50 protein-coding genes and 3 pseudogenes (1 of these 53 running past the window's edge) are annotated in these 57671 nt (G+C 64.4%); 25 read left to right on the top strand and 28 right to left on the bottom strand.

Annotated features, from left to right (window positions below):
- A protein-coding gene (locus tag G9U53_RS10995; protein ID WP_165638681.1) for a pyruvate dehydrogenase crosses the window boundary here: on the top strand, positions 1–272 show its 3' end. 2041 nt of this gene lie to the left of the window's left edge; 272 of the gene's 2313 nt are visible here — the last part of the coding sequence; its start codon lies beyond the left edge, outside the window; the stop codon is at positions 270–272.
- Between the two features lie 73 nt (positions 273–345).
- Here the strand turns inward: G9U53_RS10995 and G9U53_RS10990 are convergent, their stop codons facing one another.
- Positions 346–1965 (bottom strand): ABC transporter substrate-binding protein, encoded by a 1620-nt coding sequence (locus G9U53_RS10990; RefSeq protein WP_042453342.1) that lies wholly within the window; start codon positions 1963–1965, stop codon positions 346–348.
- Between the two features lie 174 nt (positions 1966–2139).
- Positions 2140–2430 (bottom strand): putative quinol monooxygenase, encoded by a 291-nt coding sequence (locus tag G9U53_RS10985; RefSeq protein WP_003943546.1) that lies wholly within the window; start codon positions 2428–2430, stop codon positions 2140–2142.
- A 71-nt stretch (positions 2431–2501) separates the two neighbouring features.
- Between G9U53_RS10985 and G9U53_RS10980 the strand changes: the two genes are divergently transcribed.
- The gene (locus G9U53_RS10980) at positions 2502–3404 is read left to right on the top strand and encodes an SDR family NAD(P)-dependent oxidoreductase (protein WP_003943614.1); all 903 of its coding nucleotides are present in this window, start codon (positions 2502–2504) and stop codon (positions 3402–3404) included.
- A gap of 1 nt (position 3405) precedes the next feature.
- Here G9U53_RS10980 and G9U53_RS10975 read toward each other — a convergent pair whose 3' ends face one another.
- Together G9U53_RS10975 and G9U53_RS10970 are read right to left on the bottom strand one after the other, a co-directional pair.
- Complete coding sequence (locus G9U53_RS10975) at positions 3406–4131, bottom strand: hypothetical protein (RefSeq protein ID WP_165638680.1); 726 nt, start codon at positions 4129–4131, stop codon at positions 3406–3408.
- Positions 4132–4280: 149 nt separating this feature from the next.
- Positions 4281–5153, bottom strand: a complete 873-nt coding sequence (locus tag G9U53_RS10970; protein ID WP_003943530.1) for a hypothetical protein — start codon at positions 5151–5153, stop codon at positions 4281–4283.
- 213 nt (positions 5154–5366) lie between these two features.
- On the opposite strand from G9U53_RS10970, the gene G9U53_RS10965 reads away from it, so the two are divergent.
- Positions 5367–5918, top strand: a complete 552-nt coding sequence (locus G9U53_RS10965) for a DUF732 domain-containing protein (RefSeq protein WP_165638679.1) — start codon at positions 5367–5369, stop codon at positions 5916–5918.
- On the opposite strand, the gene G9U53_RS10960 is transcribed toward G9U53_RS10965, so the two are convergent.
- From G9U53_RS10960 to gltB, 3 genes are all read right to left on the bottom strand, one after another.
- Positions 5919–6815: a cutinase family protein gene (locus tag G9U53_RS10960; protein ID WP_007735797.1), complete on the bottom strand. Its 897-nt coding sequence runs from the start codon at positions 6813–6815 to the stop codon at positions 5919–5921. It lies immediately after the preceding gene.
- A gap of 184 nt (positions 6816–6999) precedes the next feature.
- Complete coding sequence (locus G9U53_RS10955; protein ID WP_003943594.1) at positions 7000–8451, bottom strand: glutamate synthase subunit beta; 1452 nt, start codon at positions 8449–8451, stop codon at positions 7000–7002.
- Positions 8444–13042 (bottom strand): glutamate synthase large subunit, encoded by a 4599-nt coding sequence (gene gltB / locus G9U53_RS10950; protein ID WP_165638678.1) that lies wholly within the window; start codon positions 13040–13042, stop codon positions 8444–8446. Before gltB ends, G9U53_RS10955 begins: the two co-directional genes overlap by 8 nt.
- A gap of 556 nt (positions 13043–13598) precedes the next feature.
- Between gltB and G9U53_RS10945 the strand changes: the two genes are divergently transcribed.
- Positions 13599–15038 carry an NAD(P)/FAD-dependent oxidoreductase gene (locus G9U53_RS10945; RefSeq protein ID WP_058036989.1) on the top strand — a complete coding sequence of 480 codons (1440 nt, stop codon included), beginning with the start codon at positions 13599–13601 and terminating at the stop codon, positions 15036–15038.
- 154 nt (positions 15039–15192) lie between these two features.
- Here G9U53_RS10945 and G9U53_RS33305 read toward each other — a convergent pair whose 3' ends face one another.
- From G9U53_RS33305 to G9U53_RS10915, 6 genes and pseudogenes are all read right to left on the bottom strand, one after another.
- The gene (locus tag G9U53_RS33305) at positions 15193–15570 is read right to left on the bottom strand and encodes a DUF4192 family protein (RefSeq protein WP_058036988.1); all 378 of its coding nucleotides are present in this window, start codon (positions 15568–15570) and stop codon (positions 15193–15195) included.
- Between the two features lie 407 nt (positions 15571–15977).
- Entirely contained in the window at positions 15978–16421 is a 444-nt protein-coding gene (locus G9U53_RS33505) for a hypothetical protein (protein ID WP_058036987.1), read from the bottom strand.
- A gap of 76 nt (positions 16422–16497) precedes the next feature.
- The gene (locus tag G9U53_RS10930) at positions 16498–17394 is read right to left on the bottom strand and encodes an LLM class F420-dependent oxidoreductase (RefSeq protein WP_058036986.1); all 897 of its coding nucleotides are present in this window, start codon (positions 17392–17394) and stop codon (positions 16498–16500) included.
- Positions 17391–17483 (bottom strand): annotated as a pseudogene (locus G9U53_RS34160) (GYD domain protein); the annotation flags it as partial. The pseudogene G9U53_RS34160 and the gene G9U53_RS10930, both read right to left, overlap by 4 nt.
- Positions 17484–17703: 220 nt before the next feature.
- A complete protein-coding gene (locus tag G9U53_RS10920) occupies positions 17704–18735 on the bottom strand; it encodes an alpha/beta hydrolase (protein ID WP_058037010.1) in 1032 nt (343 codons plus the stop codon).
- A gap of 429 nt (positions 18736–19164) precedes the next feature.
- On the bottom strand, positions 19165–19854 hold the full coding sequence (locus tag G9U53_RS10915; protein ID WP_058036984.1) for a nitroreductase: 690 nt from the start codon (positions 19852–19854) through the stop codon (positions 19165–19167).
- An 84-nt stretch (positions 19855–19938) separates the two neighbouring features.
- On the opposite strand from G9U53_RS10915, the gene G9U53_RS10910 reads away from it, so the two are divergent.
- Positions 19939–20436, top strand: coding sequence for a helix-turn-helix domain-containing protein (locus G9U53_RS10910; protein ID WP_082661279.1), 498 nt, complete (start codon positions 19939–19941; stop codon positions 20434–20436).
- 67 nt (positions 20437–20503) lie between these two features.
- Here G9U53_RS10910 and G9U53_RS10905 read toward each other — a convergent pair whose 3' ends face one another.
- The 3 genes from G9U53_RS10905 to G9U53_RS10895 all read right to left on the bottom strand — a co-directional run bounded on the left by G9U53_RS10905 (position 20504) and on the right by G9U53_RS10895 (position 24081).
- Positions 20504–21478, bottom strand: a complete 975-nt coding sequence (locus tag G9U53_RS10905; RefSeq protein WP_242692523.1) for an alpha/beta hydrolase — start codon at positions 21476–21478, stop codon at positions 20504–20506.
- A 204-nt stretch (positions 21479–21682) separates the two neighbouring features.
- Complete coding sequence (locus G9U53_RS10900) at positions 21683–22321, bottom strand: TetR/AcrR family transcriptional regulator (protein WP_058036983.1); 639 nt, start codon at positions 22319–22321, stop codon at positions 21683–21685.
- Positions 22309–24081, bottom strand: a complete 1773-nt coding sequence (locus tag G9U53_RS10895) for an amidohydrolase family protein (RefSeq protein ID WP_058036982.1) — start codon at positions 24079–24081, stop codon at positions 22309–22311. Before G9U53_RS10895 ends, G9U53_RS10900 begins: the two co-directional genes overlap by 13 nt.
- Before the next feature lie 865 nt (positions 24082–24946).
- Here G9U53_RS10895 and G9U53_RS10890 point away from each other — a divergent pair.
- The 3 genes from G9U53_RS10890 to G9U53_RS10880 all read left to right on the top strand — a co-directional run bounded on the left by G9U53_RS10890 (position 24947) and on the right by G9U53_RS10880 (position 29406).
- Positions 24947–26419, top strand: coding sequence for a hypothetical protein (locus G9U53_RS10890; protein ID WP_156423044.1), 1473 nt, complete (start codon positions 24947–24949; stop codon positions 26417–26419).
- Between the two features lie 612 nt (positions 26420–27031).
- The gene (locus tag G9U53_RS10885) at positions 27032–28564 is read left to right on the top strand and encodes a long-chain-fatty-acid--CoA ligase (protein WP_058036979.1); all 1533 of its coding nucleotides are present in this window, start codon (positions 27032–27034) and stop codon (positions 28562–28564) included.
- Between the two features lie 89 nt (positions 28565–28653).
- The gene (locus G9U53_RS10880; RefSeq protein WP_058036978.1) at positions 28654–29406 is read left to right on the top strand and encodes an enoyl-CoA hydratase-related protein; all 753 of its coding nucleotides are present in this window, start codon (positions 28654–28656) and stop codon (positions 29404–29406) included.
- Positions 29407–29704: 298 nt separating this feature from the next.
- Here the strand turns inward: G9U53_RS10880 and G9U53_RS10875 are convergent, their stop codons facing one another.
- Positions 29705–30181 (bottom strand): NAD-binding protein, encoded by a 477-nt coding sequence (locus tag G9U53_RS10875; protein ID WP_242692522.1) that lies wholly within the window; start codon positions 30179–30181, stop codon positions 29705–29707.
- Positions 30182–30351: 170 nt separating this feature from the next.
- On the bottom strand, positions 30352–30822 hold the full coding sequence (locus tag G9U53_RS10870) for a DoxX family protein (RefSeq protein WP_253741114.1): 471 nt from the start codon (positions 30820–30822) through the stop codon (positions 30352–30354).
- Positions 30823–31917: 1095 nt separating this feature from the next.
- On the opposite strand from G9U53_RS10870, the pseudogene G9U53_RS10860 reads away from it, so the two are divergent.
- A pseudogene (locus G9U53_RS10860) lies at positions 31918–32172 on the top strand (hypothetical protein); the annotation flags it as partial.
- Between the two features lie 421 nt (positions 32173–32593).
- Here G9U53_RS10860 and G9U53_RS10855 read toward each other — a convergent pair.
- A complete protein-coding gene (locus G9U53_RS10855) occupies positions 32594–32776 on the bottom strand; it encodes a hypothetical protein (RefSeq protein WP_058036975.1) in 183 nt (60 codons plus the stop codon).
- Positions 32777–32907: 131 nt separating this feature from the next.
- Between G9U53_RS10855 and G9U53_RS10850 the strand changes: the two genes are divergently transcribed.
- Entirely contained in the window at positions 32908–33057 is a 150-nt protein-coding gene (locus tag G9U53_RS10850; protein WP_156423043.1) for a hypothetical protein, read from the top strand.
- 249 nt (positions 33058–33306) lie between these two features.
- On the opposite strand, the gene G9U53_RS10845 is transcribed toward G9U53_RS10850, so the two are convergent.
- Both G9U53_RS10845 and G9U53_RS10840 read right to left on the bottom strand, forming a co-directional pair.
- Positions 33307–34707, bottom strand: coding sequence for an FAD-dependent oxidoreductase (locus G9U53_RS10845; RefSeq protein ID WP_058036974.1), 1401 nt, complete (start codon positions 34705–34707; stop codon positions 33307–33309).
- Positions 34704–35405, bottom strand: a complete 702-nt coding sequence (locus G9U53_RS10840) for a transporter (RefSeq protein WP_165638676.1) — start codon at positions 35403–35405, stop codon at positions 34704–34706. Before G9U53_RS10840 ends, G9U53_RS10845 begins: the two co-directional genes overlap by 4 nt.
- 287 nt (positions 35406–35692) lie before the next feature.
- Here G9U53_RS10840 and G9U53_RS10835 point away from each other — a divergent pair, with 287 nt between their 5' ends.
- The 11 genes from G9U53_RS10835 (at position 35693) to G9U53_RS10790 (ending at position 48761) form a co-directional block, all read left to right on the top strand.
- Positions 35693–37201, top strand: coding sequence for an NAD(P)/FAD-dependent oxidoreductase (locus G9U53_RS10835; protein ID WP_165638675.1), 1509 nt, complete (start codon positions 35693–35695; stop codon positions 37199–37201).
- A complete protein-coding gene (locus tag G9U53_RS10830) occupies positions 37194–38093 on the top strand; it encodes an alpha/beta hydrolase (protein ID WP_058036971.1) in 900 nt (299 codons plus the stop codon). Before G9U53_RS10835 ends, G9U53_RS10830 begins: the two co-directional genes overlap by 8 nt.
- Positions 38090–39490 carry an FAD-dependent oxidoreductase gene (locus G9U53_RS10825; RefSeq protein WP_058036970.1) on the top strand — a complete coding sequence of 467 codons (1401 nt, stop codon included), beginning with the start codon at positions 38090–38092 and terminating at the stop codon, positions 39488–39490. The genes G9U53_RS10830 and G9U53_RS10825 overlap by 4 nt, the downstream gene beginning before the upstream one ends.
- Positions 39487–40911 carry an APC family permease gene (locus G9U53_RS10820; protein ID WP_165638674.1) on the top strand — a complete coding sequence of 475 codons (1425 nt, stop codon included), beginning with the start codon at positions 39487–39489 and terminating at the stop codon, positions 40909–40911. Before G9U53_RS10825 ends, G9U53_RS10820 begins: the two co-directional genes overlap by 4 nt.
- 64 nt (positions 40912–40975) lie before the next feature.
- Positions 40976–41653 (top strand): hypothetical protein, encoded by a 678-nt coding sequence (locus G9U53_RS10815; RefSeq protein ID WP_242692521.1) that lies wholly within the window; start codon positions 40976–40978, stop codon positions 41651–41653.
- Positions 41646–43004, top strand: a complete 1359-nt coding sequence (locus tag G9U53_RS10810) for a glutamine synthetase (RefSeq protein ID WP_058036967.1) — start codon at positions 41646–41648, stop codon at positions 43002–43004. Before G9U53_RS10815 ends, G9U53_RS10810 begins: the two co-directional genes overlap by 8 nt.
- Entirely contained in the window at positions 43001–43762 is a 762-nt protein-coding gene (locus G9U53_RS10805) for a gamma-glutamyl-gamma-aminobutyrate hydrolase family protein (protein WP_058036966.1), read from the top strand. Before G9U53_RS10810 ends, G9U53_RS10805 begins: the two co-directional genes overlap by 4 nt.
- Positions 43759–45399: an AMP-binding protein gene (locus G9U53_RS33300; RefSeq protein WP_058036965.1), complete on the top strand. Its 1641-nt coding sequence runs from the start codon at positions 43759–43761 to the stop codon at positions 45397–45399. The genes G9U53_RS10805 and G9U53_RS33300 overlap by 4 nt, the downstream gene beginning before the upstream one ends.
- A complete protein-coding gene (locus G9U53_RS33295; RefSeq protein ID WP_058036964.1) occupies positions 45392–46186 on the top strand; it encodes an enoyl-CoA hydratase/isomerase family protein in 795 nt (264 codons plus the stop codon). Before G9U53_RS33300 ends, G9U53_RS33295 begins: the two co-directional genes overlap by 8 nt.
- Positions 46183–47301 carry a Zn-dependent alcohol dehydrogenase gene (locus G9U53_RS10795; RefSeq protein ID WP_058036963.1) on the top strand — a complete coding sequence of 373 codons (1119 nt, stop codon included), beginning with the start codon at positions 46183–46185 and terminating at the stop codon, positions 47299–47301. The genes G9U53_RS33295 and G9U53_RS10795 overlap by 4 nt, the downstream gene beginning before the upstream one ends.
- The gene (locus tag G9U53_RS10790; protein ID WP_058036962.1) at positions 47298–48761 is read left to right on the top strand and encodes an aldehyde dehydrogenase; all 1464 of its coding nucleotides are present in this window, start codon (positions 47298–47300) and stop codon (positions 48759–48761) included. The genes G9U53_RS10795 and G9U53_RS10790 overlap by 4 nt, the downstream gene beginning before the upstream one ends.
- A gap of 959 nt (positions 48762–49720) precedes the next feature.
- Here G9U53_RS10790 and G9U53_RS10785 read toward each other — a convergent pair.
- On the bottom strand, positions 49721–50941 hold the full coding sequence (locus tag G9U53_RS10785; protein ID WP_058037007.1) for a helix-turn-helix domain-containing protein: 1221 nt from the start codon (positions 50939–50941) through the stop codon (positions 49721–49723).
- A 309-nt stretch (positions 50942–51250) separates the two neighbouring features.
- Here G9U53_RS10785 and G9U53_RS10780 point away from each other — a divergent pair.
- Positions 51251–51431 (top strand): annotated as a pseudogene (locus G9U53_RS10780) (cyclase); the annotation flags it as partial.
- 1519 nt (positions 51432–52950) lie between these two features.
- Entirely contained in the window at positions 52951–53574 is a 624-nt protein-coding gene (locus G9U53_RS10770; protein WP_223304630.1) for a DUF6328 family protein, read from the top strand.
- Positions 53575–54111: 537 nt separating this feature from the next.
- On the opposite strand, the gene G9U53_RS10765 is transcribed toward G9U53_RS10770, so the two are convergent.
- The 4 genes from G9U53_RS10765 to G9U53_RS10750 form a co-directional block, all read right to left on the bottom strand.
- The gene (locus tag G9U53_RS10765) at positions 54112–54276 is read right to left on the bottom strand and encodes a hypothetical protein (RefSeq protein WP_156423042.1); all 165 of its coding nucleotides are present in this window, start codon (positions 54274–54276) and stop codon (positions 54112–54114) included.
- Positions 54277–54336: 60 nt separating this feature from the next.
- The gene (locus tag G9U53_RS10760) at positions 54337–54600 is read right to left on the bottom strand and encodes a hypothetical protein (protein ID WP_165638673.1); all 264 of its coding nucleotides are present in this window, start codon (positions 54598–54600) and stop codon (positions 54337–54339) included.
- Between the two features lie 303 nt (positions 54601–54903).
- On the bottom strand, positions 54904–55227 hold the full coding sequence (locus tag G9U53_RS10755) for a hypothetical protein (RefSeq protein WP_232330095.1): 324 nt from the start codon (positions 55225–55227) through the stop codon (positions 54904–54906).
- 59 nt (positions 55228–55286) lie between these two features.
- Complete coding sequence (locus tag G9U53_RS10750) at positions 55287–55745, bottom strand: Hsp20 family protein (protein ID WP_054781738.1); 459 nt, start codon at positions 55743–55745, stop codon at positions 55287–55289.
- A 164-nt stretch (positions 55746–55909) separates the two neighbouring features.
- Here G9U53_RS10750 and G9U53_RS10745 point away from each other — a divergent pair, with 164 nt between their 5' ends.
- Positions 55910–56254, top strand: a complete 345-nt coding sequence (locus tag G9U53_RS10745; protein WP_054781737.1) for a MerR family transcriptional regulator — start codon at positions 55910–55912, stop codon at positions 56252–56254.
- 27 nt (positions 56255–56281) lie between these two features.
- The gene (locus G9U53_RS10740) at positions 56282–56482 is read left to right on the top strand and encodes a hypothetical protein (RefSeq protein ID WP_054781736.1); all 201 of its coding nucleotides are present in this window, start codon (positions 56282–56284) and stop codon (positions 56480–56482) included.
- A gap of 193 nt (positions 56483–56675) precedes the next feature.
- Here G9U53_RS10740 and G9U53_RS10735 read toward each other — a convergent pair whose 3' ends face one another.
- Positions 56676–57338: a hypothetical protein gene (locus G9U53_RS10735; protein WP_054781735.1), complete on the bottom strand. Its 663-nt coding sequence runs from the start codon at positions 57336–57338 to the stop codon at positions 56676–56678.
- A 94-nt stretch (positions 57339–57432) separates the two neighbouring features.
- Positions 57433–57671 (bottom strand): ANTAR domain-containing protein (locus G9U53_RS10730; protein WP_165638672.1); only part of this gene is annotated, 239 nt, incomplete at its 5' end.

Below are 57671 nucleotides of genomic sequence, written 5' to 3'. Positions count from 1 at the left end.
TCTTCGAAGCACTCCAGTCTCGGCGCGGTCTCGCGGACGGTCCGTCGTGGATCCTGGATCAGGTCTTTCCGAGTAGCCGGTCCGCGCCGATGGTGACCGTTCTCGACGGGCACCCGCACACCCTCGCGTTCCTGACGGGAATCAACAACGTTCCGGGTGCTGCGCTCGGAGTGAGCCGGTTCGGTCAGGTCGGTTCGCTCGAGGACGTCTACCGAAACCACGGCCTCGACTCCGACAGCATCGTCCGCGCTGCCCTCGATCTCACTTCTTGATCTATCCCACTCTCTGATGCCGAGAAGCGTCCCCGCAGGGACGCTTCTCGGGTCCATTCAGTCATTCAGGTGTCTAGTTCTTCCAGGCCTTGTCGAAGAACATGATTCCGTCCAGGCTCTGCTGAATGCCGTGGACGTTCTGTCCCCACACACCGAGCCACGGGGTGTTGCCGTAAACCTGCCACGGCACAACCTCATTGGCGCGCTCCTGGATCTTGGCGAGCACCTCGATCTTCGAGTCGGTCGACGTCGCGACACCCAATTGATCGAGCAGCGTATCCATCTCGGGGTCGGAGAAGCTCGTGGCGTTGTTTCGTCCACCCGACTTGAGATTGGAGTACAGACGCTCGAAAGGATCGGCTTCCGCGAGGCTGGCGGAACCTGTTGCCATGTCGAAGTCGCGGTCGGCGTACAAACGCTTGACGACGTCGGCAACCGAGTTGACGTACTCGATCTGGAAATCGAATCCGACGGCGTTGGCCATCGACTGCAGTGCGAGAGCCATCGCCTGCGCCGAATTCTCCTGCAGCGTCAGGTATGTGATCTTGCCGTCGTAACCGTCAGCCTTGGCCTCGTCGAGAAGCTGCTTCGCCTTGGCGGTGTCGACGCCGATCGGAGCGACGTCGTTATGCCAGCGGGAGGTGTCCTGGAAGATGACCTGTCCGGGCAGACCCTTGCCCTCGTTGAGTCGGTTGTCGAGTGCGACGGGATCGGTTGCGAGCGCCAATGCCTGACGGATGCGCACGTCGGCACCGGGACGACCGGGTGCCGTGTTGACGAGCGAGAGGTACGACAGCGACGGAATGTCGACGAAGCCCGGGTAGCCGGAGTCGATCAGATCCAGCACGTTCGGTAGCGAACGCATGTATGCGACGTCCGTGCCGCCGCTCTTGAGCGATTCGGTGGTGGACTGCGAACCGACAATGCTGATCAACCGCAGCTTGTCCACGTTCGGGGCACCGTCGAAGTAGTCCTCCCGAGCGTCGAGGATCAATTCCTCGTTGGGAGCGAACTTCTCGAGGGTGAAGGCACCCGCGCCGATCGGGGTGAACTGATCACCTTGCTGGGCGCTCGGCGCGACGATCATGCCGGGGCCCGTCGAGAGCAGTGACTCGATACCGGTCCACGGGTCGACGAGATTGAAGACGACCGTCGACGGATCCGGAGTGTCTACCGACGCGACCTTCGACGCGTACAGACTCGACTGCGGTCCCTTGTTGGTGACGTAGCGATTGAGGCTCGCCGAGACGGCCGCCGAATCCACCGGCGTCCCGTCGCTGAACTTCACACCGTCACGCAGTTCGAGGGTCCACGTCTTGAAGTCGGAACTCGGCTCCATCGACTCTGCGAGCTTCGGAACGAATTCCTTGGACGCCGGGTCGTACCGCAGGAGCGTGTCGTAGATCGCGCCCAACTCCGAACCGGCGACCGAACCGGCGATCTGAGTCTTCGCCGGATCGAGATTGGTGACGGCGGAGTACCCGCTGAACGTGAGGGTGCCGCCCTTGACCGGATCGCCCTCGCCGGACTGCTCGTTGACCGGGCCGATGGACAATCCCGAACCGGAGTCCGGTGCGTCGCCGCTCCCACCCCCGTTCCCGCTGTCAGCGCACGACGAGACGAACAGGCCGGCGGAGACTGCCAGCGCGACGGCGGCAACCTTGCGGTGACCGCGCCGAGAACTGCGACTCATTCAAAACCTCCAGGTCAGAAACTGTGATGTGAAGCATTGTCGAGACAGTTTGTGACTTAAGGCACAGGTATTAGTCGCAGGTCCCGCTCAGTGGAATGAAGCGCGACGATTGGTCAGTTTTCGAGCGACATTCGCAGGTCAGACCCTTAGCGAAGGTCAGGAATTCATTCTGATTCAGGCGCCTTTCAACGGATGAATCGCCGGAGCGCCGTCGAGAAGTGGTCCGGCAGCGGCCAGCGCGGCCTGTAGATGCGGGGACTGCATGTGAGCGTCCAACTCCTCCTGCCCGCGCCAAGTTTCGATCGTGACGAACGTGCCGGGCGCAGCCGCTGACTCGAACAACTCGTACGACACACAGCCGTCCTCGGACCGACTCGCCTCCGCGAGAGTTGTCAGAGCCGATCGGACGTCGTCCTCGGAACCGGACTTGGCCGGGATGGTTGCAACTACACGAAGCTCGCTCATCGGATACCTTTCGCAGAGGGGAAGTCAGCTAGAGACACACGCCACAAACGTACACACGAAAAGGGCAACCAATGGGGTTACTGAAGGACGTCACCGGCTGGCGACGCGGAACGAAGTTGCAGCGTCGACTGCGCGATCTCACCGGCACGCTGGTGGTGATCACCGGTGCGGGCAGCGGCATCGGGCGTGAAACGGCCCTCGCCTTCGCCGCCCAGGGAGCTATCGTCGTGGTCTCCGACATCAATCTTGAAAGCGCGCAGGACACTGCGGCACTTGTAAACATCCCTTCGCAAGCGGGCGGCGCCGAAGCAGTGTTCGGTGGCGGTGCCCACGCCTATCAGGTGGACGTGTCCGACGAACAGGCCGTGATTCGGTTCGCGGAGACCGTCGCGGCACATCACGGCGTACCGGACATCGTCGTCAACAACGCTGGAATCGGGTTCTCCGGGACATTCGCCGACACCGAGCAGCGCCAGTTCGAGCGCGTCATGGACATCAACTTCTGGGGAGTTGTCTACGGCTGCCGGGCATTTACCCCGATGATGATCGACCGGGGAACAGGAGGGCACGTCGTCAATCTGTCCTCGGCCGCCGCGTACACACCACAGAAGGCCCTCACCGCGTATTCGACAAGCAAAGCAGCGGTATTCATGCTCTCGGATTGCCTACGGGCAGAGCTGCTTCCACACGGCATCGGCGTCAGCACCATCTGCCCCGGCCTCGTTCACACGAACATCCTCAAGACCACCGAGTTCGCCGGGACCACCGCCGAGGAGCAGCTCGAGAACCAGACCAAGGTCGACAACTTCTACCGCAAGCGCAACTTCACGCCTGACCGAGTCGCCAGTGCCATCGTGAAAGCGGTTCGCACGAACAAGGCCGTCGTACCCGTGACCGTCGAAGCCAAGCTCGGACGCACGATCAGCCGGTTGTCTCCCGGGTCGATGCGCGTCGGAGCTCGGTTCGAGATCTAGGTCAGCTTCCGAAACTCAGGCTGCCCGTGAAACCCTGCTGCACATCGGCTTCCGAGCGGCGAAGAACCTCGTAGGTGCTGGCGTACTGGCCACTGAAACCGGTGACGGTGATCGGGCGTCCGACGGCGACGGCATCGAGGTCGATTCCGGTCTGTGTGTTGACGAAGATGACGGTGTTTCCCTCGGCGCCCGAGACCAGGATCTTGTGGCCGTACGGCAGATCGTCGACGACGGGTCCGCTCACGATTCCGGACACCGTCACGAGACGACCTTCACTGCCCTCACCGATTGCATTGAGGGGCAGTCGCGCCGGGCTGATCTGGGTAGTCGTGCCGATTACCTCGACGGCAGTCGGGCGGACGACGAGCAGGCCTTCCTGATCCGCGAGGACTCCGGTGACCTGAACCCGATCGCCGAGAACAACCCCGGAATTGTTCGGATCGCTGATGTAAATGCCCGAATTGCCGCTCTGGAGACCAAAGCCCTTGTCGTAGAAGCTGGATTCGAACACTCCAGACGGCGTAGTCGCGGTTCCCACGACGGTGACCGTCGTTCCGATGGCCTGCGCACGGGCTGCCGCGATGGAGTCCGCGGACACCTCACCGACAACTGCTGCCGGCTCCGCCGTCGCTGCAGTACCGACAAACATGGTGGCTGCAGCCGCAACTGCCAGTGCCGTCACACCCCGGCGCAGGACCGGACTCGCAAGAACGCTGTCTCGAAACATGTTTGAGGACTCCCCTGTGATTTCGTGGCCGCGCAGGTGCTCCTGATGGAGTCCGCCTTCGCCCACCCTGAGGCACAGGTTATTACAGGTCGGACGCCGCAGCGGTGGTGACATTCCGCCACCACCGCTGCTTCAAGGCATCCGAGTTTTCAGGAACCGGAGCTTCCGGACGAACCGCTCGAGCCACTGGAACCGCTGGATCCTGTTCCGCCACCGAGATCGTCGAGAGGATCGCTACCGGTGAGGCCGCCCGGGTACAGGTAGGCGTCGGAGATCGTGCTGAGCGAGGTTCCCGACGTGGCCGGTACCTTTGCTCGCCAGTTGACGATCGGGTTCAGCACTCCGAACGGTCCGCAACCACTGGCGGCGGGCAGCGCGAAGCCGGTGGCCTGGTTCCCGACCGGGCTCACCTTCAGTGCATTGTCCGGGAGCACCGTGTAGGTCGGTACCACCGACGGGTCAGGCGCGAGACGAAGATTCACCGGCGCAGCCGCGGAGCCCAGGTAGCAGTTGTCGCCGAGGAACGCGTTGTTGATCTTCATCCGCACCGGGATGCTCAGATCCATGTCGGTGATGATGCCGTTGAGGGTCGGGGCAGCGGTCGCCTCCACCTCGGCGGTGACTGCGGCGAGGCCGAACAGATTGCCGAACGGCAGGTCGATTCCGAGGACTCCACCCGGAACGGTCAACGGCTTGGAGTAGACACCGTGGTGTCCGTCGTCGCGCGGGAGAAGAACGGTGGACTCACCTTCACCGGAGCCGGCCTCGGCGGCGATGATCATGTCGCCTTTTCCGATCGGGAGGTTGAAGCCGTTGTTGTCGAAGGTTCCGCTCTGAACCACAACCGACACACAGGATTCGGCAGTAGCCGGACACACTGCGGCACCGGGTATCGAATTGTCGACCGGATCCTGAGCCGAGGCCATCGGCGCCGCGAACGCGAGGACCGCACCTGCGGTACCTGCAATGACGGCCACGCGCGTGCCGAGACGTCTGTTGCCGTTCTTGTGAGATTTCTGCACTGATTTCTCCCTGCCGTTTATGTGATGGGGGACGAAACTCGCAGTCATTGCTTGTGTTTCGACCGCCGCCGACAAGGTCTTTGCGGTGTGCTCCTACTCACAAGTAACAACTGAACAGATGTATATCACAGGACTTCGACTTAAAAACAGGGCAAAAGGGAGTTTCCTTAAAACGGACAAAATAAGCGGTACGGTGTGTAACACTCACGGGTGATGAACACGAACAGACTGGTCCTCTGCGTCGCGGCAGCGGGCCTACTCCTCAGCGGCTGCAGCAGCCAATCCGACAGCGACGCATCGGAATCCACTTCTGCTGCCACCAGCACGTCGGTCGCGGCGACGTCGAGTTCGACTGCCCCCAGTACGCTTTCCGAGCTGCCGACCAGCCCGCTCGCCGCAACAACACCGGAAGCCGCGCCGAGCGTCGTCGAATCGACGCCACCGGCGGTATCACTACCGGTAGCGCCACCGGCGAACGCACCAATCGATGCACGCTCACCGGAAGAGATCGTCGCGAACGCCGGCGAGAAGGGGCAGCGGTACATCGCCGCTCTGCGTCTGGCCGGGATCCCTCCCGCCGGAATGGATTCCGCAGAGATCCTCTACGCCGACGGCACCTGCAAGGCGCTCGCTGACGGTATGCCTCGGTCCGAAATGCTGGCAGAGTTCAACTCCGTCGGCGAGGTGTACTCACAGATCACGCCGATGTCCTCGCAGCGCATTGCCGAGATCTACGTCGACACGGCCGAGCAGACGTACTGCTGATCAGGCCTTACCGGCCAACCAGCCGTGCAGCCAGGATGTAGCCGAATTGCCTGCGCCGTCAACGACGTAACGCGTGTAGTCGGTGTGGACCTGCGAGCCGTAGAAGTCGACCAACTGATCGATGCGACGCGAATTCGCGCCCGGATCGAGCTGGGCCATCAGAGCGGGGAGCCCGCCTGCGGTGATCAGATCGTTGACGATCACGGCCGCTTCGTCGCGCAGCGCGAGCGCACTGGCCGGAGTGGGATCGGACGCCTGAGCCATGAATCCGGCCAGGCGCATCACAAAATCGTCCTTCGGCGTCGAGCAGTACAGGTCACCGACCGCGCAGAGCGTCACCGTTTTGCCTGACAGCCAACCGAATCCACCGATGCGAGGGCCGCTGGCACCGTTACCGCCGACAGCGGGGCCGATCAGGACGTCGGACTCGGAACGACGGGGATCTGACAGCAAGCCGACGCCCTCGACGCGAGTCGGGGGGACCACGCCGATGCCGGTTCCGATCTCGGCGGCGAGATCGCCTGCCGCGTCGGCACCCTGGCTGTATCCGACGATGGCGAAGCGAGTGTCACCGCACGAGGCGGCCATGGCGCCGATCATGCCGCGGGCATTGTCGACAGCCTGCTGCTTCGACTTGGCGTAGACGTTGGACTCCCACGGGAAGGCCGTCGCCGAGTAGGTGACGTAATCGGTGCGAACGGAGCCCGGAAGCCCGTTGGTCACCGGGGCGAGCATGCCGGCGCCGGGCCTGGTGCCCGAGGGCTCCCAGGTTCCCGGGATGGCCACGACGTACAGGCTGGGGCAGGGATCAGCCGACGCCACGGGAGCACTGACAACCGGTACCACTACTGCCGCAGCAAGTGCCGACAACACCGCAACGAGACGCCTCGCACGCATGAAACTCCCCTGTTTTACCTTCAGCAACCCATACACCACTATCGGTGCTCCGGAATCATACTGTCTGGGCGTTGTGTCTGTCCGATGCACGATTGATGAAGGTTTGTTACAGATCGTGCGAATTGCTTGCAGAAACAAAGCCGCACCCCACCGAATGCGGTGGGGTGCGGCTTTGTGAGAGCCTCTAGCGCTGCGGAGCCGCTGTCGGGTGGATCGGTGACGGAAGGGCCGTGACACCCTCGAGGTAGGTGTCCACAGCGGCTGCTGCGGAACGTCCCTCGGCGATGGCCCAGACGATCAGGGACTGGCCGCGGCCCATGTCGCCGGCCACGAACACGCCGTCGACGTTGGTGTTCCACTTCGACGTGCGGGCGACGTTGCCACGCTCGTTCAAGTCGACACCGAGATCGGTGAGCAGACCCGGCTTCTCGGGACCGACGAAGCCCATGGCCAGGAGCACGAGATCGGCTTCGAGCTCGAAGTCCGAGCCCTCGACCTTCTCGAAGCGACCCGACTTCATCTCGACCTCGTGAGCCTTGAGTCCGGTGACCTTGCCGTTTTCACCGACGAAGTTCTCGGTGTTGACGGAGAACAGACGCTCGCCGCCCTCCTCGTGAGCCGAAGCCACGCGGAACATGAGCGGGTACGTCGGCCACGGAGTCTGCTCGGCGCGAGTCTCCGGCGGACGCGGCATGATCTCGAACTGGTGGACGCTGGCCGCACCCTGACGGTGCGAGGTGCCGAGGCAGTCCGCTCCGGTGTCGCCGCCGCCGATGATGACAACCTTCTTGCCCTCAGCGGTGATGGTGGGAGCGTCGAGGTCACCCAACTGCACGCGGTTGGCGATCGGCAGGAACTCCATCGCCTGGTGGATGCCGTCCAGTTCGCGGCCCGGGATCGGAAGATCGCGAGCTGCCGTGGCGCCGCCGGCCAGAACCACTGCGTCGAACTGCTCACGCAGCTCGTCCGCGGTGATGTCCACACCGACATTGACGTTGGTCTTGAAGACGGTGCCTTCGGCTTCCATCTGCTCGAGACGGCGGTCGATGTGGCGCTTCTCCATCTTGAACTCGGGGATGCCGTAGCGCAGCAGGCCGCCGATGCGGTCTGCCCGCTCGAAGACCGTCACTGCGTGACCGGCGCGGGTCAGCTGCTGCGCTGCAGCCAGACCGGCCGGACCACTGCCGACAACCGCAACCTTCTTGTTGGTGGCGTGCGCGGCGCGAACCGGCTTGACCCACCCTTCGTCGAAGGCCTTGTCGATGATCTCGACCTCGACCTGCTTGATGGTGACCGGATCCTGGTTGATGCCCAGGACACAGGACGCCTCACAGGGTGCGGGGCACAGACGACCGGTGAACTCCGGGAAGTTGTTGGTCGCGTGCAGACGCTCGATGGCGTCGTGCCAGTGGTCCTTGTAGACCAGGTCGTTCCACTCGGGAATCAAGTTTCCGAGAGGGCAACCGTTGTGGCAGAAAGGAATTCCGCAGTCCATGCAACGGCTGGCCTGGGTCTTGAGGGTTTCCTTCGGGAACTCCTCGTAGACCTCTTTCCAGTCGAGCAGGCGCAACGGCACCGGCCGGCGAACCGGAAGTTCGCGCGACGTGTGCTTCAGGAAGCCGCTTGGATCACCCACGAGCTGCCTCCATAACTGCCTCGTCCACGTTCTTGCCATCCTTCTCTGCGGCCGCGATGGCCAAAAGAACCTTCTTGTAGTCGCGGGGCATCACCTTTGCGAAGTGACCCACCTGCTGCGACCAGTCAGCGAGGATGCGCGTGGCAACCTCGGAGCCGGTTTCGTCGCGATGACGTTCGATGGCGCCCTTCAACCAGGTGAAGTCGTCGCCCGAAAGATCCTCGAGGTCCACCAGTTCGGTGTTGAGGTTCTTCTCGAATGCCTTGTCGGGGTTGTAGATGTACGCGACGCCACCGGACATGCCGGCGCCGAAGTTACGTCCGGTGGCTCCGAGGATGACCACCTTTCCACCCGTCATGTACTCGCAACCATGATCGCCCACACCCTCGACGACGGCAGTGGCGCCGGAGTTACGGACTGCGAAGCGTTCGCCGACGACACCGCGAAGCAGAGCCTCGCCACTGGTGGCGCCGAACAGGATGACGTTGCCACCGATGATGTTGTCCTCGGCGACAAAGCCTTCCGCTGCATCGAGCGGCGGGCGTACGACGATGCGTCCACCCGAGAGGCCCTTGCCGACGAAGTCGTTGGCGTCGCCGTGCAGGCGCAAGGTCATACCGCTGGGCACGAAAGCACCGAAGCTGTTACCGGCGGAACCGGTGAACGTGATGTCGATGGTGCCGTCGGGCAAGCCCTCTCCACCGAACGCCTTGGTGACCTCGTGGCCGAGCATGGTGCCGACCGTGCGGTTGACGTTGGTGATCGCGGACTCGAAAGAGACCGCCTCACCCTTGTCGAGTGCGTTGCGGGCCGAAACGATCAACTGCTGATCGAGCGCCTTGTCGAGACCGTGATCCTGCGTGCCGGTGCAGTGGACGTCCTGGTCCATGAACGCGGACTCGACCTGGGTCAGGATCGGCGACAGATCGAGATTGCCTGCCTTGCTTCCCTTCCAGTGATCGAGAGCGCGCGTGGTGTCCAGCATGTCGACCTGGCCGACGGCTTCGAGCAGCGTGCGGAAGCCGAGTTCCGCGAGAAGCTCGCGAACCTCTTCGGCGATGAACATGAAGAAGTTCTCGACGAATTCCGGCTTGCCACTGAAACGCTGACGCAGCAACGGGTTCTGCGTCGCGACACCGACGGGGCAGGTGTCGAGGTGGCAGACGCGCATCATGATGCAGCCCGAGACAACCAGCGGTGCGGTGGCGAAACCGAACTCCTCGCCGCCGAGCAGGGCAGCGACGACGACGTCGCGACCCGTCTTGAGCTGGCCGTCGACCTGCACGACGATGCGGTCACGGAGACCGTTGAGCAGCAACGTCTGCTGGGTCTCGGCGAGGCCGAGTTCCCACGGTGCGCCCGCATGCTTGACGGAGGTCAGCGGGGTGGCACCGGTGCCACCGTCGTGACCGGAGATCAGAACGACGTCGGCATGTGCCTTGGAGACACCGGCCGCGACCGTTCCGACGCCGACCTCGGAGACCAGCTTCACGTGGATGCGGGCCTGCGGGTTGGCGTTCTTCAGGTCGTGGATCAGCTGAGCGAGATCCTCGATCGAGTAGATGTCGTGGTGCGGCGGCGGCGAAATCAGGCCGACGCCAGGCGTGGAGTGCCGAACCTCGGCCACCCACGGGTACACCTTGTGAGCCGGAAGCTGGCCGCCCTCACCGGGCTTGGCTCCCTGCGCCATCTTGATCTGGATGTCGGTGCAGTTGCTCAGGTAGTGCGAGGTGACACCGAAGCGTCCCGACGCGACCTGCTTGATGGCACTGCGACGCAGATCGCCGTTCTCGTCCGGCGTGAAGCGCGACGGATGTTCGCCGCCCTCACCGGAATTGGAGCGGGCGCCCAGACGGTTCATCGCGATGGCGAGAGTCTCGTGAGCCTCGGCGGAGATGGAGCCGTAGCTCATCGCACCCGTCGAGAAACGCTTGACGATCTCGCTGGCCGGCTCGACCTCGTCGATCGAGATCGACGGCCGCTTGCCGATGTTGAAGTCGAACAGACCACGCAGAGCGGCAAGGCGCTCCGACTGGTCGTTGACCATGGTCGTGTACTCCTTGAACACCTCGTACTGACCTGTGCGAGTTGCGTGCTGGAGCTTGAAGACCGTATCCGGGTTGAACAGGTGGTACTCGCCTTCACGACGCCACTGGTACTCGCCGCCGACCTCGAGCTCGCGGTGAGCGCGCTCTTCGGGACGATCGAGGTACGCGATGCGGTGACGTGCTTCGACGTCGGCTGCGATCTGGTCGAGGCCGATGCCACCGAGCTGCGACTGCAGACCGGTGAAGTACTCGTCCGTCAGCTCCTGCGAGAGGCCGATGACCTGGAACAACTGAGCACCGGTGTACGACGCGAGCGTCGAGATGCCCATCTTGGACATCACCTTCAGGACACCCTTGCCGGCTGCCTTGATGTAGTTCGCGATGCCCTTCTCGAGGGTCAGACCCTCGAGCTCGCCGTTCTGCAGGAACTCGTCGATGGTCTCGAAAGCCATGTACGGGTTGACCGCTGCGGCACCGAAGCCGATGAGGAGCGCCATGTGGTGCACCTCGCGGGCGTCGCCGGCCTCGACGATGAGACCGACCTTGGTGCGCGACTTCTCACGAACCAGGTGGTGGTGCACTGCCGAGGTGAGGAGCAGCGACGGGATCGGCGCGTAGTCCTCGGTGGACTCGCGGTCCGAGAGCACGACGATGCGTGCGCCACCCTCGATTGCCTGCGAGACCTGGTACTTGATGCCCTCGAGCGCACGACGGATACCGTCGCCGCCTTCCTTGACGGGGTACAGGCCACGGATCACGACACTGCGGAAGCCCGGGAATTCGCCGTCGTCGTTGACGTGAACGAGCTTCGACAGATCGTCGTTGTGCAGGATCGGCTGCGGGAGCGCAATCTGCTTGCAGGAGTCAGCATTCGGGTGCAGCAGGTCGCCCTCGGGGCCGATGGTCGCACCGAGGCTGGTGACAACCTCTTCACGAATCGCGTCGAGAGGCGGGTTGGTGACCTGAGCGAAGAGCTGCGAGAAGTAGTCGAACAGCATCCGCGGACGTGACGAGAGCACGGCGATCGGAGTGTCGGTACCCATCGAGCCCAGTGCCTCGGCACCGGAGAGAGCCATCGGCTTGACCAGCAGGTTGACCTCTTCGCTGGTGAAACCGAAGAGCTGCTGACGCAGCACGACGCGCTCGTGCGACATGTACGTGTACGGGCGGTCCGGCAGGTCGTCCATGTGGATCAGACCTTCGTCGATCCACTGCTGGTACGGGTGCTCGGCAGCGAGTTCGGACTTGAGTTCGTCGTCGCTGATGACCCGGCCCTGCGCGGTGTCCACGAGGAACATGCGGCCGGGCTGGAGGCGGACCTTGCGGACCACGGTGGACGGATCGATCGGCAGGACGCCGACCTCCGACGCCATGACGACGAGGCCGTCTTCGGTGATCCACAGACGCGACGGACGCAGACCGTTGCGGTCCAGCACGGCGCCGATGACGGTGCCGTCGGTGAAGCACACCGACGCCGGTCCGTCCCAGGGCTCCATGAGAGCCGAGTGGTACTCGTAGAACGCCCGACGAGCGGGGTCCATGCTCTCGTGCTTCTCCCAGGCTTCCGGGATCATCATGAGAACTGCGTGCGGCAGGCTGCGGCCGGCGAGGTGCAGCATCTCGAGCACCTCGTCGAAACGAGCGGTGTCACTGGCGCCCTGGGTGCAGATCGGGAAGATCTTGTCCAGGTTCTCGCGGCCACCGAAGACGTCACTGTCGATCAGGGACTCGCGAGCGCGCATCCAGTTCTCGTTGCCGGTGACGGTGTTGATCTCACCGTTGTGAGCGACCCGGCGGAACGGGTGCGCCAGCGGCCACGACGGGAACGTGTTGGTGGAGAAGCGCGAGTGGACCAGGCCCAGTGCGCTCTCGACACGATCGTCCTGCAGATCGAGGTAGAAACCCTTGAGCTGCGGGGTGGTGAGCATGCCCTTGTAGACGAACGTCTGGCCGGACAGGCTGGGGAAGTACACGGTCTCGCTACCCGGGCCACCCTTGCCGGCGCCTTCGGAGCCGAGCTCGTGCTCGGTGCGCTTACGCACCACGTATGCACGACGCTCGAGATCCATGCCGGTGTACTTGTCACCCTCGGAACCGATGAAGATCTGACGGAACGTCGGCATCGCGTCGCGCGCCAGTGCGCCCAGCGAGGAGTCGTCTGTTCCGACCTCGCGCCAGCCGAGAACCTTCAGGCCCTCTTCGACGACGATCTTCTCGACTGCAGCAGCAGCCTCGTGTGCATCGGCGTCGCCCTGCGGGAGGAATGCGATACCGGTTGCGTACGCGCCTTCGGCGGGCAGCGCGAAGTCCACGACAGCTCGGAAGAACTTGTCGGGAACCTGCAGCAGAATGCCCGCACCGTCACCCGTGTTGGGTTCGGATCCGGCAGCGCCGCGATGCTCGAGGTTGACCAGAGCGGTGATCGCCTTTTCGACGATGTCCCTGCTGCGGCGACCATGCATGTCGACAACAAATGCGACTCCACAGGAGTCGTGCTCATTGGACGGGTGATAGAGGCCCTGGGGGCCTGGAAGTTGCTTCATACCCAGCCTTCGTATGCCATAAAGATGCACCGACGACCAGCAGCGCTGATGGCCATCAACTTGCAATGCAAGTCCTTCAAAGCACCGACACGACGATGTGTTCGGTACCACCGAAGTAGCCGCCCTGCGCAGACGCGATGGTGTGCGTTCTGGCACCCGGCGACGTGAGTCTTCGGTCGGTTGAAACTTTTGTGAGTCAACCGTGTAACGAAAACGATAATTCAGAACCCCGGCACGGGCGCAACTAAGGTAGCCCTATAATTGCTCTGAACTGCGGCGATGCAGGGAGCCAGAAGGCCCCTCGACAGATTTCGGAGCTGCGTCTGTGCAGAGAAGTTCCGATTCACAGGATACCGAATCCGCAGGAAACAGGCGCGATGGGCGATGAATGCAACAACTGGCCGCAGCGATAAGAATCAGCTGCGGCCAGTGCGCCTCGAACTGTAACAAAAGTTGATCGATCAACCAAGGTCTAGGCCTGAATTGTTTGCTCGCAGAATGCCATCGCTGTAATTTCCGTAGGCTCACACCTGAGAAGACGGGTGGCGAAGAGCAAATGACAACAGCAGTAGTGGTGGGCAGTGGCCCCAACGGTCTCGCGGCGGCGATCGAACTCGCCCGCGCCGGAATCGACGTCCATGTCATCGAGGGTGCGGACAAGATCGGCGGCGGCACCCGCAGCAGCGAATACATAGTCGACGGACTCGTCCACGACGATTGCTCCGCCTTCCATCCCACCGCTTTGGCCTCTCCCTACTTCAAGGAACTCGACCGCGAATTCGGCCTCGCCAAACATGGCCTGACGTGGCTGTGGCCCGAGATCGATCTGGTCCATCCACTCGACGACGGCACCGCCGGGGTTCTGTGGCGCGATATCAACCGGACCGCTGAAGGACTGGGTGTCGACGGTAAGCGGTGGCTCGACGTCTTCGGATACCTATCCGAGAACTTCGACGAGTTGGTGCAGGACGTCTTCCAGCCGATCGTGCACGTCCCGAAGCACCCGCTGATGCTCGCCCGTTTCGGGACGGGCGCTCTGCTTCCCGCGACGGGTTTCGCGCGGATGTTCAAGACTCCACAGGCGCGGGCGCTGTTCGGTGGTGTCGCGGCGCACATGTTCGGGACGCTCACCCTTCCCCTGGCCAGCGCTGTCGGCTCGATGCTCACTGCTGGAGCCCATGCTCACGGTTGGCCTGTGGCACAAGGTGGTTCGGGGTCAATTGCAGCCGCGCTCGCCTCGATTCTGCGCAGCCTCGGTGGCACCATCGAAACCGGGAACTGGGTCACCAACTACTCCCAGATCGCCGACTACGACATCGTCATGCTCGACATCGCACCCGATGCGGCCGGGCGCCTGCTCGACGGCCGGCAGCCTGATCGCATTGCCCGGGCCTACCGCAAATTCCGCTACGGCACTGCCGCCTACAAGGTCGACTACGCCGTGCGCGGTGACTCCGACGGAAGCGTCGTGCCGTGGACAAATCCGCACGCCCGCAAGGCCGGCACCCTGCATCTGTCCGGCACGATTTCGGAAACTGCTGCCGTGGAACGCCAGACCGTTCGGGGTCAGATGCCGGACAAGCCTTTCATTCTGTTGGGCCAGCAGTTCTTGGCCGACCCCTCCCGATCTGTGGGAGACATCCATCCCGTGTGGGCGTATGCGCATGTGCCGCACGGCTATCCGGGGGACGCCACCGATGCGATCTCGAGTCAGATCGAACGCTTTGCGCCGGGGTTCCGGGACCGGATCGTGGGCGTCCACGTGCGCAATGTGCCGCAAATGCAGGCGTACAACCCCAACTATGTGGGCGGCGACATCTCCGCGGGGGCGAACACTGCGCGGCAGATCATCGCGCGCCCCCGGTTCGGACTGGACCCCTATGCCACCGGCGCCCCGGGCGTCTACCTCTGCTCGTCCGCAACTCCGCCGGGCGGCGGGGTTCACGGGATGGGTGGGTTCAATGCCGCGCGGGCGGCGCTGAAGTCTCGGGGTTGAGGCGTCCCCGATGGGGACGACATTTCGGACAAACGACTTCTGAATGGTCACCTAACCCAGTCAGCCAACACGGACGAAACGAAGATGCCCGGCCCATGGCCGAAGCGAACCCACGAAAGGGCAACTAATGGCATGAGACGCAGGACATGCATTGCTAATCAGGCACCTCGCCGTTGGTGTCGAACCACCCCGCTCCGACCTCAAGAGACTCCGAGAAAAGGGTGCGGACGCTGCGGATTCCCCTGCTGTCGAGCTCGCGCTGAGCTGCCTCGATCTGATCGAGTCCGGCGGCTGCCACCGGACCGGCGCCGACGACAACCCAGATAACCGACGTGGCTGCGGCTTGCTCGAGTGCGGTGCTGTAGTCGGCTGCCGCATCGGCACCGATGACATCGGTGCGCGCAACGAACGCGAGCATGGCCGGTGACCCGGTGAGAGCGATCATCACGACGGAACTGACGGGGACGAATCCGAGCAACGCCGGGATTGCGGCCAAGACGTCGGTGGCGGTCCTCAAACGGATGTTCTGCATGTCGTTCCCCTTGCTGTGAAAGTGACCGGGCCTCGTGCCCCGCCAATTTTTTTCGCCTTCTGGCAAAGGAGAATCGCGTCGGCATGAGGGGGCCGGAGTGCCACCCCTGGGCCGAGAAAATTTTGGCGGGAGCGTGCGAGTGACAAAAATTTCTCGGAGCCATCGGCCGGCGCTTGCGCCGCCAGGGGTTGCGCGCAGGTCACCGCCGACGAGAATCGGAAGGCCAGAAGTGAAAACAAATCAGTGCTTTTCACAGAACGGAGCGCAGCGGAGTTCATGTCGGGGGACACCGAAGGTGGCCGACCGTCGGCTGGATAGCAGTTGGTTTCGTTGCGATTGTGGCGGATCTTCACTTCCTGCGGCGCAACGATTGTGGTGGCACACGCAAGGGCAACCGTCGGCTCCGTCTATAACCCACTTCTGGAGTGCCTCCCAGCTTTTCGCGCGCAGGTGCGCAGGTGCGGCAAGTCTGGTCGGCCTTCGCATGGAACCGCCCCCAGTACCGGTCGTCGAATCCGGCGATTGGCTATGTCACGCCGCCATCGGCTCGGTATCTGAATCCGGCACCCTGATTCGCACGCGATCCATGCGCCATTGCCGGGTGCCGAGCAATCGAAGATCGCCGAACGGTTGTCGCCGGTGACGACGAACAGGCGCCGGACCAGTTCGTCGATGCCCAGCGGTTCGGGCTCGGCAATCTCGACGGTGCCATCTTGTGGCTTTGGCGCGCCCTCAACTGCGTCGGCGATCCCGCCGCCACGACCGAGCGCCTTCACGTCGTGCCCGGCGTCAGCGAGCTCGGCGGCGACCTGGCTTCCGATAAGTCCGCTTCCGAAAATGACGATCTTCATGATTTTTCTCCTTTACTCGGATAGGTCGTGCCCAAGCATTCTCGGACACTACTTATCCAAGTCAAGGGTTGCCCGGTCAGTCGAAGAGTTCGGCGGCCAGTGCTTCGTAGGTCGCGATCGGATCACCTTCGGCGGGAAGTGCTTGGATCGCAACGTGATCGGCACCCGCCGCGACATGCTCCCGAAGCCGATCCGCGATGGACTTCGCGGTACCCCGCGCAACCAGGGCGTCGATGACGCGATCGTTCCCCTCGTTGGCCAACTCTTCGGGCGCAAAACCGAGGCGCTCGAGATTGCTCGTGTAGTTGCGCAGATACAGATACGGGTTGGCGACGGCGGGGCGACCGATTGCTCTGGCCTTCTCCGGATCGGTTTCCAGGACAACCTTGTGCTCGGGGGCCAGGATCTTCGAAGGGCCGAGGATTTCGCGAGCTTCGGCCGTGTGCTCGGGGGTGGTCAGGTATAGATGCGCGCCGGCGGCGCGAGCGGCAGACAGCTTCATCACCTTCGGCCCCAGTGCGGCGAGGACGCGCCGCGCCTCCGGGACCTGGGCCGCGTCGAGTTCGTCGAGGTACGACACGAGCGAGGCGTACGGCTTGGTGTAGTCGCCGGTAGCCTCCGGATGTCCGACGCCTACGCCGAGCAGGAATCGCCCCGGGTGCGCGGCTTCGAGTCGGTGATAGGACTCCGCCACCTCAGCCGCAGGTGAGGACCAGATGTTGACGATTCCGGTTGCCACGGTGATGTGCTCGGTCGCGTCGAGAAGTTTCTCGGCGATCCGTAGATCGGCGGGTGGGGAGCCGCCGATCCAGATGGTGCCGAAACCGAGTTTCTCGATCGCAGTTCCCAGCTCGGGCGGCAAACCAGCCGCTCCTCGCCAGATTCCGTAGGTGCCCAGGTCAGGTGTTTTCGTAGTCTCCGTCGCAGCGGGTGCGACTCGGCTGCTGCCGGGATCTATTCCTTCCGTCGTCATTTGCCCGGCGCGCGGTAGTCGGTCGGTCGCTTGACTGCCTCGTCGATCTGCTCCGGTGTGAGCAGCGTGATCGACTCCGAGCGTGCTGCAGCCGTGCGAATGCTCAATGTGGTCATATTTCATGGTGGTGGTCCTTTCTCTAGTCGGCGAGCGTCGGCGCGGCGACTCGGGGTGGGAGCAGATGGGTCTTTCTGTGGTCACGGAGAAGCCCGCACCGGCACGCGGATCTGACATGGAGTTCTCGGTGACCAGTCCAACGACGTTTCGACGTTCCACACGGCGCTGACGGGTCGCCAGCTGGTCGTGGGGCTAGAGATTGCGCAGTCGCACAATTTCCTTGTCGAACTCGTCGATGTTCTCGATCGACGACATGTGACCGACGCCCGGCAACACGATCAACCGTTCGAGGTTGCCGGCGTCGTCGAGGACCTGCGCAAGCTTGCGCGCATGAACCGGCGGAGCGAGCCGATCGAGCGCACCGACGAGCACGGTGGTCGGCACCTCGAGATTGTCGAGTCCCTCGTGAACATCGAGGGTGCTCAGCGCTGCTCCCCAACCTCCACGAACACGCGGCTTGCACTCACGAACGATGTTCTCGCAGAACTGAATCTCGGCCTTGGTCGCGTTCGGTGACATCGAGACGTAGCGGAACGCCCTCGTCATGGCGCCCGAGGAGACGAACGGAACGGGCGAACTGAGGATGGCGCGGCCCACGGGGACCGGCACGCGAGGAAAACGATTGGGCAGCGGGATGACCGTGGTCTCCGCGATCAACCTCCCGCTCGCGGTGCTCGCGAGCATGACCGCCGACGCGTACTTCTCGACCTCGTCGGGGTGACGACCCGCCCAGGCCATGATGCTCATCCCGCCCATGCTGTGACCGACGATGACCGCCTTCTTGTCCTCGCGAACCGTGGCCGCCAGCACTGCAGAGAGATCGTCGGCAAGGACGTCCGGGCCGAGCGGAAGATTGCCGACAGTGCTGCGGCCGTGACCGCGCTGATCGTAGGTGATGACCCGATATTCGCCTGCCAGCGCATTGACCTGCGGGTACCAGAATTCGGTGGAGCACGTCCAGCCGTGACTGAGAACGATCGGATCGCCGTCGACGGGACCGTAAGCCCGGACATTGATGATCGCACCGTCGTCGGTGGTCAGTTCGCTGATGTCAGCTTTGAGCGTCGGAGTCTTCAGGAGTGCATTGGGCTCGACGTCGCTCGAAAGAGTCAACCCACGCGTGGATCGCCGATGACGGATCCCAGCGACGGCCGCGACGAGTGCTCCCACTCCGACGGCGCCTGCCAGTACTCGAAGCTCTGTGGTGCGCGAACGACTGGACATGCATTTTGCAGCACCTGCGACCATCAGTCGGCCGACAGTCGAAGCGGTCATGTGAATCCTCCGTTGTAGATGATGCTCGATGGTGCGAGTCCGATCTCGGTGCAGGTCTCGACTCCGGGAAACTGAGCGCGCACCCCGTGTACCGGGCCCGAATGGGTCTGGAAATCCGTCGCATCGTGGTGCGCACAACCACACCGATCGGGCGCGCGAAATCCCGGTCCGTGCGTGCGAGCGCTCGGTTGAGCGAACTCGCTTCCCCCGCATACCTCGACAACCAGTTCGAACCGTCTCGTCACCGCAGACCGCGCACTCAGTTGCAGCAGAAACTCCGACAAGTGATGGGCGAGCGCAGTTCCCCGCGCTGGGCGGTGGGAGGGGCGAGTGCGGGGCATTCGAAATTCAAGATGCAACTGTGGCTATCGCAGAGCCTCAATCACGCTGCCAGGTAACGACATTCGGGACGGTCTCGCGGGCGGTACGGAAAGAGTTGATCGGATGATCCAGATCGGCGTAGCCGAACGAGATACCGAGAAGGACGCGCCGACTCTCGGGGATCCCGAAATAGTTGTGCACGAATGGCCCGTACGACGCAAGTGCCGCCTGTGGGGCGGCGGCGATGCCAAGGCTCTGTGCAGCCATCAGGAAAGTGCTTGTGTACAAGCCGCAGTCGACGGCCCCGTAAACACCAAGGTCCGCTTCGGTCGTTATCAGCGCAACGTGCGGGGCGTCGAAGAACTCGAAATTGCGGAGCGCCTGGGTCAGGGTTCGCGGGTCCCCTTTACCGATGCCCACACTGTCGTAAAGCTGAAGACCGCATGCGCGGCGACGGTCACGGTAGATCCCTGTGTATTCCGCAGGGAAGGGGAAATCCGGCTGAGCTTCTCCTCCTGCCTGGATGTGGGAGAGGAGTTCCGTGCGGAAGCGATCGGTGGCCGCGCCTTCGGTGACAATCACCTGCCAAGGCTGAGTGTTGCACCAGGACGGGGTCTGCTGGGCGAGCTCGAGTAAGCGTTCGATGTCGGTGTGTGGGACCTGATCCGGATGAAATTGGCGGCACGTCCAGCGTCGATCGAGCAACTCGGCCAATGTCGAAACCTGCGCGGGCTCGCTAGTTGTCATGTTCACTTTCCACTCCTTAGTCTCATTTCGAGACTGAATCTAACAGGTGTGGTCTCATTTTGGAACTACTTGGTAGGATGGCTCATGCGTTACAAAGAGTTGTCCGAAGTGCCCTGCTCGATTTCTCGACCGCTGGTGATCCTCGGCGACCGTTGGACGCTGGTCATCCTGAAGTGGGCGTTCGCGGGAGTTCGTCGGTTCAACCACTTTCAGAGTGCGATGGAAATCTCGCGTAGTCGACTCCAAGACCGACTCGATCGACTGGTCGAGCACGAAATTCTGGCGAAAGTGCAAACAGACTCCGCCCATGCGGAATATCGGCTCACTCGAAAAGGCCACGACATCTACCCGATTTTGATGGCAATCAAAGACTGGGGTGATACCTACATGGCACCCGAGGGACCTCCCGTCCGCTACCAACATCGTGACTGCGACGGCGAGGCCCACGTCAGACTCGAATGTGATTCGTGCGCCCAAGAACTCACCGCTCATGATGTGCTACCAACATCCGCGCACGACCCGATCACCTCCTCCACACCAGGGAATGGTCCACAGGGCGCTGACGCTTCGTCGACAAACTGAACCGACAGCACCCTGCCGGCAACGCGCGTCCACACTGTTTGCTGACCATCGAGCCGTCGCTGGACGGTCATGACTGCTTATCTTTCGAGTCGGCGATTTCAGGTGAAGTTTTCGACCGGTTCTTACGGGTGGAGAGGAACTCGCGGATCAGGTCAGTGACGCGGTCGGGGGCTTCGATCATCGGTGTGTGCCCCACGTCTTCGAGGACCTTGGTCGTGATTGTTCGTACTGGGCGGTAGCGGGCAAGTGAGGCCTCCACGTCGTAGAAGCGGTCCTTCCGGCCGAAGATGACGAGCGCCGGCAATGCCAGATCGTCCAGCCGTGCGTCCAGACCACCTCGTCTGGTCCACGCCTGCCGCTGCCGCATCGTCTGGGTGAAGGCGGGGTGGTTCAGGCTGCGGGCGTCGTCGAGGCCTTGACTGGGGTGGGCAAATGCTGTGGCCATGTCGAAGTCCCGCGCAAATGCTCGCCGCACCACGCGATTGGTGACGAACGCGGGACCATGCTGCTGCAGAATCGGACCGATCCACGGGGTGTGAAGTACCCACTCGCCTGGCGGCAGCGTTCCGGTGCTCGTGTCGGGCCCTTCGCCCATCAACACGAGCCGGGTCACGAGGGCGCTGTGCTCGGCGGTCGCCAGGCCGAAGAGGCTGCCCATCGAGTGGCCGACGACCGTAACGTCGTCCAGGTCCAACTCGGAGAGCAGACTCGCATAGAGCCGGCCCTGGCTGTCGGGGTCGTAGCCGGATGTAGGTCGCGCAGAACCACCGTGCCCGAGAAGATCGACCCGGATGATCCGGCATTCCGGCAGGCGAGCGACGAGCTGGTCGAACCACGCCATGGAGGCACCGAAACCGTGCAGCATCAGGAGGGCAGGACCGTCGGCGGGACCGTCCACTCGGACGTGCAGGTCGACGCCGTCGACGGACATGACCTTTCCCACGCCGCCTCTTGCCGGCTCGGCGCTGGTGCGACCGGTCAATTGGCCGATCAAACTGCCAACCTGCCACACCCCGGATGACGATGCGTTAGGGATGGTCATACGCTTCTCCTCATTCCGCTGTGTTCATGAAGTGGAGCAATGGTTCGTCGCCTCGGGTTGCAGAGGTCGAGCGGGTCATCCGAGCTTCGGACTCGGATTTGGTACGGCCCTATGACAACCGTAAAACGATGAGAACGGCGACGGCCTGCCCTCCCACCACCGAATAACCTCGGATGGTGGCCGTAGCGCGGGTTTGCGGCTTCGTCAGCCAGTGCTCTTAGTCTGCAGACCCAGCAGGCGGACCAGGACAGTCCCGATCGTGTCGGCTGGAATGACGCCCGGATCGGCGATCTCTTCGATGGCGAGACCGTTGTTCAGCGCCAGCATGGTGAACATGAGAATGCGCGACGAGACAGCTCCGTCTGCGCCCCAGCTGGAGAGCGCTTCGTCGGCCAACTCGGTCAATTGCTGGTGATACTCTCGGCGTTTCTCGACCCACCGCTCACGTAGCTGGGTATCGCGGGCGGCACGAAGCCAGAACTCGGTGAACAGCAACTGCCATTCGCGACTCTGCTGGATCGCAGCGGTCAGGTGCTGGCCGGCCGCCAGTGCGGACGCTTCGTCCATGACGGTAAGGTCCGCGTGGCCGAGAATCTCTCGGACTGATGCGATGCGGCCTGTCACCTCCCGGTCGAAGAGCTCGAAGAACAGGTCCTCCTTGCTCGCGAAGTTCGAGTAGAGTGCGCCGGTGGTGAACCCGGCGGTGGCCGCGATCTGTTGCATGGTGGCTCCGGCGAATCCGCGTTCCGCGAACACCGTGAAGGCAGCTTGCAGGAGCCGGTCGCGGACCTCGGAGCGGGGTGTGCGGCGGGCGACGGGGACTGGATTGCTCACGAGGACCATCCGGCGCTCGAGTGTGTCTTTCCGGCCCGTAGGAAAGAGCCAAAGCTTCGCGTCGTACCGAACCCGTCGGCGAAATTGCCATAGCGGTACACGAGATGTCCACCCACGATGGTCGCGGCCACTGCGTCGTCGTTGCGGTTGACCATTCGAGATACGCCCCCGAGCTCCTCGAGGGGGGCTTCGGCGTAATCGTCCGAGGACTTGGAGAGCCCGGCAGGGTCGATGACGGCGATGTCGGCGCGGTCCCCCAGCCGAAGGGTGCCAGCGTCGAGGCCGTACCAGTCGCCGAGTTCGCCGGTCAGCCGGTGTACGGCGCGTTCGAGGCTAAGGAACTCATGGCCTCCCTCTGCGGATTCATTGACTCGCCTCAGCAGCCTCAGGCCGGCGTTGTAGAACGCCATGTTGCGCAGGTGGGCGCCGGAGTCCGCGAAACCCATCTGGATCTGAGCGTTGTCCGCGATCCTGTCGAGCACTTCGGGACGGTGATTGGCGATGGTGGTACGCCAACGCAAAGCAACGCCGTGGGCTACCACCAGGTCAAGGAAGGCGTCCGCTGGATGAATGCCCCGCTCCTGCGCGACGCTGCCGAACGACTTGCCGATTACCTCGGTGTCCGGGCAGCTGACGATGTCGGCGTCGTACAGGTCGCGGTGCCATAGTTTCGGACCGAATTTGCGCTCGATGTCTTGGCGGAACTGGCGGCGGTAGACCTCGGAGTCCACGAGCTCACCGCGTTTGACTACGTCGCGCACGTTGAGAGCTGCGGCACCCGAACCGAACTCCTCGAAGACGACCAAGTCGATGCCATCGGCATAGACCTCGAACGGCACCGGCAGGTGCTGCCAGCGCAATTCCGAGGCCATCACCCGGTTCAGCAACGCCGTAGCCTTGGTCAGTACCCAGATCATCTTCGGATCTGCCTTGAGGTCTGCCGCAGCGAGCATCGTGGTCTTCAACGGGGCCCTGCCGCGACCAGCGCTCTGGGCGAAGAACTTGCCGATCTCGGCCTTGCGGGCAACATTAGGTGTGCACTGGTGCAGGCGCCCGCGTTCGCGGAGCACGCGGTTCAGAGCGCGGTACTCTCGCCAGCTCGCGTAGGTGGAGGGAAGCTGGCGCGATGGGTAGCGCACGCCGTCCAGCTTCGAGAACGAGCTTCTCACTGTCGACATTCCCACGAACCCAGCGTCGAGCGCATCGGCCAGCATCGCGCGCATCCGGCCCAACTCGACGGGAGTTGGGTGACTGTCTGGATCAGTGGCCCGATCCAGGCCCATAACCGCCGCGCGAAGGTCGGAGTGTCCGATAAACGCCGATACGTTGGGTCCGAGCGGACGGGACTCGAGCGCCTCCACGTAGCGGTGCGGATCTGACCAGCTCTGGTGTTCGTTGAGTGCTGACTGGACAGCGTCCCACGGCAGGGCCTCGACGCGTGAGAACAGATCCGCACAATCGTCAGGGGAGGAGAACACGGTGGAGAGGGAGCAGTTCCCGAAGATCACGGTCGTGACGCCGTGGCGCACCGATTCCGAGAGGCCCGAGGCAACCAATACCTCGGCGTCGTAATGCGTGTGGATGTCGATCAGGCCCGGCATCACCCACAAGCCCTCAGCGTCGACGACCTCCGCTCCCTCCGCCTCCAAAGGGCTGGTGCTGATCGCCGCCACCCGACCCGCCCGCACTCCTACGTCGCGAATAGCGGGTTGAGCACCGGTTCCGTCGAAGAAGCATCCGCCCCGGAGCACCAGATCGAAACCATCCACGATGGTCGCCTCTCAATTTCGATAACGACGATTATTCAGTAGCAGACATTATCGAAGACTTGCTGGGCCGTCAATACCCAACTCCGACCCCGGATTCACCAAACTTGGCATCCATGCAAGTGATCTCTCGGCACTGGAGACCTTCGCGTCCGGTGTAGCGCCGATGTTCACTCGGCGAATCACGGAAGCAGGCAATCATGGGACGTTCTATGCGAACCACACCGATCGCATCATCACACGCCCACCACAAGGCGGTCACATCCTCAGATCCGTTGTCGGGCAGCGCATATCCAGTAGACTTTGCGCCACGATGAACACCCTTCGTACACCGGCCGCCTCATCGTTCACCAGCTCCTTCGAGCAACTCGCCGCGACTTGAGCCGCCGCCGACCGATGGCAGTACGCACAGCAAGACATCGGGATGCGGATGACTGGCCCTTGCCCGCGAATGTGCGGACGAGTTGACCCTGAGTGGATTCTGAATGCTCTGCGCCCGACCGAAATGCCCCTTGCCGCCGATCATTTCGGCTGCATACAACAGCCACCCATTGACATACCCGTTGCATGTGAATACGTTCCGTATCTCACTTGAGTCGTTTTTCCATCCGGCCGGGAGAATGACGGAACAGGTGTTGCCATTCGGGCAAAGTCCGATCGTCGGCGAGGACATTGGAACCGTCGCACGAGGCGAAAGTCCAACCGTGCCACGTGAATCCGCAATCCACTGCGGTACAAGAGAATGCATCTGGAGGACATTGTGTACGTGAAGAGTCGGAATTGGAGTTACGGGAGGCGACGGGTAGAGACGCCCGCCGCTGACAGGATGTATCTGGGACTGTCTGTCGCCTTTGCTGTAGTCGCGACCTTGGCCGCGACATTGGCTGGCGTGGGGGTTGCGTCGGCCGATTCATGGTCGCCGTCACTCGAGGAATCAACTTTGGCGAAAACGTTCGAAACGACCGGCGGCTTAGCGAATCGACTTGACGAGCTCCCGGCCATAGCCGAAAAAACAATGGACTATCAGCGAAAGCGTGCGGAAAAGCTACAAGCGGATCCCGAACGACGCCCAAACCCCAACACTTGCTCCATTGCCCTCACATGCCTAATCAACCCGGATGTCACCGAGGACACTTGGCGTAACCGCGGGGGTAGCGTCGAGCAGGTCCTGTATACCTCCCGGAGCGGAGCCACCATTTCCGGGCACATCTGGGACATGCCCACTGAGGCTGATCAAGCGCGCAAGCCCGGCGTCATCGTCAACAACGGTTCACTGCTTGCCTATGAGGAAAGCTACTGGTACCTCGCCCAGAACCTAGCTTCAGCAGGCTATCTGGTCTTCACCTACGATACGCAGGGCGAGGGCATGTCCGATCAATTCGGTGAAGCGCCCGACGAAGTCGAGGCGGCGTTCGCTGGCATTCCCATTCTCGGACTCGCCGGCCCGCAAGCCAACGGCAATCTCCTCGACAGCCTCGGGGGTAACGGACTCCCCTTCTACGACGGTCAAATCGATGCCCTGGACTTCTTCTTGTCGAGCCCAGCACAGATATACGCGCCACAGCCGAGCCGCACCAGCGGAACCGACCACTCGGATAAGCAACGCAGCCGTGTGAGCCGCGGACTCAATGCGGCATACAATCCGCTGTGGGAAAGACTCGACCCCTCCCGTGTGGGCCTGACTGGACATTCCTACGGTGGTGTTGCTGCCAGCTGGAACGCCCAAAATGATCCACGGGTCAAAGCCGCAGTCGCCTTGGACAGTCAGTGCGTTCCAGCGGCGAAACCGCTGGATGAGATGGTGGCATTCACCACCGCGCGGGCAGCCCAAGCGCTCGGCCCTGTATCAGTACCCTTGGCCTACGGCTTCAACAAATATTGCTTTGGCGCACCCGATGTCCCAGCCCCACAGCTACGCACGCCAGTGCTCGGCATGAGTGGCGACTATCTGGCCTTTCCCATACCGCGTGTGCAGCCGCCTGATCCCCTGGCGAAATCAGAGGCTTCCTATGAAATGTCGGCACACGGGATAGATAGCGGCGACATCGTGATCCGCGCGGCCAACCACCTCGACTTCGCGGACACTGCGGGCCTTCTCCCCGGCACTTTTGATGCCAAGGCGATTGTCAGCTACTACACGATCGCGTGGTTCGACAAATACCTGAAGGTCGGCACCGACGCTGATGAGCGCCTCACCGGCGCACCCTGGCGCAATGTCCCAACCCCAACTGCCGCTGGTGAAAACAACCGGTTCTCCGCGCACTACAACTCGCGGATTGCCATTCGCCGCGACGACGGCAGCACGCTCACGTGTAACGATCTTCGGGCCGGTTGCTCCTGACCTTCGTGATCACAGCTCAACCGCCCGATGGTTACCTAGGGCCACCTCGTCCGCGCGGATTCCATTGCAGCTTTTCAGCAGTCGACCTGACCGGGTCAACCGGACAAACGCACGCGATCGAGTTTCGGGTCTACGCCGATTCCACTCCTTCCCTCCCTATCGAATCGAGGTGTGGGACAGCCCGGCGATGTCTGGGTACGCGTTGACCGCGGGTGCTGCGCCGGAACCGACGTCACGCCATGCTGCGATCCGAATCGTCGCGAAGTGGCGTCCATGGCGAGGGCCGCACCCAAGCGGTCCGGCGATCGACCAGGAATTGAACGACTTTCAGATTTCAAGCGGTCCGAATCGAAGGAATTCGGTTCCGATCACGACCGCCTCGAAGCCCTGCGGCACACCACTTCCTCAATCAGGTCACTGCCGACGACTACGACACGTCGAAGGCTCAACGATTCGGACTCTGAATGGAGCCGCCTTCACTCTGAACAAGATCGGAAATCCACGAAATCTGCTGCGCACCAAGCCAATACCGAAAATAGAAGATTTACATGCAATAGTTTTGAATACTGTCGCCACCGTCACACGGATGGAAATTCACAATGAAGGGCTACCGTGCATATCACCCAGTCACTGATCAACACTGCGCAAGCAAATCCCGACCATGTCGTCACGATCTACCGTGATCGCGCGCGAACGGCCGCGGAAACCATCGACCGAGTCGCCCGATTTGCAGGGGCACTTCGTGCTCTAGGCGCCGCACTCGGCGACCGAGTCGGCATCCTGGCGCTCAACAGCGATCGCTATCACGAGTTTCTTCACGCAGTGCCATGGGCAGGATGCGTCGTCACCCCGGTAAATGTGCGATGGAGCGCTGCCGAGATCGCCTACTCATTGGTTGACAGTCAGACCGACATTCTGCTTGTCGACGACAACTTTGCCCCGCTCATCCCAGATCTGCGCGAACTCGCTCCCAACCTGTCGTCGGTGATATTCATCGGCGAGACTCAGGCACCTGACGGAATGCTCGACTACGAGCAACTTGTCGCCGGCGCCGGTGCGGTCGAGGACGCGCGACGGGGCGGGGACGACCTCTACGGAATCTTTTACACCGGCGGGACAACCGGCAAACCCAAAGGGGTCATGCTCTCGCATCGAGCATGCCTCACCTCCGCGATGGGTTCAATCGTAACCGCCGACATCCTCAATCGCGGCGGGGTCCTTCTACATGCGGCACCGATGTTTCACTTGGCAGACCTCGCCGCGTGGCTCATCGCGTGCCTCACCCGCGCCACACATGTGATGGTGCCCTCGTTCACTCCGGCCGGTGTTGTCGAAGCCATCACCAGACACGGTGTTACCGACACACTTCTCGTTCCGACGATGATTCAATTGTTCGTAGACTCGCCGGAGGCGAAGAATTCAGACCTGTCGAGTCTCACGCGAATTGTGTATGGGGCGTCACCGATCTCCGAAGCCCTCCTCCAGCGCACCCTCGAACTCTTTCCGAAGGTACGTCTCAGCCAGGGATATGGCATGACCGAAATCGCTGCTATCGCAACAATTCTCACCGCAGACGACCACGATGATCCAACGCTCCGACGCAGCTGCGGGCGGCCCACAGCACACTCGGAAGTGCGCATCATCGGAACTGGCGACGTGGAACTTCCACGTGGTGACATCGGCGAGATCGTGGTCCGCGGAGATCACCTGATGTCCGGCTATTGGAACAAGCCAGCAGAGACTAGCGCAGTCATCCGAGACGGCTGGATGCATACCGGGGACGCCGGGTACATGAACGAGGATGGTTATGTATTCGTTGTCGATCGACTGAAGGACATGGTCATCACCGGCGGCGAGAACGTGTACACAATCGAAGTCGAAAACGCCCTCGCCAAGCATCCTGCAGTCGCTCAGGTTGCCGTGATCGGACTACCCGACGAAAACTGGGGCGAGCGCGTCCACGCCGTTGTCGTCCTGACTCCTGGCACATCGGTGAGCGAGGCGGAACTCCGCGACTTCTGCCGGATGCATATCGCGAACTACAAGCTGCCACGGTCGACGTCCTTCGTCGACGCTCTTCCTACCTCCGGTGCAGGCAAGATTCTCAAGCGCGACCTGCGCGAGTGGTACGGAACCGGCAGATGATTCTGACCAAGGACCGGTCCGGCTTACGGATCTGATTCCTTTCGCGGGCCTCCGCGACTTCCACCACCATTTAAAGAACGGAACAGACAATGCCAGACCTGGTCGACCTCCACCGCGATGGACAGACATTAGTCATCACCATGCGCCGCGAAGCCCGCCGCAACGCCATCGACGCGGACATGACGGCTGGCTTGGACGCCGCTTTCAACCTGCTGGACGACGATCCAGAACTTCGGGTCGGGGTCTTGGCTGGCGCCGGCGCAGTGTTCAGCGCCGGAACCGACCTCAAGGCGGGATCCGGCGCGACGGAACGAGGGGGAGAATACGGGCTGATCCGCCGGCGTCGCGCGAAGCCATTGATCGCCGCGGTCGACGCACCGGCATACGGCGGCGGGTTCGAACTGGTCCTTGCCTGCGACCTCGTGGTGGCCTCGAGCCGGGCCACCTTCAGCCTGCCCGAGGTCCAGCGCGGCGTCATCGCCACCTGTGGAGCGCTGTTCCGGAGCGCCCGCGCGCTACCTCGCAATGTCGCCGCCGAACTGCTACTCACCGGAGACCCCCTGACCGCCGATCGTGCCCATGTGCTCGGCTTGGTCAACGTCCTCACCGAACCGGGGGAAGCAATCGACGCGGCGATCGCCTTGGCCGGGAGAATCAGCAGCAACGCCCCGGTTTCGGTCAGCGAAACCCTCCATGCCATGGCTGCGGTCGATGCACCGGGTGACGAGCTCGGATGGCAGGTCACTGCGCGAGCTTTCGCCGCCGTGCTGGAGTCCGAGGACATCCACGAAGGCCTACTCGCTTTCGCTGAGAAACGATCGCCCCGGTGGAGCGGTCGATGATTAGTCAGCGCCGTGTCCGACCATCGAGAATTGATCGCCGTCGCGAGCCCTCGTAGTCTCGACGCAGCATTACCATCACGCGACCATGCCACGGCCCCTGCGGCAGGGGCGGAGACGGCGTCAGCATTGTGAGTGGAAGCGCGGAGCCTCAGTGCGAAACCAGACGTAGGTGGAGAAGCTTGTCGCCGGACTGCACCACACCGGCCGCCGGTGCCTCGACGCGGAACAACTGGCCATCGCGCACCACACCGAGCACGATGTCCTGCACTTCCGAGGCGCCTTGCCGACCTCCACGGATTCAACAGTGCGTTCCTCTACAGCGAACCCGCCTTGGGGGGTCCGGATGTCTTCGATCACTTCCACCACAGAGGAGTAGGGGGTGGCGATGACCAGGAGTCGGCCAGCGGTCTCCGCGGTGACGACCACCGTGTCTGCAGCAGATTGACGCAGAAGATGCGTGTTCTCCGATCCACGGAGAGCAGCGACGATGCGCGCCTTCGGAGCGAGTTGACGGGCACTCGATGGTGGACATGCGGTATCGCCGCGCGAGATAGGTGGCCACGATCATCGATGCCGTGTGCCCGGCTCCAGCCAGTTGCAGCAGGTCCAGCCTGGTAGCCGAGCCGTGCACGGTGACCAGACCTTGTCGCGACGCTACTTCCAAGACGGCCGGATCGGTGTCGGCCACCACCACGTCCGACGGCAGGAGCCCGGCGGCGAGCAATCGCGTCGATGGCGGTGAGCCTTTAGTGCCGTAGCCGACGACGGCGCGCATGCAATCTTCAAGGCCTGTCGGGAACTTTCGTCCCCACGCTAAACAATAGGTGCGCGGTCGGAGAAGCCGGCCGTCCTGCCGAGGGCGGTCAGGGCCAACGACAACAATGTTGCATAGTTATGGGCCACTTCGGATCATCTCATTCTTTCCAATTGACCGACACGACAACTCTATTCTCGTGTGGAGCGGTCACCAGCTGCGGTGATCAACGTGCTCCGGCGACGCTGCAGGACGCGGTCGACAGAGAGAGTTCCCGGCCCGACGAAGACCAGCAGGAACAGGGCCCAACAGAACATGGCGGCGGATTCACCGTCGTTCTGGATCGGTAGCGCACCCTTTTCCTGGTGGGTCCAAAAGTACGCGAAGGCCATCGATCCAGAACTGATGAACGCGACGAGTCGGGTGCCGAGGCCAAGCATCAAAGCGATGCCACCAACGACCTGGATGATGGCTCCCCACCATCCCGGCCATGCGCCGAACGCGTCGTTGACTCCGCCAGCGGGCTCCGTCGGCCATGACCACAGACTCGTGGTGCCGTGGCAGAAGAAAAGGAAGCCGACGACGATGCGGAAGGCCGCGATCGCATATTCGCTGGCGCCGGATAGGCGAGCACTGAGGGTTGTAGTCAGGGTTGTAGTCACCTGAAAAGATTAAGCATGGCTAGACCAAACTCGCATGACCAGTGACAGCTCTAAGCCTCCGAAACCCGTTTAGTTACGGTTTAGATATCTACGATTGGTTGCGAAGGTGTTCTGCATCACTCGAATCTCTCAGGCGGAATTGGCCGGTTGGCGCGGCTGGAGTCGCGCTACCGCGCTTGTGAGAGCATTTTTTACTTCTTCTTAAACGATCAGGACCTAGTTTTCCAGTCCGGTTGGTACTTTCTTCTCCACTTAAATCTATTTTTACAGCCATCTGTGATTAAAAGTATCGGAGGCGGCGAAGCCCGCGACGGAGCGGTGACACTCCCTGACGCGGATCGCTGGGTTAACGACAGACGATCGACAGCACCGACCACATCCAAGATGCTGCGCCTGCGGCTGACATTCTGTGATCACACCATCGAAATCGGGCGAGACATCATCTTTCTCGAAACCGGGCAACTCCCCACCTGCCCCAAAGCCCTCCTCTAACGGCATACTCGCGTCGCGCTGCGCTCTTGTCTGCCGCGGTCTTCGCTGGTGCGACCATAACTTAAATCTCCGCTGATCCGGTGGCGTCCCCCTGCTTGGTGGCCGGCCGCCGGGTTGGCACCAACACATCGCCGGCAACGGGCGCGGCGTTCGCACCTCCCACTCGGGTGGCTGGCGGGGTGATTGTGCGGGAGCGACGGAGGCCGGCCACGTGTGGTGTCGCGGTAGCTCTGATTTTTGCCTATTCCTGGGGTTGGGTTGATACTTTTTGCGGGTGACTTATATCCCGAAAATCGACCCCCACGCAGATAACCATGCTCGTTACAAATTGAAGAATGGCGAATTAAGCAATCGAATTCTTCTTGCGGCCCTATTGGATGTGTGGGGAAACCGCTGTTACATAAACGGTTGCGTAAAAGATTTTTATGATTACGCGATTGAGCACATAATTCCGCACACGACGAGTAAAGATGAGCTAGGAAAGTTACTGAAAGAGTTTGGTTCAGAGAAGGTGCAGGCACTGACTTTCGATGTTCATTCTCCACATAATCTGGCGCCCGCTTGCAAGAAATGCAATCGTCGTGGCAAGGGCAATAGGAATTTTTGCTGTGCCATCAATGCGACTTCGCCGGCTGCACCAACCCGGCACACATGCAGTTGGGAACCAATCGCAGCAACCGCAACGAATACGAGCTCCGGCGGCGCAACATCGCCAGCCCACTCGCCTACGTGCGAGGACCCGCGGGGCGCACTCGCGCCATCGCTGCCGCGATCCGTACCGGGGTCGAACAGAACCCAGGAAGCGACGTCATCGAAGAGCACATCGCTGCGGCCGAGGCTGCAGGACGTCCGCTCTGACTCTGGTAGCGAGGTTACGATACCGCCGATGCACTGTGAACACATTTTGTTGCAGTGCAGCGCCTTTCAACGACAAGATGACATAATATAAGTTATCGGTGAACGATACGGCTGGAATTATGCCGAGCTGCAACAGATCTGACCCCGAACGGACCACTCGGCAGGGACGATCAGCTGTGACGGTTCGACAGTGCCGCAACCGTAACCCCGGCTCTGCACATCAGAGCCGGGGAAGTGAAACGCCATCTGCGTTGAGCACACAACTCAGATGACCCTCTTTCGATGCGCGGCTAGTTATCCGCCCCGCACCTTCCATTATAAACCGCACAATCGGTATGCATTGCCTGAATCCCTTTCGGATAATCAGGCAAAGCTGTACGCCGCCGACAAATGAAATAGTCTGTGCGCTAGTACTTTCGGATTATCGAACTCCGCACAAATGGTTGTTGGTCATTCGGCGGTAGTCGGTCTGGCGACCGACCAATTCGTCGTGCACGATCTCTAGCCGGATCTGCTCACATCGGTTTCGTTTCGTGAGCTTCTCGAGTCGATGCAGCTCCTCGACCAACTCTGTCTCCGTCATCGCCTTTCTGACATCCTTCATCCGTTGAGCGCCTCCCGAACTCGTTGTTTCGTATCGGCGTACCCCAGATCGGTGATCCCGTAATCAAGTCAGGGAGTCGGGCACATGGATGTGACCTTCCATCGGGCATAACACCGGCCTAGCCTGGAATCATGGCTATTACGAGGAAATATGGGGCATTGTCCTCATTCGATCTGGGTGAGGAGATCAACGCCTACGTCCCTGCCAATTCCGGCCGGTTATGGGGAGTGACAGGACGGTTGGTCGGAGTGCGCACACTCTCGCAGGCGACGAACGAGTAACCCGTGCGAGCGTCGAGCTGGGCGACTGTCAGGTGGTGAAGTTCGCCGCGTCCTCCGACTCACATCCCGACGGCGTCATCGATTGACCCAGCTGGTGAAGGGGCTGGACTCTGTACGTGTGTGCCCTCATCGACAAACATCCCCGCCCACCCCCGTGATGAAATCTACCGACGATGACGCGGCCGCGCGAGATAAAAGAGAGGCGGAAGAAAAAGATTGTCCGCGGCGCCTCGCCGATGCCGAGAAGATTTACCCAACGCGTTTCGAGCCGCTAACACGGAAACCGGTGTCGGCCGATCGCGCGTGCGCATAGCGCCGCCGCGCGATCCGCTTGCTCCGGTTCAGCGCGTCGTTGAACCGGTCGAGGGCCCAGGCCGCTCGGACGCCGAGGCGCCCCATGATCAGGCCGACCGCGCGGCCGAACCGCGGCTCGTCGGCCCACACGGTGCGCAAGTCCTCCGGCATCGTTCCCGTCGCTATCCGATCGGCAATGAGAGCGCCGATGTACGGCGCCTGCGCCAGGCCGTGGCCGTTGCACGCGAGTGAGTAGTAGACGTTGCCTCCGGTCGTTCCAGCCACGGGCAACCAACTCGACGTGATGCCGATCCAACCGCCCCACGCCCGGGCGATGGCGATGTCCGCGAGCGGCGGGAACCGCCGGGCGAAGGCCTCCGCCAGGTCGGCCACGACTGACGGATCCGGAGTACGTTCTGGGAGAGGGTATTCGATGGCGCGCTCGATCTTGCGCACTCCGAACACAATGGTGTTGCGCGAGGTGAGGCGGTAGTTCTCCATGATGTTGTGCTGCGTGACGAGCCCGGATCGGCTCGTCCAGCCGAGCGCGGCGATCCGCTCCGGGTCGATCGGCTCGGTCTCGACCTCGGTCACCCACATCGGGGAAGACAACCGCTTCGGGGTGATGTCCCACTCGCCCGCGCAGGCGTTCGTGGCGAGGACGACGGTGCCCGCTCGGACGATTCCGCCGGGGGTCTCGAGGACCACGTCACCGCCCTCCCGGACGACGTAGGTCACCTTGGACTGTTCGAAGACCCGCACCGACGAGCCGAGCACCGCTGCGCGCAAGCCTCGGAGAAACTTCCCCGGGTTCATGATGCCGCCGTGGACCTCCCGCATACCGCCGAGGAATCCGTGGGGGATCCCCAGCTCGCGGGCGTTACCCTCCTCGACCTCGGCACCGGCCCTGCGGAGGATCTTCGCGATCCGCCGCGTCCGGCCCAGCTGACCGCGCGACACCGCTGCGAAGACGTTGCCGGTGGCCTCATAGTCGCAGGCGATCCCCCGCGCCGCGATGAGCTCCTCCACGTGCGCCGCAGCGTTCTCTGTGAGGCGGATGATCGCCGGCATCCGCTTGCGGTACAGCAGATCCAGGAGCTGAATGTCGCCGCCCGGCGCGCTGGCCAGCTGCCCAGCGTTGCGCGAGCCGGCACCGCGCCCACAGAACGCCGCTTCGAGCAAGATCGTGTCCACGCCGTACTCCGCGAGCCGCAGCGCTGTCGCCATCCCGGCGAGCCCACCGCCGATCACCGCGACGGAGCAGGTCAAGTTCTCCCTCAGCGGAGGACGTACGTCGGCGGGCGGATCGATCCACCCCGAGAAGTCGGTGTAGACCGTGTTCGTCGTCGCGCTCATGCCTGCTCAGCCCCCTGAACGACGACCGTGCCGGCGCTGCCCGCACCATCCACGGCGCGGTTGTGCGCGTCGAAGGCCACGTACGAGCGGTAGATCACAAGCATGGCCAGGCCCCAGGTGAACAGCGCAAGGATGTAGAACAACGTGTGGTTGGCGTCGTCACCCGGGATGTGCCAGAAGTCGTAGATAGACGCGACTACAACGTTGAGGGCCGTGGCGATCCACACCCAGACCGCGTGAGCGTGCTCGCCGAGCGCCCACAGTCGCCGTCCGTAGTACACGAAGAAAGCGCTGACGCCGAGCGCCATCACCAGGAAGAACACCTTGCCAGGGGTGCCGATCTCGATTGCGAACTCGGAGAGGAAGTAGCCGAGCACCGCTGCAAGGGCAAACGCGCCGACCTCGACGGCCGTCGTGGGCTTGTACCTGTGCGTGACCATGAGTAGGCCGAGCACCAGGATCACGGTGAAGCCGATCGACCGGGAAAACGCGTCCAGGAAGAACGCAAAGTGGTACATCGGCGAGTCAGTCCCCGCCTTGAGCAACCCGTAGATCAGGAAGTTCGATCCTGACGTACCCATGATGATCCACTCAAGGCCGATCAGCCAATTCGAGTAGTTCCTGATGAACTTCACACCGCAGATGACTCCGATGGCGATCATCCAGATGTCCGCTGCAGCGAAGAGCAAGTCGCGCATGGTTCGTTCCTCCGTGAGATGTGATCCGTGTCTCGTGACGTCTCTCACGTTGTCGCGGCGAACCCCGCGCGCGCTACAACGAGGTGCAACATCCAGGGCCGAGTGACGCAACACCATGCACCAGATGATGCGATCTCCGTTGGCCGTCCCCAAGGGGCGTGTGCACATTGCACTACCTCTTCAAGAACTAGGAGCAGTGTGTTGTGGCTCATGCGACACCTGACCCGGCACCGTCGTAGGCACAACAAGTGACCACGGACACAACGTCACCTCCGAAAGGGCCCACGATGAAGACACTTCCGCAGACCGAAGAATTCGACATCGCCATCATCGGTGCCGGCATCTCCGGCATCGGCGCCGCGAAATACATCACCGAGGCGTTCCCCGGCAAGCGGGTGGTGATCCTCGAGGGACGCGCGAACATCGGCGGCACCTGGGACCTGTTCAAGTACCCCGGCATCCGCTCCGACAACGGCCTGCACACCTTCGGCTACGAGTTCAAGCCCTGGACCGACCCGGACGCCATCGCGGAGGCCCCCAAGATCCTGAACTACCTGCAGGAGACGCTCGACGAGTTCGAACTGAACCGCCTGGTGCGGTTCGAGCACAGCGTGCAGCGCGCCTCGTGGTCGAGCGAGGACGCCCGGTGGACCCTCGACGTCCAGACCCCCGACGGCGACCGGCGCTTCACCACGAACTGGATCTTCGCCGGCACCGGCTACTACCGCTACGACGAGGGTTACACCCCGCACTTCGAGGGCCGCGAAGACTTCAAGGGTGACATCCTGCACCCGCAGCACTGGCCCGAGGACTACGACTACGCCGGCAAGAAGGTCGTGGTCATCGGTAGCGGCGCCACCGCGGTCACGCTGATCCCGTCGATGCTGAACCACGACGGTGCTGCGGCGCACGTCACCATGCTGCAGCGCACGCCGACCTACGTGGTGCCGTGGCCCAAGGTCGACAGCTTCGCGCAGTGGCTGAGCCGGACGTTCGGCGAGAAGCGCGGCTACGCGATGACCCGGTTCACCAACATCACGACCGACCTCGCCCAGGTCAAGTTCATGCGCGCCTTCCCGAAGCTCACCCGCAAGATCATCCGCCGCGTCAACGCCAAGTCCCTACCGCAGGGCTACGACGTGGACACCCACTTCAACCCGCCGTACGACCCGTGGGACCAGCGCCTGTGCCTGTGCCCCGACGGCGACTTCTTCGAGGCGCTCAGCACAGGTGCCGCCTCCATCACCACCGACAAGATCGTCCGGTTCACCGAGACCGGGATCGCGCTCGAATCCGGCGAACACCTCGACGCCGACCTCATCGTCACGGCGACCGGCCTGAACATGCGCATGCTCGGCGGCATCGACCTCGAGGTCGACGGCACCCCTGTCGCGCTCCCTGACACTGTCGCGTACCGCGGCGCGCTGCTCTCGGGCCTCCCCAACCTGGCCATCTCGATCGGCTACACCACGTCCGCGTGGACGCTCAAGGTCGGGATCCTCGCCCGCTACTTCTGCAACCTGGTCAAGCACATGGACGCCTTCGGATACGACAGCGTCCGTGTCGTAGCCGATCCCGCCATGGAGCACCGGCCGATCCTGGACCTGAGTTCCGGCTACGCCCAGCGCGCGAAGGACATCATCCCCAAGCAGGGCACGGGCCTGTTCCAGCAATCGATGTCCTACCAGCAGGACGCGAAGATCCTCCGCGGCCCCCTGCTCGACGACGCCCTGGTGTTCGGCTCCACGACGGACGACGCAACACCGTCGACGGCGAAAAAGGCCGTCCGTGTCTGAGCACACCGAGGACAGGTTCGCCCAGCTCCCGGGCGGCACCCGCATCTGCTACCGGATGGACGGCCAGTACGGCGCGCCGCCCGTGCTGCTCATCGCCGGCCTCGCCGAGGACCTCACGACCTGGTCGGACCGGTTCGTCTCCGCACTGACCGCCACGGGATTCCTGGTGATCCGCATGGACAACCGCGACTGCGGCCGGTCGACCTACGCGACGACACCGCCGCCGAATACGCTGCAGCAGCTGCTCGGCAAAGCGCGCCGCGACGCCTACACGCTGGCGGACATGGCCGACGACGCGGCCCAGCTGATCGAGCATCTCGGGCTCGGCCCCACGCACGTCGTGGGGCGGTCGATGGGCGGCATGATCGCGCAGACCGTGGCCGCGCGGTACCCCGAACTGACCGCGGCGCTCGCGTCGCTGTACTCCACCACAGGGAATTCCAAGGTGGGGCAGCCCGCGGCATCGACCATGGCGCTCATCGCGAGCCCGCCCCGGCGCGACCGGGTGGGAGCCGTCCGAGCGCACCTGCGCATGACGGCACACCTCGCCGGCACGGCGTACCCGATCGACGAAGTCGAGGAGGCGGCGCACGCCGTCACCACCTGGCACCGCACCGCGGGCGACGGTGTCGCCGGCACCGCCCGGCAGATCCAGGCGATCGCGGCGTCGGGTGATCGCACCGCCGAGCTGGCCCGGATCACCGCGCCCACCCTGGTGATCAACGGCGACCGCGATCTCATCGTGGCACCGTCGGGCGGCGATGCGACGGCGGCCGCGATCCCCCATGCCCGGCACATCGTGATCCCGGGCATGGGGCACCACCTTCCCGACGCCCTCGCCCTGCGCATCGCGGACCACGTCGTCTCCCACATCGAGAGGGTGGCGGTATGACCGAGCAGCGCACCGTCGACGTCGTGGTGATCGGCGCCGGGATCTCCGGGCTGACGGCCGCACGCCGGCTTACCCAGGCCGGACGTTCGGTGGCCGTGATCGAGGCCGGCGACCGCGTCGGCGGCCGCACAATGAACCTGCAGGTGACCGACGGCGTGATCACCGAAGGTGGCGGACAGTGGGTCGGCCCCGGCCAGGAACGCGTCCTGGCACTGATCGACGAGCTGGGCCTGACGACCTTCACGACGTTCATCGACGGAAAGTCGATCTACCACCGCCGCGGCCGCTCGAAGCGCTACGACGGAACGATCCCACCGATGAGCCCGCTGGCCATCGCCGACTTCGCCCAGCTGCAGCTGCGGCTTGAGCGGATGGCGAAATCAGTTCCCCTCGAAGCGCCGTGGACGGCCCGCCGGGCCCAGGAGTGGGACGCCACCACCTTCGGCCGCTGGCTCGACGCGCACTCCTTCACCGCGGAGGCCCGGGAGATGTTCACGATGGCCTTCACCGTCACCAACGCGGAGGACCTGCACAGCACCTCGCTGCTGGTCCAGCTCACCCGGATCAAGGGCGGTGGCGGCATCGATCACGCCGTCAACATCACCGACGGTGCGCAGGAGTCCCGCGTCGTGGGCGGCACTGCGGCGATCGCCGACCGGATGGCGGCCGACCTCGGACCGGCAGTGGTGCTCGACTCCCCTGTGTCCGACGTCCACCAGGACGCCGACGGGGTGCTCGTCCGATCCGCGCGGCTCGACGTACGCGCGGACCGCGTCATCGTCGCGATGTCGCCCGCGGACGCGACCCGCATCCGGTTCACGCCCGACCTCCCGACCCGGCGCAGCATGCTGCAGCGACGGTGGAGCACCGGCTCCGAGAACAAGCTGTTCGCGGTCTACGACCGCCCCTTCTGGCGCGAGCAAGGGCTGAACGGCCAGGCCGTCACCGACCTCCCGGTCGCGAACTACGTGGTCGACAACTCGCCGCCCGACGCGAGCGTCGGCATCCTGCTGACCTTCCACGGCACCGCCGGCGCGGGCGGCGGCCTGCACTGGTCCGACGCGATCCTCGACGATTCCGCTGCGCGCCGCGACGCCTTCCTCGCCGACCTGACCACCCTGTTCGGGCCCGAGGCCGCGAATCCCGTGGCATGCCTGGAGAAGGACTGGACGCACGAGCAGTGGATCAGCGGCTGCGTCGGCTCCCGCGCGCCCGGATCGCTGACCCAGTACACCGACGCGGACCGCCGGCCCATCGGGCGGATCCATTGGGCCGGAACGGAGACGGCGATCCTGAACCAGGGCTACATCGACGGTGCCGTCAGCGCAGCGGAGCGCGCAGCTTCGGAGGTCCTCACCGCTGCGGGCGCCCGGGTCGGCGGGAGCGTGCTCTCATGACGCAGCAGCGCGAAGTGCAGGCACCCGTCGGCACCGGCCTCGAACGTACCCTCGGTGTCCCGCAGATCGTCTTCATGGTGGTGGCGTTCGCCGCGCCGCTGACGGTGTTCGCCGGGCTGATTCCGCTCATGCTTGGCACCGGCAACGGCATCGGCACTCCCGTCGACTTCGTGATCGTCGGGATCGTGCTGGTGATATTCACCGTCGGCTACTCCGCGATGACCCCCGAGGTCCGGAACGCCGGCGCCTTCTACTCGTACGTCCGGCGCGGCCTGGGCACCACCGTCGGCCTCGGTGCCGCGGCGCTCGCCCTGGTCACCTACGCCGTCCTGATGGTGTCCGTGACGGGCTACCTCGGTGCCGCTGCCCGCAACGTGATCGTCACGTTCACCGGGGTGTCGGTGCCGTGGTGGATCCTCTCCGCCTCGGGGCTCGCAGCGATCGGCTACCTGGGATACCGCAACGTCGAGGTGAGCGCGCGCGTCCTCGGTGTGCTGCTGGTCGCGGAGATCGGGATCGTCGCGCTGGTCGACCTCTCGATCGTGCTCCGCGGCGGCGCCGAAGGACTGTCGGCCCAGCCGCTGTCCTGGGGCGCGTTCACCAGCGGCGCCACCGGAACCGGGATCATGTTCGCAGTCTTCGGATTCGTCGGATTTGAGGCGACCGCGGTGTTCCGGTCCGAGGCGAAGGACCCCGACCGCACTGTCCCGCGCGCCACCTACATCGCGGTGATCCTCATCGCCGTGATCTATGCCTTCTCCTCGTGGGCGATGATCAACGGTATCGGGGTCTCCCGCGCCGCCGAGCTCGCCGCGCAGGATCCCGAGGGCCTCGCGCCCGGGCTCGCGACGCGCTACGTCTCGCAGGTCGCGCACGACGGGGTGCAGGTGCTCCTGGTCACCAGCTTCTTCGCGTGCATCCTCACCGCGCACAACGTGGTCTCGCGGTTCCTGTTCGCCCTCGGCCGACAGGACGCCCTGCCGCGGCGTGTCGGCGAGGTGCACCCCGCGCACCGGTCGCCGCACGTCGCGTCGGTCCTCACCTCCGCGGTGATCAGCATGCTCGTCGCGGTCACCGCGATCGCCGGGCTCGACCCCGTCACGCAGGTGTACGCGTGGTTCGGCGGCGCGGGGACGCTCGGGCTGATCTCCCTGCTCGCCCTCACCTCGGCCGCGATCGTCGTGCACTTCCTCCGGGAGAGGACGACGAGCCTGTGGCGCGGCACCGTCGCCCCCGTCCTCGCACTTGCCGCGCTCGGGGCGATCCTCGTGCTGGTCGTGAGCAACTTCGACGTACTCATCGGCTCGGCCACCCTCGCGGACGTCTTCCTCGCCGTGCTGGCCGCCGCGTTCGTCGCTGGCCTCCTGTGGGCGCTCGCGCTGCGCCGCAACCGTCCGGACGTGTACGCGACCCTCGAATGACACCGCGTACAACATCGGCCGCCTCTCCGGAAACATCTTCCCCCACTACCGATTAGGACACGCCATGCAAACCACTACCAGCCCTCCTGCCCCGGTCACGGGCGACGCCCGGGTCGTCATCGACGACACGGGCGACGCCCGGGTCGTCATCGACGACGATGCGACGCCGATCGTCCGGCTGCTCGGCCGCACCCTGCGGGACTCGTTCCGGACCGGACACGCCGTCGATGCGCTCGAGCGCCTCTCGGGCTCCGTCGCCGTACGGTCGCACAACACCCCCCAGGCCGCCACCGTCGTCGTGGGCGACGGTGCCGCGACCGTCACCGGTGGCGTGACCGGCGGCACGGACGCCGCGCTCGTCGTCGACCTCGACTCCCGCGTGGCCGTCGTCGCCTCCGACGGCGATCCCCTGCTGGCCGAAGCTGTGCGGCAGGCGCTGTACCCGCAGCCGCCGGCGTGGCGCGACGCGGCCGCGCGGTTCTGGGACCTCACCCGCGGAATCCGCGGAATACCGGACGTCCTGGTCGCGGTGGCGCTGGGTCCGGACGGCCCCGAGGAGGCCCACTTCGGCGCGGGCCCGGACACCTACCGCATCGTCGGCAGCGCGGATCAGCTGGCCGGCGTGTTCACCGGAGCCGACTACCTGCTCTCCGCCCTGGAGCACGGCCTGCGCGTGCAGGGGACTCTCTCGCAACTGTCCGTCATGACCGCCGCCTCCTGGAAGGTTCGATTCGATGTCTGATCTCGCCGCACCCGTAGTGAACGCCCCCGCCAAGGCCTTCCGCCTCGAGGCCACCAACCACGACGGCAGCTTCATGGGCAAGAACGTGACACCGGCGAAATTCGCGTCGGGCCGGGAATCCGGCTTCGCGTTCGCCGACATCCTGTTCGCGATCGACATGGGTACCGACATCGTTTTCGGCGACGCCTACCCCGACTGGCGCGGCAACCTCTACGACATCTCGATGATCCCCGACATGAGCACGCTGGTGCGGTGGAAGCCCGGCGTCGATTCCGTGATCGGCGACTTCTGGCTGAAGGACGGCCGCCCCGTGCCGATCTGCCCGCGGAACATGGTCCGCCTGCTGATCGACCGGCTCGCGGCGCTGGGCTACACCGCCACCGTCGCGGTGGAGATCGAGACCACGCTGTTCGAGGAGTCGATCCAGGAGGCCCGGGCCCGCGGATACCGCGGCCTGACTCCGCTGGGCGGCGACACCGGCTCCACCTACTGCCTCGCCCGGTCCGCCGACTGGATCGACTACATGGAGGCCGTCACCGACCGACTGGACCAGCTCGGCATCGTCTGGGAGGCGTGGACCGACGAGGCCGCGCCCGGCCAGACGGAGCTGAACATCGCCCCCACCGAGCCGCTGGCGCTCGCCGACGCGTGGGTGCGGACCAAGCAGGTCATGCGCGAGATCGCCTGCGAGAAAGGTTGTTCGGTCACTTTCATGGCCAAACCGACCGCCGGTTTCGGGCAGGGCGCGCACATCAACCTGTCGCTGCAGCGCGACGGCGTGAACCAGTTCTACTCGCCCGACGGTCCGTCCGAGGTGATGCTGCAGGCGGTGGGCGGACTCATGGCGACGATGGCCGGCAACACGCTGCTCGCGCTGCCGCAGATCACCTCGTACCGGCGCCTGGTGGATGTGTCGGGGCCGCCGACCACCATCTCGTGGGGCGTGAACAACAAGACCGCGGCGCTGCGTGCCATCGCCGGTCACCCGAATTACTCGCGCCTCGAGTACCGCGTGCCCGGATCGGACGTGAATCCGTACTACGCGCTGGCCGGCGTCCTCGCGGGTGTCATCGCGGGCATCGAGCGGAAGATGCAGGCCCCGCCCCAGGTCGACGATATGGCGTGGTGCCTGCCCGACTACTGCGGCGTCGCGCGCATCCCCGACTCCATCACCAAGGCGATCGCCGCGCTCGACGCAGACGAGATCCTCCGCGAATATCTCGGCGACGAGTTCGTCGACTTCTGGACGGCGTCGCGCCGCTGGGAGTGGATGGAGTTCCACACCAAGGGCGGCGACCCGTACACCGAACTCTCCGAGTGGGAATCCCGACGCTACTTCGAGTTCTCATGAGCCGCCGGCCACTGATCGGGATCACCGGCCGCCGTTTCGAACTGAGCCTGATCGCCGGATCCGACCCCCGGTACGGCAAGGCGTGCATGGACTCGTTCATGTCCGCGTTCGCGACCCGCATCGCGCAGGCCGGCGGCGTGCCGGTGCATCTGCCCTACGACGCCGCCCCCGACGACGCCAGCGAGTGGCTGTCGGGCGTGGTGATCACCGGCGGGCAGGACGTCCATCCCTCCCGCTGGGGCGGCGACACCTCCGTCGTGCGCGACGTGGACCCGCGCACCGACACCAACGCGCACGATCCGGAACGCGACGAGTACGAGTTCGCCCTCACCCGTGCGGCCATAGACCGCGGGATCCCCGTGCTGGGAGTGTGCCGCGGCCTGCAGGTGCTCAACACCGCGCTCGGGGGCACGCTGATCGCCGACCTTCCCGCGGGGCCGATCCCGCACCTGTCCCCGCAGTCCGCGCCCACCGACGGCGACGCCGTCCACGTGGTGCGGTTCGAGCCGGGCTCGACCGCGGCGCGGGTCTTCGGCCCCACCATGACCACGAACTCGTGGCATCACCAGGCCGTCGACCGATGCGGCGACGGCCTGATCGTCACGGGCCGGACGTCCGACGGTGTCGTCGAGGCCGTCGAGATGCTCGGCGCACCGATCCTCGGCGTGCAGTGGCACCCCGAGTGGATGGACAGCGACGACCCGGCGATGAGCTGGATCGTCGACGAATCGAAGAGCCGACAGGAGGCCTGGCAGTGACAATCACCTCGCACACCGACGACGCCGGGCGGCGGGTCGCCGTCGATCCGAGCGAGTTCGGCGACGCCCCGCGGATCGGCACCGTCACCGGACTTCTGGCCGACGGTGCCGCCCGCACGCCGGGCGCGGAGTTGCTGCGGTTCGGCGGCGAGTCGTGGACGTACGAGCAGGCCGATGCGGCGTCGTCGCGGCTCGCGCACCTGCTGATCTCGGACCACGGCATCGTCCCTGGAGACAGGGTTGCGATCATGCTGCCCAACGTCGCCGGCTGGCCGCTCACCTGGTTCGCCGTGCTCAAGGCCGGCGCGGTCGCCGTGCCGGTCAACTCCGCCTACCGCGCGACCGACCTGCGGTTCGTGCTGGAGGACTCCGGCACCCGCGTGATCGCGACCGATGCGGACCACCTTCCGCTGGTACGGGAGGTGATCGCGAGCGATCCGGCGGTCGCCGGCGTCGGCGTCGTCGACATCGCGGAGACTACCGGCACAGAACACCCGTCGACCGCCCCCGCCGTGGACATCCGCCCGGACACCCTGTCCAACCTGCAGTACACGTCGGGCACCACCGGTTTCCCGAAGGCGTGCATGCTCACGCACGACTACTGGACCCGGATCGGGTGGACCTGCGCCGGAGCGGCCGGCCTCGGTACCGACGACGTGCTGCTGACTGCCCAGCCCTTCTCGTATATGGACCCGCAGTGGAACGCCGTGCTGGCGTTGACGACCGGCGCTCCGCTGGTGGTGCTGCCGAAGTTCTCGGCGTCCGGATTCATGCGCGACGTGCGCCGCCACGGCGCGACGTTCTGCTATGTGCTCGGATCGATGCCCACGCTGCTGTTCAAGCAGCCGCCCGGCCCGGAGGACCGGGACAACCGGCTGCGCGGCGTGTTCTGCTCCGCGATCCCCGTGGCGCTGCACGCCGCGCTGGAGGAGCGCTGGGGCGCACCCTGGCGCGAGCTCTACGGCATGACGGAAAGCGGGATCGACCTGTTCAGCCCGTTCGCGGACACCGCCGCCGTCGGCAGCGGAACCCTCGGACATCCCGTCCCCACCAAGCAGGTCCGGATCGTGGACGCCGACGATGCCGAGGTCCCGGCCGGGACACCGGGCGAGCTGACCGTGGCCGGAACGCCGATGATGCTCGGCTACTGGAACCGCCCCGAGGAGACCGAGAGGACCCTGCGCGACGGCCGCCTCCACACCGGTGACGTCGCCGTCAAGGACGAGCACGGCGGGATCCGCCTCGTCGGCCGCCTGAAGGACATGGTGCGGCGCGGCGGGGAGAACGTGGCCGCCGCGGAGGTGGAGGCCGCGCTCGAGCGCGACGAGGCCGTGGTCGCGACCGCCGTGGTCGCCGAACTGGACGACGTGCTCGGCGAGGAGGTCAAGGCCTTCGTGCAGCTCGCGGTGGATGTCCCCGCGGACCGTTCGATGGCCGAGGCGATCGTCGCCCGCGTCGCGGAGCACCTCGCCCGATTCAAGGTTCCGCGCTACGTCGAATTCGTCGCGGACTTCCCGCGCACCCCGTCCGAGCGGGTATCCAAACCCGCACTCAAGGCCCGCGCCGCGCAGGCTCCCGGCACCGTCCATGACCTGCGCGCGTCAGCACCGTCGACCAAGGAGATTTCACATGGATAACACCGACCAGGCGACCGAGAACGTGCTTGTCGAGGTGACCCGGGAGGTCGCCGTCATCACGCTGCGCCGCCCCGAGAAGCTCAACGCTCTCACCGCGCCGATGCGCCGGCGCCTTTCCGCGCTGATCCGCGAGTACGGCACCGGCGACAAGGCCAGGGGCGTAGTGCTGACGGGGACCGGACGCGCGTTCAGCGCGGGCGAGGACCTCGCCGCCGCGCCCACATCGTTCGAGGAGATGCGGGAGAGCTTCGAGAGCTTCCACGACGTGACCCGCGCCGTGATCGAGACCCGGGTGCCCGTGATCGCGGCGATCAACGGCATCGCCGTGGGCGGTGCGTCGGAGATCACGCTGTGCTGCGACGCCCGACTGGGCACGCCCCGGACGGAGTACTACCAGCCCGAGAACGGACGCGGCCTGACCATCTCCAACGCGTCCAGCATCCTCCTGCCCCGCATCGTCCGCGGCCACGCGATGCGCATGGTCCTGGCCTCCGAGCGCGTCCGCGCCGACGAGGCGCTGACCATCGGCCTGCTCGACGAGATCGTTGAGCCGGAAGCACTGCTGGACCGCGCCATCGACACCGTGCACGCGTGGACCCCCGAGGGCGTCAACAACACCGCCCTGCACCTGGAGCTACTGCGGCCGTCAATCGAGGAGATCGAGCGCGCCTTCGAGCGCGAGGACGCCGCGGCCGACGAGTCCTGGAACAGCGGCGCGCTCACCGCCGGCGTCCAGGGCTTCTGGGACGCACGCACACCCGCCACCGCGAACGTAGCGAACCGATGATCATCACCCGCGCCGCCGTGCTCACCGAGGTGGGCCGGCCCCTGCACCTGACCGACATCCGTGTCGATGATCCCGAGCCGCACGAGGTGCGGGTCGCCGCCACCCACGTGGGGCTGTGCCACAGTGACCTGCACTATATGACCGGAACCGTCGAATCCGAGGTCCCGGTCGTCGTCGGGCACGAGGTGGCGGGCATCGTCGAGTCAATCGGCTCGGCCGTCACCGACCTGAAGCCCGGCGACCGCGTGACCGGCGCGCTGACCCCGTCGTGCGGACACTGCGCGAACTGCAACGCCGGCCGCTCCACCCAGTGCCAGCGGCAGGCGGAGATCCGGCGCCGCCCCCGGCCCGCGTACGCGCTGCCCGACGGGACGCCCGTCGCGCGCCTCGGCGACGTGGGCGCGTTCTCCGAGCACATCCTGCTCCGCGCGAACGCCGCGGTGAAGCTGCCCGACGACGTGCCCACCCGCGTCGGCTGCCTGCTGTCCTGCTGCATCGTGACCGGCGTCGGCGCGGTGTTCCGCGGGGCGCAGGTGCGCCCGGGTTCCACCGTCGCGGTGATCGGCTGCGGCGGAGTCGGTTCGGCCATCATCCAGGGCGCGCGGCTCGCGGGCGCCTCGGCGATCGTCGGCATCGACCTCGACGACGCCCGGCTCAAGGCCGCGCACGAGTACGGCGCCACGCACACCATCAACGGTGCGGGCGAGGTGCGGGCCGACATCACCGAGCTGCTCGGCGACGGGGTGGACTACGCCTTCGAGGCCGTCGGCTCGGCACGCACCGCCGCGACGGCGCTCGCGATCGTGCGGGCCACCGGCACCGCGTGCCTGGTGGGCATCGCACCCGACGGGACCGACGTGCCCGTCCCCGCCTCCGACTTCTTCTTCAGCGAGAAGCGCCTGATCGGCTCGTACATGGGCTCCGGCCAGGCACGCGAGGACATCGGGCAGTTCGCCCGCCTGTACCAGCAGGGCCGACTGCTGCTCGACGAGATGGTCACGGACGTCATTCCGTTCGAGGAGATCAACGAGGGCTTCGAGGCCATGAAATCGGGCGACGTCACGCGGATCGTCGTCGCCATGCCCACCAGTTCCGAGACCGAGGTGACCCAGTGACCACCGAAACCACCACCCTCGCCCAGCCCCGCAGCTACATCGCCGGGGAGTGGGTCGAGTGCGAGACGCTCGACACCTGGAACGTCGACCCGAACACCGGCGAGCCCGTGCACCGCGCGGTGACCACCACCCAGGCCGATCTGGACCGGGCGCTGGACCTCGCGCAGCGCGTCTACGACGCGACGGATTTTACCGCCGACGACGTCCGGATCGAACGCGCCGAGGCGCTGGAGCGGGCGGCGGCGAACGTCGAGCAGCGGCTCGGGGAGATCGCGCGGCTCGACGCGCTCACCAGCGGCACGGCGATCGGCGCCACCCGCAAGATCGCGGCGTTCCTCCCGCACCGCCTGCGCGGCGCCGCCGCCGAGGCGCGGAACATCGCCCGCGTCACCGCTCTCCCCGCGGGCGGCCGCGACGTTCGGCTGTACCGGATCCCGTGGGGTCCCGCGGCGATCCTCACCCCGTGGAACGGCCCCAGCTTCATCCCGGCGGCGAAGGTCGCGAGCGCGATCGCCGCCGGCTGCCCGGTGCTGCTCAAGCCGTCCGAGCACGCGCCCGCCAGCGCGCAGGTGATCGCCGAGTGCTTCGTCGACGCCGGCCTGCCCGACGGGGCCCTCCAGCTCGTGCACGGCCCCGGCGACATCGGCGCCGCGCTGACGGGCGACCGCCGTGTCCAGGTGGTCTCGTTCACGGGCGGCCCGGGCGCGGGCCGAGCGATCGCCCGGGCGGCGGCGGAGGACTTCAAGGTCCTGCAGCTGGAGCTGGGCGGCAACAACCCGGTGATCGTGCTCGACGACGCCGACCTCGGCGTGACCGCGGACGGGATCATCACGGGCATAACGAACCTCAACGGCCAGTGGTGCGAGGGCCCGGGCAAGGTGCTCGCGCCGCAGCACCTGGTCCAGCCGCTCCGCGAGGCGCTGGGAGAGCGCATCGCGAAGCTGCGGATCGGGCACTCGCTGGACGAGGCCACCGACATCGGGCCGATCTCCAACGAGCCGCACTTCCGCACGCTGCGAAAGCGGATCGACGGCCTGCGCGCGCTCGGGGCCGAGATCGACCAGCCGGGCGAGCGGCCCGCGCTGGCAGGGTTCTTCCTGTCCCCCACGGTCGCCACCGGTTCCGACCCCGCCCGCACGACGGCGGAACTGTTCGGGCCGGTCGTCTCGCTGCACGGCGTGGACTCCGAAGAGGAGGCGCTGCGGGCGGCGAACGCGCACCCGTCGGGCCTGGACGCGTACGTCTTCGGCACCGACACCGACCGCGCGATCGCAGTCGGCGCCCGGATCAAGTCCGGCGAGATCCGCGTCAATGGCGCGAAGGTCGCCGACCTCGGCGACGACTCCGCGCAGAGCTTCTGGGGTCCGTCTGGCATCGGCGGGCACGGTCCGGCCGAGTCGATCCGGGTGTTCTGCGGCGACCGTGTGGTCGGCGTGGACTCGCCGGACCTTCCGATGTAGGCCGTGACCGAACTCGAACGAAGAGGAGGAACACCGATGGACAAGAACACCACTCATGACGTCACGGTGCTCGGCTGCAGCGGTCGAGGCCGCACTCGCACGCACACTGGCCGGCGCCGGCCACAGCGTCGCCGTGTGGAACCGTACACACGCCAGGCCGAGGCGCTGGCGAGCGAAGCGATCACACCCGTGCAGGAGGTCGCCGACGCCGTCGGCGCCGCACCGCTCGTGCCGGCCTGCCTGTCCACCTACGACGATGCGCTCGCCGTCCTGCGGGACGTGCCGGGCTGGACCGGCGCCACGCTCGTCAACGTGGGCAGCGGCACGCCGGTGGAGGTCGACTCGTTCGCAGAGTGGGCCAGTGGACGCGGCACCGACTACCTGGATGGCTCGAGCCTCGGCTATCCCGCCGGCATCGGCACCGAGGCGGCGGCGATCCTCTACTCCGGATCCGAAACCGCGTGGGCCGCACACGGCGAGACGCTCACGGCCCTGACTCCAATGTCGGTGTGGGTGTCGCCGGAGGTCAGGACCGCGAGCGTCCTGAACGCGGGACTCGTCGGCATGTTCCTGGTGCCCGCGGTCAGCGCGTACGTCGAGGCGGCGACCTATGTGCTCGGTCAGGGTGTCGATCGGTCCCTGCTCGACAACCTCACGCCGGCGGTGTTCGCATCGACCCAGGCGGAGACCGCCACGGCCGCGATCGACGGCGACGACTTCGCGACGGACCAGGCGACGATCGCGACGTACGCGCAGGGCCTCGACGGGGCCGCCGCCATCATGGCGGAAGCCGAAGCCGGAATCCGGAATCCGGGCGCGCGTGTTCACCGCCGCCATCGAGAACCTCACCGCCGCTGTGGACGCCGGCCTCGGCGATCTCGGGTTCGCGGCCCAGGCGAGGATCGTCGCCGTGGCGGGGTAAGCCGGGGCGAGACGGCCCGGTCGGGACGCCGCGGGTGTCAGTCGCGCAGCTGCACGAGCATGAGCGCGGCGACGACGCTCGCGGCGCTCTCGGCGAGCGGCACAGGCAGGAGTTGGTCGGCTCGCGCCAGCCTCCGCTCGACGGTGTTCCTGTGCGTGAACAGGCGCTCGGCGGCGGCGGAGCCGTTGAACCGCTCCTGGATGTAGGTAAGCACCGTCTCGCGCAGCGCCGGGTCGGCGATGGCCAGGTCGCCCAGCGTGTCGGTGACGAACTGATCGGCCTGCGCCATGTCGGCGGTGAGAACCGAGACCAACGCGACGTCCTCGTAGCGCACGACGATCCGGTTCGAGCCCAACCGGGCCAGCATCCGCTGCGCGGACGCCGCGTCGAGGTGGCTGCGACGAAAACCTTCGAGGTCCTGTCCCGGGCGTCCGAAGGCGAGGTGGATCCCCGGTGTTTCGGCGACGATCCGTTCGGCGACCTCGGTCGGAGGGACCACGTGCGCCGAGACCCACACCCACAGGGCGGTGGTACTCGCGTTGAGGGTGAGCCGGCGCCCGGCACCGCACATCCGCATCACTGCCTCCGCAGCGGTGTCGAGGCCCGCCGCCTCGTCTGCCGAATCGCTCCAGATGATCGCGGCCACGTGGTCCCCCGTCAACGCGTAGCCGAGACGCGATTCCGCCCTCGCGCGACCGATCGGCGCGCCTTCGAGCAGCAACTGGACCGTGGCGTGTCGTTCGGCGTTCGCCCCCTTGGCGAGATCGACGCGCTCCCTCTCCACGAACTCGTCGAGCGCGGCGATCGAATCGTCGATGAATGTCGCCATCGAGCGCTCAGACACCTTTATCAGTTCCCGGAGTTCGTCGAGGTCGGTGGTGGCGGCGAAGCAGCCGTCGACCCACATCGACCACGCGCCGTGCTGAGCGCCGCGCCAGGAACCTAGGTCGTGCAGGTCCAGTCCGCGGCGCACGACGTCCCGCGCGAACTGCAGGATCTCCGGATCCATGCTCGGCGGAACCCGCATGCCGGGATCCTGCATGTTCGCGGACAACCAGTGCAGCATGTTGGTCCTGTTCATCCGGCGGTCCGCCTCCACGAGCTGCGGATCGTCGAGCACCGCGCGGTAATCCGCTGACTCGTGTGCTGCCGCCGTCACCTCTTCCGCAGCGGTGTCGGCTGCAGCGAGCATGTGCTCGGCCACCAGCCGGATGAGCGCCGAGATGCGCACGCTCGGGCGCGGCCACGATGTTCCCACTGTCGCACTGTAGCGCTGCGCCGGTCCGGCCGCGCAAACGCTGCGCCTCACGGCGGCATCTAATCCGAAAATGGGGTGACGTGCCTGCGGTGCCGGCACGTGCGTTGTCCCGGCGGCACGTAGCGGAGCCGGGAAGGTCGTGGTGGTGTTGTGCGGGTCAGGCGGCCGGGGTGAGGGTGACGGTGCAGCCGAGGGCTTCGAGTTGACGGATGTGGTTGCGTTTCTTGGTGTCCGGGTTGATGTGGCGGGTGTAGGTCGGGGCCGAGGTCGTGGAAGGTGGTCTGGTCGTCGGAGAACAGGTGCCAGACGATGGACATCGACCCCGACGGCTTCGTCGAGAACGTCGCCGGACAAACTCGGAATCCTCACTCATCGCGTCAAAACGGACATGAAGAACTTCAAGGAGTTCATCGAGTCCCGCGGACACGAAACCGGCGCTTGGCGCGGCAACGTCGAACGCCCCGACCAGATTCGCCTCGACGAAGCATAAAACCCTTCCGATCTTCATTCGACCGGACCGCGAATTCGTCGAGGCTTCGGCGCCGACTCAGGATGACGCACGTCTGAAGGCGCAGGCACCCGCTCGCGGGTAAACCCGGGCGTGAACTGCTGCACGGCAACTACTTCGGAAGCGTGGGCGTGGGGAGTGGAATCCGCCGCACGATTTTCGTCGCCGTCATGCATCTAGAGTGCGCCATCGGCCTTCGCAGCCTTCGTCAAATGGCTGTCCGTCACGTTCTGCGGAGGTGTCGAGATCAGTTGATACAACCGTTGGAACACAGAGGCTGCCCCCCGGCCTATCTTAGAAACCGAGGGCAGTCGCTTCGCGTACAGTGCTGTTCCGCTTGTTTTCGATCCTCTCGCCCAATAGGGAATGTCGGCAATACCAACCGTCAGCGAGGTAGGGGAACTGTTCGAGATCTTTGACAGACTCAACCCGCCGTGCTCGCAGATCACAGTGCTCAGCTACGTCGACGGACCCCGATCCCTTCCTCCGCGAAGCCGCCCGCGCAGCACGACCCCCTACATGACGACAGTCGCCGAGTTGGAAGCATCCGAACAATTCCGCCGCGCCCGTAGCTCTGGGTGGCCACACGGTTCTTTGTCGTGACCAGACTCTATGCACTTTCCTCGTCATCTCTGCTCCGGGCCGCGGACAACCGGACCCTCCCGCGAAAGGGAAGCCGTGGACCTGGCAGAGCAGTGATCCGCCCTCCACCAGGTAGCGGCCACCCCACACCCCCGCCGCTTCCCCACGAGCAAGGGCGCCCGCCAAACACTCCGACATATGGGAACAACTGCGACACAATGACATCGCCCTCGACAGCTCCTCACGCGCCGAAGAAAACCACCATTCCGGATCGTGCGACCGACACGGAGCAGTCACTACGTGTTCCAAGCCCACTCGGCGCTTCCCCAGTCCTGCCTAGGCTATTTCGTGTCGAAATCGGATTCGGTGCACGAGGCGGATGCACCGGCACCATTGGAGGTGTTCTCCGTCAACACCTTCCGTCGACAATGAACGCGCACGTGATCGCCCCGTCGTCATCGAACCCGTTACTGGCGGTCACCGTCGCAATCTTCACCAGTCCCGTCACCGTGACCTCCTTGGTCCACGGCCATGTGCGCTTATTCTTCGGCGGGTACTGCTGACCCGTACTGCGGCGGATACCCCTGGCGTGGCTGCTGAACCGTAGGGCTGTTGAGGCGATTGCCCGTAAGGCTGATGCGGGTCTGGACCATACGAATTGGGTCCTGCGGAGGCGGCGTCATGATGGCTTTCTTCGGCTCTGCGCACACCCATCATCTGGGGGCTCTCCCATAGGAGTACCAGAGCAACGCCCCCATACGGGCAGCTTGCGAAAACCCGCTACCTCAACCACACGACGATCCCAACGAACAACTCACCACAGGAATCACTGCCTACCCTTCACGTGGCAGGTGCCCAGCCCTGCGCGTGGCACGGGGAAGCCTGTTTCCCGCATGCGCTGAGCGGGTAGCTCACCCAGATGAGCACCGGACACGCACCAACCGGCGACGGAGCCCGGCCGCAACGCCCACGCCCCGAACCGCGTCCCGAGGCCACTGCACCGCCACGCGCCGATTCAGAATGGAACTATCGCGTCCGCCACGAGACACCCACCCAACGTCTCGACCGCAACTGGTCCCACATCCTCCAAGAGCTCCGGGTAGTCCAGACCGGCATGCAGATCCTCACCGGCTTCCTCCTGACATTGCCCTTCCAACAACGCTTCTCGGATCTGCAAGCTTTCGAGAAGGACTTGTATCTGATCACGCTGGCAATGTCTACGGCAGCGACGATCGTGCTCGTATCACCTGTCGCCATGCACCGCCTACTCTTCAGGCGTCACGCCCTCCCCGTCCTCGTCGAGCAGGGTCAACGATTCGCCGTCACCGGCCTTCTCCTACTCGGCGGCGCACTGACTGGCGTTCTCACCCTGACTTTCGATGTAGTCGTCAACAAAAGCACAGGCCTGATCGCCGGCGGCTGCGCCGTACTTCTGGCAATCACATTGTGGTGCTGCTACCCACTTCTCTTCGCACACCAGCTGCATCTCGGCCGCCCCGAGAAACAACCCGACGAACCACAGCACCCACGCAACCACCATTAGACCGCGGATGCTGACGCATCACGCATCCGAATACACCATCCGCCGATGTTTCAGCCCGCCGGCCCCTCGGTAACTACCCCACGCGGCGAACGGTTCGGTGAGTCGCACACAGGCCCTCACCCGCACTCTGTCACTCACGACGGTGGACACCTGACCCGAACAAACGGCACTCCAACACTTTTTGGTGTCGCCAACCGCACCGAAACAAACGGGCGACGCACCGCCGCGCCTCCTATCCCCGAACGCTGCGACAGGCATCCCTCAACCGGCGAAAGGTTGTTCGGTTGTGAGTCAAGTGCGGTGCTGCATCCCGAAACCGTCACCGCCGCATACCGGAAGTTCGGATCCGCCACACCCAGCCGATCAGCGCTCCCGGAAGTCCAGGCGCGCAACGACAGCCAACCCTATACACAACACGATCACCAGCACTGCAACATTGATCATCACGATCTCCCCTCTGGCAACCGTGTGGGGTCAGTCAGTCCCAACGCACGGTGAACCAGACTCATACGGCAGTCTGGGCGAGCCTCGACGAATCTACGCAGCGTGCAGAATCCGAGAAGAGGCGTCCTCGATACTCCGATTCGGTGTCATCGTCGACGTCGCGGCACCCGCGCTGCCCCCTGTGACGACCTGACGCCACCACGCTTCACGTTCCTCGGATTCCGGCCACACCACCACATCGAGGTCATCGACATCCATGCGAGTACTCCTTCATGTCCTCTGACCACCTGTTACCCCGCCTACGGTCCTGTAAACCCTTCACAGCTTCGACGTCGGATCGACCGTCGACTCCCCCACCAGCGCCGGGCTCGGCATGCCGATCTTCGGGCACCATGTGCCGCGGTGCCCGCCGGGAGGCAGTTTCGTGGGCAACAACGCCCCGAGGTGGTCGTAGCGCTGGACATGCAATCCCCCACTGCTGCCGCCGTTGGCTGCCGTCGCCGCCACGATCGCCTCGTTATCCGAATCGAAGAACTCCTCGGCGCTCGATCCGTCCGCGAACGTGAACCTGTACCGTTCCATCACGCGACCTCACCGTTTGTCGAAAATAACTCGTAGACATTGTGTTCGGACGAAACTCTGCACGGTGTGCGTTCACGCTGCGCGCCGGAAAAGGTGATTGCCGAGCCGGTCACACTTCTCGCACTCTTCACCGTCCAAGGCCTGTACCCACTACCTACCGGGTATTCGCAGAAGACGTCACAGTGTGTGAGCGTCTCGGCAACCACCGCACAAGAACCCGCGGACCCTGCCCGCAAGTCCTCACACCCGAGGGTCCCCCGCTGCGCCGTCGAGGGCCGGGCAACGAGAAACCCGCCCACGCCCCTAACCCTGTGGAGGGGAGCGTTGGGTCGCCCGCGGCCGCATCACCGGAACCCGATACGTATACCGGGACATCATGATCGGCGGGGCCACCAAGCCGGGGTCGAGGGTGCAGCCGGCAATCCGGGTGAGCAACACCCACGCCGCCGGAGTGAGCGCATCGGCGAGAATCCGATCCGAATCCTCTACCACGGCAGCATATTCCAGTTCGTGCCAGAGGTGGATACCCAGCCTCTCCCACTCCGAGTCGCCGCGCCGACCCCTGCCGGCTACTTCACGCTCGTCCTCGGCGATGCGGTCGATCTCGACGTCATCGACCCCAGTCATTGTCGCTGCACCCTCTCGAAACCTGCTGTTGTGGACTGCGGACTGTTCCGGCGTGCTGTTCACGCATCGATCTGCTTGCTCTCCTGCTTGTGGCCCACCTCCTTGCTGCTCCCGTTGCTGTTCCCGGCGCTGCTGATCTCGATCTTGCGGGGCTTGGCCCGCTCCGCGAGCGGGATCGTCAACCTCAGCACCCCAGCGTCGTAGCCGGCCTCGATATTGTCGGTGTCGAGGTTCTCGCCCAGGAACAGTTGACGACTGAATACCCCGCGCGGGCGCTCAGCCGCAATCATCTCCGCCTCGCCGGCGCGAACCGGCCGCTCGGCGTGCACCGTCACCACGTTGCGGTCCACATCGAGGTCGAGTGAATCCGGGTCCATGCCGGGAAGATCGAACTCGACGACGAACTGCTCACCTTCCTGCCATGCATCCATCGGCATCACCGCCGGCTGCGACGCAGTACCCAACAGCTGTCGGGTCAGGCGGTCAAGATCACGGAAAGGATCGGTGCGCATCAACATTTTCGGTCACCTCCAGGAAAAGTCACTGGAACCGTTCACTGACTACCACCACCGCATCCACCGAACTTCTACAGTAGATGCTGTAGATTTGGTATATCATCAAACACACATCGGATCAAGAGCTTGCCCGCAGATATCGAAATTTCTTTGATGGGAGGACCATCATGGCGCGCAACCCCGCTATCGCCGAACCCCCTGGCCTGTACGCGATCTCGGTGACATCGGAGCTCTCCGGATTCACCGCCGGCACACTGCGACTCTACGAACAGTACGGCCTGATCACCCCCGCCCGCACCCGCGGCGGTACCCGCCGCTACAACGACGAGGACCTCACCCGTCTGGGCCGCATCACAGAACTCATCGCCGACGGCATCAACCTCGTCGGCATCAAACGAGTCCTCGAACTCGAAGACAGCACCGCCCTACTACGCCGCGACAACACCCGGCTACGCGCAGACAACGCCCACCTACGCCGGAAAAACACACACGACACAGAGAAACGTCCGTGATCGCCCGACAGAGAAAGGACCACCGCCATGGAAGACAACCGCATTCGCTCAGCCCTCGACGCGACACCCGACACCGACTACCTCGAACAAACCATCCCAGCCGACCCGAATGCAGTGGATGCCGTCGACCTCGAAGCCCTCACCACTGAACTCGACACCCCATGGCCGACGCCCGAGGGAGATCTGCTCGAACAATCGACACCCGCCCCCCTCGACGACGAACGCTGAAATTCCCTGTCCGCCGGTGCACTACACCAACCGGGCAGGGAACGCCCTGCCGACCCGAGGCATCTCTGTATCCGAATACGTTGTCTAACAGCTCTTTCGAGAACGACTGCACGACCGGATCCGAGAGTGCATACGATACGAAAACCTCCCGGTAAGGATCACTTCATGCTCGTACCACCTAGGAGGCTCTACCTCACCGGGCATCCGGGTTCGCCAACACCAACGACGAGTACGCCCCGGCGCTGATCCCTCGTCGCCGCGCGTTCTCCGCCAACCGTGCAGTTGCGAGTTCGATCGAAATACCGTCGAGTTCGGCGATCATGCCGACTGCCTGTTCCACGTCGCCGCGGACCGCGATCAGCTTCTTGACCGCCGTCACCACCTGCGAATGACGATCCTGACGACTGTCCGTGGACAGAGTCAGAGCGGCCAAATCTGCCATCGACTGCCCGTATGCATTACTACGCTCAGCGCTGTGCCACGAATCGTGAGTAAAGACCACGAGTGATCCGAGCGATGTCCGACCCAACCTCATCGGAAAGCAGCGGCACCCGCCCAGCCCATGTTCGAGTCCTGAGCGACCGAATTTCCGCCACCGCTCCCCCACGTCTTTGAAGCTGTCGACCATCACAACCGCTCCACTCTCAGCGCTCAGCGCAGCCGGACCCGATATGGCAAGAGTCCGGTCGGGAACGAACTCGGCATTTGCCGACTCCACCAACACATCGAGATAACCTTGCTCCCCGTTTCGCACCACGAGGACGCACCACACACCGCTCAGATTCTGTCTCGATCGCTCAACGATCGTCTCGAGTACACGCAGGGAATCGAAGTCGGTGGTGAGAAGATGAGTCACCTCGGCAATGCTCAATTGTATTGCGGGGGTGTTCATCCTGGGCTCCCATCGTCAAGTACTGCAGAGACATTGCGCGATCTTTCCGAATCAGATGTCATCCGTCCTCACCACCGTGTGCGAATCGGATCCGCCTATTCACGACATCTGCGGCGATCTCCCAGATCGGCCTCCCCGAGGAGTACGCGGCGGCTCGAAGCCGAGAAAGCGACTCTTCGACCGAGACACGAAGTTGGATCGCGATCATCCCGACTGCCTGGTTCACCTCGGGTCGGTGAAATGCATTGACGAGCATCCCGGCGTCCAGATCACCGGTGACAGGAAGTTCGGCAAGAA

The sequence above is a fragment of the Rhodococcus sp. D-46 genome (assembly GCF_011290655.1).
Classification (GTDB): Bacteria; Actinomycetota; Actinomycetes; order Mycobacteriales; family Mycobacteriaceae; genus Rhodococcus_F; species Rhodococcus_F qingshengii.
The sequence above is the reverse complement of the archived record's forward strand: the minus strand, read 5'-3'. Positions and strand labels throughout refer to the sequence as shown.

Excerpts from the sequence above, each read along its gene's own strand:
- G9U53_RS10990 (WP_042453342.1), bottom strand. The coding sequence starts at position 1,965 with ATGAGTCGCAGTTCTCGGCGCGGTCACCGCAAGGTTGCCGCCGTCGCG.
- G9U53_RS10985 (WP_003943546.1), bottom strand. The coding sequence starts at position 2,430 with ATGAGCGAGCTTCGTGTAGTTGCAACCATCCCGGCCAAGTCCGGTTCC.
- G9U53_RS10980 (WP_003943614.1), top strand. The coding sequence starts at position 2,502 with ATGGGGTTACTGAAGGACGTCACCGGCTGGCGACGCGGAACGAAGTTG.
- G9U53_RS10975 (WP_165638680.1), bottom strand. The coding sequence starts at position 4,131 with ATGTTTCGAGACAGCGTTCTTGCGAGTCCGGTCCTGCGCCGGGGTGTG.
- G9U53_RS10965 (WP_165638679.1), top strand. The coding sequence starts at position 5,367 with ATGAACACGAACAGACTGGTCCTCTGCGTCGCGGCAGCGGGCCTACTC.
- G9U53_RS10960 (WP_007735797.1), bottom strand. The coding sequence starts at position 6,815 with ATGCGTGCGAGGCGTCTCGTTGCGGTGTTGTCGGCACTTGCTGCGGCA.
- gltB (WP_165638678.1), bottom strand. The coding sequence starts at position 13,042 with ATGAAGCAACTTCCAGGCCCCCAGGGCCTCTATCACCCGTCCAATGAG.
- G9U53_RS10945 (WP_058036989.1), top strand. The coding sequence starts at position 13,599 with ATGACAACAGCAGTAGTGGTGGGCAGTGGCCCCAACGGTCTCGCGGCG.
- G9U53_RS33305 (WP_058036988.1), bottom strand. The coding sequence starts at position 15,570 with ATGCAGAACATCCGTTTGAGGACCGCCACCGACGTCTTGGCCGCAATC.
- G9U53_RS33505 (WP_058036987.1), bottom strand. The coding sequence starts at position 16,421 with ATGAAGATCGTCATTTTCGGAAGCGGACTTATCGGAAGCCAGGTCGCC.
- G9U53_RS10930 (WP_058036986.1), bottom strand. The coding sequence starts at position 17,394 with ATGACGACGGAAGGAATAGATCCCGGCAGCAGCCGAGTCGCACCCGCT.
- G9U53_RS10920 (WP_058037010.1), bottom strand. The coding sequence starts at position 18,735 with ATGTCCAGTCGTTCGCGCACCACAGAGCTTCGAGTACTGGCAGGCGCC.
- G9U53_RS10915 (WP_058036984.1), bottom strand. The coding sequence starts at position 19,854 with ATGACAACTAGCGAGCCCGCGCAGGTTTCGACATTGGCCGAGTTGCTC.
- G9U53_RS10910 (WP_082661279.1), top strand. The coding sequence starts at position 19,939 with ATGCGTTACAAAGAGTTGTCCGAAGTGCCCTGCTCGATTTCTCGACCG.
- G9U53_RS10905 (WP_242692523.1), bottom strand. The coding sequence starts at position 21,478 with ATGACCATCCCTAACGCATCGTCATCCGGGGTGTGGCAGGTTGGCAGT.
- G9U53_RS10900 (WP_058036983.1), bottom strand. The coding sequence starts at position 22,321 with ATGGTCCTCGTGAGCAATCCAGTCCCCGTCGCCCGCCGCACACCCCGC.
- G9U53_RS10880 (WP_058036978.1), top strand. The coding sequence starts at position 28,654 with ATGCCAGACCTGGTCGACCTCCACCGCGATGGACAGACATTAGTCATC.
- G9U53_RS10875 (WP_242692522.1), bottom strand. The coding sequence starts at position 30,181 with ATGCGCGCCGTCGTCGGCTACGGCACTAAAGGCTCACCGCCATCGACG.
- G9U53_RS10855 (WP_058036975.1), bottom strand. The coding sequence starts at position 32,776 with ATGAAGGATGTCAGAAAGGCGATGACGGAGACAGAGTTGGTCGAGGAG.
- G9U53_RS10850 (WP_156423043.1), top strand. The coding sequence starts at position 32,908 with ATGGCTATTACGAGGAAATATGGGGCATTGTCCTCATTCGATCTGGGT.
- G9U53_RS10845 (WP_058036974.1), bottom strand. The coding sequence starts at position 34,707 with ATGAGCGCGACGACGAACACGGTCTACACCGACTTCTCGGGGTGGATC.
- G9U53_RS10840 (WP_165638676.1), bottom strand. The coding sequence starts at position 35,405 with ATGCGCGACTTGCTCTTCGCTGCAGCGGACATCTGGATGATCGCCATC.
- G9U53_RS10835 (WP_165638675.1), top strand. The coding sequence starts at position 35,693 with ATGAAGACACTTCCGCAGACCGAAGAATTCGACATCGCCATCATCGGT.
- G9U53_RS10825 (WP_058036970.1), top strand. The coding sequence starts at position 38,090 with ATGACCGAGCAGCGCACCGTCGACGTCGTGGTGATCGGCGCCGGGATC.
- G9U53_RS10820 (WP_165638674.1), top strand. The coding sequence starts at position 39,487 with ATGACGCAGCAGCGCGAAGTGCAGGCACCCGTCGGCACCGGCCTCGAA.
- G9U53_RS10815 (WP_242692521.1), top strand. The coding sequence starts at position 40,976 with ATGCAAACCACTACCAGCCCTCCTGCCCCGGTCACGGGCGACGCCCGG.
- G9U53_RS10810 (WP_058036967.1), top strand. The coding sequence starts at position 41,646 with ATGTCTGATCTCGCCGCACCCGTAGTGAACGCCCCCGCCAAGGCCTTC.
- G9U53_RS10805 (WP_058036966.1), top strand. The coding sequence starts at position 43,001 with ATGAGCCGCCGGCCACTGATCGGGATCACCGGCCGCCGTTTCGAACTG.
- G9U53_RS33295 (WP_058036964.1), top strand. The coding sequence starts at position 45,392 with ATGGATAACACCGACCAGGCGACCGAGAACGTGCTTGTCGAGGTGACC.
- G9U53_RS10795 (WP_058036963.1), top strand. The coding sequence starts at position 46,183 with ATGATCATCACCCGCGCCGCCGTGCTCACCGAGGTGGGCCGGCCCCTG.
- G9U53_RS10770 (WP_223304630.1), top strand. The coding sequence starts at position 52,951 with ATGAGCACCGGACACGCACCAACCGGCGACGGAGCCCGGCCGCAACGC.
- G9U53_RS10765 (WP_156423042.1), bottom strand. The coding sequence starts at position 54,276 with ATGGATGTCGATGACCTCGATGTGGTGGTGTGGCCGGAATCCGAGGAA.
- G9U53_RS10760 (WP_165638673.1), bottom strand. The coding sequence starts at position 54,600 with ATGGAACGGTACAGGTTCACGTTCGCGGACGGATCGAGCGCCGAGGAG.
- G9U53_RS10755 (WP_232330095.1), bottom strand. The coding sequence starts at position 55,227 with ATGACTGGGGTCGATGACGTCGAGATCGACCGCATCGCCGAGGACGAG.
- G9U53_RS10750 (WP_054781738.1), bottom strand. The coding sequence starts at position 55,745 with ATGTTGATGCGCACCGATCCTTTCCGTGATCTTGACCGCCTGACCCGA.
- G9U53_RS10745 (WP_054781737.1), top strand. The coding sequence starts at position 55,910 with ATGGCGCGCAACCCCGCTATCGCCGAACCCCCTGGCCTGTACGCGATC.
- G9U53_RS10740 (WP_054781736.1), top strand. The coding sequence starts at position 56,282 with ATGGAAGACAACCGCATTCGCTCAGCCCTCGACGCGACACCCGACACC.